This is a genomic window from Mycolicibacterium pyrenivorans, from assembly GCF_025821625.1.
Classification (GTDB): Bacteria; Actinomycetota; Actinomycetes; order Mycobacteriales; family Mycobacteriaceae; genus Mycobacterium; species Mycobacterium pyrenivorans.
The window spans coordinates 1-54,632 of record NZ_JACKSH010000028.1 but is presented as its reverse complement, the minus strand read 5'-3'; the positions used below and the strand labels follow the sequence as shown (position 1 = coordinate 54,632).

General features: G+C 66.8%; 63 protein-coding genes, 4 tRNA genes and 4 pseudogenes (1 of these 71 running past the window's edge). 41 read left to right on the top strand and 30 right to left on the bottom strand.

The features are described 5' to 3' along the window. From H7I57_RS05220 to H7I57_RS05170, 12 genes are all read left to right on the top strand, one after another. A protein-coding gene (locus tag H7I57_RS05220) for a hypothetical protein (RefSeq protein ID WP_264022290.1) crosses the window boundary here: on the top strand, positions 1-174 show its 3' portion. The gene continues 12 nt to the left of window position 1, outside the view; the window shows 174 of its 186 coding nt (coding positions 13-186); its start codon lies off the left edge, out of view; the stop codon is at positions 172-174. Further along, positions 171-386 (top strand): hypothetical protein, encoded by a 216-nt coding sequence (locus tag H7I57_RS05215; RefSeq protein ID WP_264022289.1) that lies wholly within the window; start codon positions 171-173, stop codon positions 384-386. The genes H7I57_RS05220 and H7I57_RS05215 overlap by 4 nt, the downstream gene beginning before the upstream one ends. After that, positions 383-784, top strand: coding sequence for a hypothetical protein (locus tag H7I57_RS05210; protein WP_264022287.1), 402 nt, complete (start codon positions 383-385; stop codon positions 782-784). Before H7I57_RS05215 ends, H7I57_RS05210 begins: the two co-directional genes overlap by 4 nt. Then, positions 781-1,233, top strand: coding sequence for a hypothetical protein (locus H7I57_RS05205; protein ID WP_264022286.1), 453 nt, complete (start codon positions 781-783; stop codon positions 1,231-1,233). The genes H7I57_RS05210 and H7I57_RS05205 overlap by 4 nt, the downstream gene beginning before the upstream one ends. 175 nt (positions 1,234-1,408) lie before the next feature. Then, positions 1,409-2,245: a phage major capsid protein gene (locus tag H7I57_RS05200; RefSeq protein ID WP_264022285.1), complete on the top strand. Its 837-nt coding sequence runs from the start codon at positions 1,409-1,411 to the stop codon at positions 2,243-2,245. 689 nt (positions 2,246-2,934) lie between these two features. Then, entirely contained in the window at positions 2,935-3,225 is a 291-nt protein-coding gene (locus tag H7I57_RS05195; RefSeq protein WP_264022284.1) for a hypothetical protein, read from the top strand. Continuing rightward, positions 3,225-3,446 (top strand): hypothetical protein, encoded by a 222-nt coding sequence (locus H7I57_RS05190; protein ID WP_264022283.1) that lies wholly within the window; start codon positions 3,225-3,227, stop codon positions 3,444-3,446. The genes H7I57_RS05195 and H7I57_RS05190 overlap by 1 nt, the downstream gene beginning before the upstream one ends. A gap of 184 nt (positions 3,447-3,630) precedes the next feature. After that, positions 3,631-3,852 carry an HNH endonuclease gene (locus H7I57_RS33705; protein WP_372510127.1) on the top strand — a complete coding sequence of 74 codons (222 nt, stop codon included), beginning with the start codon at positions 3,631-3,633 and terminating at the stop codon, positions 3,850-3,852. Next, entirely contained in the window at positions 3,839-3,985 is a 147-nt protein-coding gene (locus H7I57_RS05185) for a hypothetical protein (RefSeq protein WP_264022281.1), read from the top strand. Before H7I57_RS33705 ends, H7I57_RS05185 begins: the two co-directional genes overlap by 14 nt. After that, positions 3,985-4,386 carry a Gp19/Gp15/Gp42 family protein gene (locus H7I57_RS05180; protein WP_264022280.1) on the top strand — a complete coding sequence of 134 codons (402 nt, stop codon included), beginning with the start codon at positions 3,985-3,987 and terminating at the stop codon, positions 4,384-4,386. The genes H7I57_RS05185 and H7I57_RS05180 overlap by 1 nt, the downstream gene beginning before the upstream one ends. Before the next feature lie 29 nt (positions 4,387-4,415). After that, positions 4,416-4,706, top strand: a complete 291-nt coding sequence (locus tag H7I57_RS05175; RefSeq protein WP_264022278.1) for a hypothetical protein — start codon at positions 4,416-4,418, stop codon at positions 4,704-4,706. Positions 4,707-4,717: 11 nt separating this feature from the next. Further along, positions 4,718-5,098, top strand: coding sequence for a phage tail termination protein (locus H7I57_RS05170; RefSeq protein ID WP_264022277.1), 381 nt, complete (start codon positions 4,718-4,720; stop codon positions 5,096-5,098). Here H7I57_RS05170 and H7I57_RS05165 read toward each other — a convergent pair. Both H7I57_RS05165 and H7I57_RS05160 read right to left on the bottom strand, forming a co-directional pair. Continuing rightward, a complete protein-coding gene (locus H7I57_RS05165) occupies positions 5,095-6,663 on the bottom strand; it encodes a recombinase family protein (protein ID WP_264022276.1) in 1,569 nt (522 codons plus the stop codon). The genes H7I57_RS05170 and H7I57_RS05165 overlap by 4 nt on opposite strands. Positions 6,664-6,670: 7 nt before the next feature. Further along, positions 6,671-6,826 (bottom strand): annotated as a pseudogene (locus H7I57_RS05160) (LLM class F420-dependent oxidoreductase); the annotation flags it as partial. A gap of 89 nt (positions 6,827-6,915) precedes the next feature. Here H7I57_RS05160 and H7I57_RS05155 point away from each other — a divergent pair. After that, positions 6,916-7,344 (top strand): pyridoxamine 5'-phosphate oxidase family protein, encoded by a 429-nt coding sequence (locus H7I57_RS05155; protein WP_264022275.1) that lies wholly within the window; start codon positions 6,916-6,918, stop codon positions 7,342-7,344. A gap of 6 nt (positions 7,345-7,350) precedes the next feature. Here the strand turns inward: H7I57_RS05155 and H7I57_RS05150 are convergent, their stop codons facing one another. The 3 genes from H7I57_RS05150 to H7I57_RS05140 all read right to left on the bottom strand — a co-directional run bounded on the left by H7I57_RS05150 (position 7,351) and on the right by H7I57_RS05140 (position 10,717). Further along, positions 7,351-8,853, bottom strand: coding sequence for a class I adenylate-forming enzyme family protein (locus tag H7I57_RS05150; RefSeq protein ID WP_264022274.1), 1,503 nt, complete (start codon positions 8,851-8,853; stop codon positions 7,351-7,353). A gap of 69 nt (positions 8,854-8,922) precedes the next feature. After that, entirely contained in the window at positions 8,923-9,894 is a 972-nt protein-coding gene (locus H7I57_RS05145) for a helix-turn-helix domain-containing protein (protein ID WP_264022273.1), read from the bottom strand. 280 nt (positions 9,895-10,174) lie between these two features. Beyond that, entirely contained in the window at positions 10,175-10,717 is a 543-nt protein-coding gene (locus tag H7I57_RS05140; RefSeq protein WP_264022272.1) for a TetR/AcrR family transcriptional regulator, read from the bottom strand. A 74-nt stretch (positions 10,718-10,791) separates the two neighbouring features. Here H7I57_RS05140 and H7I57_RS05135 point away from each other — a divergent pair, with 74 nt between their 5' ends. Continuing rightward, positions 10,792-12,024, top strand: a complete 1,233-nt coding sequence (locus tag H7I57_RS05135) for an FAD-dependent monooxygenase (RefSeq protein WP_264022271.1) — start codon at positions 10,792-10,794, stop codon at positions 12,022-12,024. Here the strand turns inward: H7I57_RS05135 and H7I57_RS05130 are convergent. From H7I57_RS05130 to H7I57_RS05115, 4 genes are all read right to left on the bottom strand, one after another. Continuing rightward, positions 11,976-12,650: a GGDEF domain-containing protein gene (locus H7I57_RS05130; protein ID WP_264022270.1), complete on the bottom strand. Its 675-nt coding sequence runs from the start codon at positions 12,648-12,650 to the stop codon at positions 11,976-11,978. The genes H7I57_RS05135 and H7I57_RS05130 overlap by 49 nt on opposite strands. A gap of 162 nt (positions 12,651-12,812) precedes the next feature. Then, a complete protein-coding gene (locus H7I57_RS05125; protein WP_264022269.1) occupies positions 12,813-14,972 on the bottom strand; it encodes a 3-hydroxyacyl-CoA dehydrogenase NAD-binding domain-containing protein in 2,160 nt (719 codons plus the stop codon). 15 nt (positions 14,973-14,987) lie between these two features. Further along, positions 14,988-16,199 carry an acetyl-CoA C-acetyltransferase gene (locus H7I57_RS05120; protein WP_264022268.1) on the bottom strand — a complete coding sequence of 404 codons (1,212 nt, stop codon included), beginning with the start codon at positions 16,197-16,199 and terminating at the stop codon, positions 14,988-14,990. Between the two features lie 201 nt (positions 16,200-16,400). Next, on the bottom strand, positions 16,401-17,504 hold the full coding sequence (locus tag H7I57_RS05115; protein WP_264022267.1) for an alkene reductase: 1,104 nt from the start codon (positions 17,502-17,504) through the stop codon (positions 16,401-16,403). Between the two features lie 78 nt (positions 17,505-17,582). Between H7I57_RS05115 and H7I57_RS05110 the strand changes: the two genes are divergently transcribed. After that, positions 17,583-18,809, top strand: a complete 1,227-nt coding sequence (locus H7I57_RS05110) for an FGGY-family carbohydrate kinase (RefSeq protein ID WP_264022266.1) — start codon at positions 17,583-17,585, stop codon at positions 18,807-18,809. A gap of 10 nt (positions 18,810-18,819) precedes the next feature. Next, on the top strand, positions 18,820-19,995 hold the full coding sequence (locus H7I57_RS05105) for a pyridoxal phosphate-dependent aminotransferase (RefSeq protein WP_264022264.1): 1,176 nt from the start codon (positions 18,820-18,822) through the stop codon (positions 19,993-19,995). A 31-nt stretch (positions 19,996-20,026) separates the two neighbouring features. Here the strand turns inward: H7I57_RS05105 and H7I57_RS05100 are convergent, their stop codons facing one another. The 3 genes from H7I57_RS05100 to H7I57_RS05090 form a co-directional block, all read right to left on the bottom strand. Next, positions 20,027-20,485 carry an SRPBCC family protein gene (locus H7I57_RS05100; protein ID WP_264022263.1) on the bottom strand — a complete coding sequence of 153 codons (459 nt, stop codon included), beginning with the start codon at positions 20,483-20,485 and terminating at the stop codon, positions 20,027-20,029. Positions 20,486-20,492: 7 nt separating this feature from the next. Further along, entirely contained in the window at positions 20,493-20,936 is a 444-nt protein-coding gene (locus H7I57_RS05095; protein WP_264022262.1) for an SRPBCC family protein, read from the bottom strand. A gap of 312 nt (positions 20,937-21,248) precedes the next feature. Continuing rightward, positions 21,249-21,689: an SRPBCC family protein gene (locus H7I57_RS05090; protein ID WP_264022261.1), complete on the bottom strand. Its 441-nt coding sequence runs from the start codon at positions 21,687-21,689 to the stop codon at positions 21,249-21,251. A gap of 82 nt (positions 21,690-21,771) precedes the next feature. On the opposite strand from H7I57_RS05090, the gene H7I57_RS05085 reads away from it, so the two are divergent. Both H7I57_RS05085 and H7I57_RS05080 read left to right on the top strand, forming a co-directional pair. Continuing rightward, a complete protein-coding gene (locus H7I57_RS05085) occupies positions 21,772-22,122 on the top strand; it encodes a UBP-type zinc finger domain-containing protein (RefSeq protein WP_264022260.1) in 351 nt (116 codons plus the stop codon). Between the two features lie 33 nt (positions 22,123-22,155). After that, positions 22,156-22,305, top strand: coding sequence for a hypothetical protein (locus H7I57_RS05080; RefSeq protein ID WP_264022259.1), 150 nt, complete (start codon positions 22,156-22,158; stop codon positions 22,303-22,305). A gap of 2 nt (positions 22,306-22,307) precedes the next feature. Here H7I57_RS05080 and H7I57_RS05075 read toward each other — a convergent pair whose 3' ends face one another. After that, complete coding sequence (locus H7I57_RS05075; protein WP_264022258.1) at positions 22,308-23,870, bottom strand: phytoene desaturase family protein; 1,563 nt, start codon at positions 23,868-23,870, stop codon at positions 22,308-22,310. 121 nt (positions 23,871-23,991) lie between these two features. Then, entirely contained in the window at positions 23,992-24,597 is a 606-nt protein-coding gene (locus H7I57_RS05070; RefSeq protein WP_264022257.1) for a TetR/AcrR family transcriptional regulator, read from the bottom strand. A gap of 120 nt (positions 24,598-24,717) precedes the next feature. On the opposite strand from H7I57_RS05070, the gene H7I57_RS05065 reads away from it, so the two are divergent. Beyond that, the gene (locus H7I57_RS05065; RefSeq protein WP_264022255.1) at positions 24,718-25,509 is read left to right on the top strand and encodes an MBL fold metallo-hydrolase; all 792 of its coding nucleotides are present in this window, start codon (positions 24,718-24,720) and stop codon (positions 25,507-25,509) included. On the opposite strand, the gene H7I57_RS05060 is transcribed toward H7I57_RS05065, so the two are convergent. From H7I57_RS05060 to H7I57_RS05040, 5 genes and pseudogenes are all read right to left on the bottom strand, one after another. Continuing rightward, entirely contained in the window at positions 25,476-26,117 is a 642-nt protein-coding gene (locus H7I57_RS05060; protein WP_264022254.1) for a TetR/AcrR family transcriptional regulator, read from the bottom strand. The two genes, H7I57_RS05065 and H7I57_RS05060, sit on opposite strands and share 34 nt — an antisense overlap. A 21-nt stretch (positions 26,118-26,138) precedes the next feature. Continuing rightward, a pseudogene (locus H7I57_RS05055) lies at positions 26,139-26,691 on the bottom strand (chorismate mutase). A gap of 16 nt (positions 26,692-26,707) precedes the next feature. Continuing rightward, positions 26,708-26,781, bottom strand: a tRNA-Phe gene (locus H7I57_RS05050). Between the two features lie 43 nt (positions 26,782-26,824). After that, a tRNA-Asp gene (locus tag H7I57_RS05045) sits at positions 26,825-26,901 on the bottom strand. A 47-nt stretch (positions 26,902-26,948) separates the two neighbouring features. Continuing rightward, positions 26,949-27,021 (bottom strand) — tRNA-Glu (locus H7I57_RS05040). 126 nt (positions 27,022-27,147) lie between these two features. Between H7I57_RS05040 and H7I57_RS05035 the strand changes: the two genes are divergently transcribed. Then, positions 27,148-27,223 (top strand) — tRNA-Lys (locus tag H7I57_RS05035). A 58-nt stretch (positions 27,224-27,281) separates the two neighbouring features. Beyond that, positions 27,282-27,413 (top strand): annotated as a pseudogene (locus H7I57_RS05030) (universal stress protein); the annotation flags it as partial. A 6-nt stretch (positions 27,414-27,419) separates the two neighbouring features. Here H7I57_RS05030 and H7I57_RS05025 read toward each other — a convergent pair. Continuing rightward, a complete protein-coding gene (locus H7I57_RS05025; protein ID WP_275080912.1) occupies positions 27,420-28,121 on the bottom strand; it encodes a VldE C-terminal domain-containing protein in 702 nt (233 codons plus the stop codon). Positions 28,122-28,275: 154 nt separating this feature from the next. Beyond that, entirely contained in the window at positions 28,276-29,175 is a 900-nt protein-coding gene (locus tag H7I57_RS05020) for a serine/threonine-protein kinase (protein WP_264022251.1), read from the bottom strand. Positions 29,176-29,241: 66 nt separating this feature from the next. On the opposite strand from H7I57_RS05020, the gene H7I57_RS05015 reads away from it, so the two are divergent. Beyond that, the gene (locus H7I57_RS05015; RefSeq protein WP_264022250.1) at positions 29,242-29,610 is read left to right on the top strand and encodes a DUF2510 domain-containing protein; all 369 of its coding nucleotides are present in this window, start codon (positions 29,242-29,244) and stop codon (positions 29,608-29,610) included. A gap of 4 nt (positions 29,611-29,614) precedes the next feature. Here the strand turns inward: H7I57_RS05015 and H7I57_RS05010 are convergent, their stop codons facing one another. Further along, positions 29,615-30,634 (bottom strand): oxygenase MpaB family protein, encoded by a 1,020-nt coding sequence (locus H7I57_RS05010; protein ID WP_264022249.1) that lies wholly within the window; start codon positions 30,632-30,634, stop codon positions 29,615-29,617. 92 nt (positions 30,635-30,726) lie between these two features. Here H7I57_RS05010 and H7I57_RS05005 point away from each other — a divergent pair, with 92 nt between their 5' ends. The 5 genes from H7I57_RS05005 (at position 30,727) to phoU (ending at position 36,555) form a co-directional block, all read left to right on the top strand. Next, entirely contained in the window at positions 30,727-31,308 is a 582-nt protein-coding gene (locus H7I57_RS05005) for a TetR/AcrR family transcriptional regulator (RefSeq protein WP_264022248.1), read from the top strand. 106 nt (positions 31,309-31,414) lie between these two features. Then, entirely contained in the window at positions 31,415-32,419 is a 1,005-nt protein-coding gene (locus H7I57_RS05000; RefSeq protein ID WP_264022247.1) for an acyl-ACP desaturase, read from the top strand. A gap of 29 nt (positions 32,420-32,448) precedes the next feature. Continuing rightward, on the top strand, positions 32,449-33,582 hold the full coding sequence (gene dusB, locus H7I57_RS04995) for a tRNA dihydrouridine synthase DusB (RefSeq protein ID WP_275080916.1): 1,134 nt from the start codon (positions 32,449-32,451) through the stop codon (positions 33,580-33,582). Positions 33,583-33,793: 211 nt separating this feature from the next. Then, the gene (locus tag H7I57_RS04990; RefSeq protein WP_264022245.1) at positions 33,794-35,779 is read left to right on the top strand and encodes an LCP family protein; all 1,986 of its coding nucleotides are present in this window, start codon (positions 33,794-33,796) and stop codon (positions 35,777-35,779) included. 98 nt (positions 35,780-35,877) lie between these two features. After that, entirely contained in the window at positions 35,878-36,555 is a 678-nt protein-coding gene (gene phoU, locus H7I57_RS04985) for a phosphate signaling complex protein PhoU (RefSeq protein ID WP_264022244.1), read from the top strand. Positions 36,556-36,617: 62 nt separating this feature from the next. Here phoU and pstB read toward each other — a convergent pair whose 3' ends face one another. The 4 genes from pstB to pstS all read right to left on the bottom strand — a co-directional run bounded on the left by pstB (position 36,618) and on the right by pstS (position 40,494). After that, positions 36,618-37,394, bottom strand: a complete 777-nt coding sequence (pstB, locus tag H7I57_RS04980) for a phosphate ABC transporter ATP-binding protein PstB (protein ID WP_264022242.1) — start codon at positions 37,392-37,394, stop codon at positions 36,618-36,620. Between the two features lie 7 nt (positions 37,395-37,401). Further along, positions 37,402-38,304 (bottom strand): phosphate ABC transporter permease PstA, encoded by a 903-nt coding sequence (pstA, locus tag H7I57_RS04975; RefSeq protein ID WP_264022241.1) that lies wholly within the window; start codon positions 38,302-38,304, stop codon positions 37,402-37,404. Then, complete coding sequence (pstC, locus tag H7I57_RS04970; RefSeq protein ID WP_264022240.1) at positions 38,301-39,269, bottom strand: phosphate ABC transporter permease subunit PstC; 969 nt, start codon at positions 39,267-39,269, stop codon at positions 38,301-38,303. Before pstC ends, pstA begins: the two co-directional genes overlap by 4 nt. Before the next feature lie 94 nt (positions 39,270-39,363). Further along, a complete protein-coding gene (gene pstS, locus H7I57_RS04965) occupies positions 39,364-40,494 on the bottom strand; it encodes a phosphate ABC transporter substrate-binding protein PstS (RefSeq protein ID WP_264022239.1) in 1,131 nt (376 codons plus the stop codon). 201 nt (positions 40,495-40,695) lie between these two features. On the opposite strand from pstS, the gene H7I57_RS04960 reads away from it, so the two are divergent. After that, entirely contained in the window at positions 40,696-41,373 is a 678-nt protein-coding gene (locus H7I57_RS04960) for an arsenate reductase/protein-tyrosine-phosphatase family protein (RefSeq protein ID WP_264022238.1), read from the top strand. Between the two features lie 13 nt (positions 41,374-41,386). After that, entirely contained in the window at positions 41,387-42,064 is a 678-nt protein-coding gene (locus tag H7I57_RS04955) for an arsenate reductase ArsC (RefSeq protein ID WP_264022236.1), read from the top strand. Between the two features lie 2 nt (positions 42,065-42,066). Here H7I57_RS04955 and H7I57_RS04950 read toward each other — a convergent pair whose 3' ends face one another. Continuing rightward, positions 42,067-42,441 carry an ArsR/SmtB family transcription factor gene (locus H7I57_RS04950; protein WP_264022235.1) on the bottom strand — a complete coding sequence of 125 codons (375 nt, stop codon included), beginning with the start codon at positions 42,439-42,441 and terminating at the stop codon, positions 42,067-42,069. An 85-nt stretch (positions 42,442-42,526) separates the two neighbouring features. On the opposite strand from H7I57_RS04950, the pseudogene H7I57_RS04945 reads away from it, so the two are divergent. The 6 genes and pseudogenes from H7I57_RS04945 (at position 42,527) to arsA (ending at position 48,066) form a co-directional block, all read left to right on the top strand. Further along, positions 42,527-43,861 (top strand): annotated as a pseudogene (locus H7I57_RS04945) (NAD(P)-binding domain-containing protein). Positions 43,862-43,942: 81 nt separating this feature from the next. After that, positions 43,943-44,317 (top strand): ArsR/SmtB family transcription factor, encoded by a 375-nt coding sequence (locus H7I57_RS04940; RefSeq protein ID WP_264022234.1) that lies wholly within the window; start codon positions 43,943-43,945, stop codon positions 44,315-44,317. Continuing rightward, the gene (arsB, locus tag H7I57_RS04935; protein ID WP_275080911.1) at positions 44,314-45,408 is read left to right on the top strand and encodes an ACR3 family arsenite efflux transporter; all 1,095 of its coding nucleotides are present in this window, start codon (positions 44,314-44,316) and stop codon (positions 45,406-45,408) included. Before H7I57_RS04940 ends, arsB begins: the two co-directional genes overlap by 4 nt. After that, a complete protein-coding gene (locus H7I57_RS04930; RefSeq protein ID WP_275080910.1) occupies positions 45,405-45,848 on the top strand; it encodes an arsenate-mycothiol transferase ArsC in 444 nt (147 codons plus the stop codon). Before arsB ends, H7I57_RS04930 begins: the two co-directional genes overlap by 4 nt. Before the next feature lie 30 nt (positions 45,849-45,878). Next, entirely contained in the window at positions 45,879-46,280 is a 402-nt protein-coding gene (gene arsD / locus H7I57_RS04925; RefSeq protein WP_264022233.1) for an arsenite efflux transporter metallochaperone ArsD, read from the top strand. Positions 46,281-46,293: 13 nt separating this feature from the next. Then, on the top strand, positions 46,294-48,066 hold the full coding sequence (gene arsA / locus H7I57_RS04920) for an arsenical pump-driving ATPase (RefSeq protein ID WP_264022232.1): 1,773 nt from the start codon (positions 46,294-46,296) through the stop codon (positions 48,064-48,066). Here the strand turns inward: arsA and H7I57_RS04915 are convergent. The 3 genes from H7I57_RS04915 to H7I57_RS04905 all read right to left on the bottom strand — a co-directional run bounded on the left by H7I57_RS04915 (position 48,038) and on the right by H7I57_RS04905 (position 51,056). Continuing rightward, positions 48,038-49,291, bottom strand: coding sequence for an MFS transporter (locus H7I57_RS04915; RefSeq protein ID WP_264022231.1), 1,254 nt, complete (start codon positions 49,289-49,291; stop codon positions 48,038-48,040). The two genes, arsA and H7I57_RS04915, sit on opposite strands and share 29 nt — an antisense overlap. Before the next feature lie 98 nt (positions 49,292-49,389). Next, positions 49,390-50,274 (bottom strand): mycothiol synthase, encoded by an 885-nt coding sequence (gene mshD / locus H7I57_RS04910; protein WP_264022230.1) that lies wholly within the window; start codon positions 50,272-50,274, stop codon positions 49,390-49,392. Further along, a complete protein-coding gene (locus tag H7I57_RS04905; protein WP_264022229.1) occupies positions 50,271-51,056 on the bottom strand; it encodes a winged helix-turn-helix transcriptional regulator in 786 nt (261 codons plus the stop codon). The genes mshD and H7I57_RS04905 overlap by 4 nt, the downstream gene beginning before the upstream one ends. A 172-nt stretch (positions 51,057-51,228) precedes the next feature. On the opposite strand from H7I57_RS04905, the gene lmeA reads away from it, so the two are divergent. The 6 genes from lmeA to H7I57_RS04880 all read left to right on the top strand — a co-directional run bounded on the left by lmeA (position 51,229) and on the right by H7I57_RS04880 (position 54,352). Then, complete coding sequence (lmeA, locus tag H7I57_RS04900) at positions 51,229-52,044, top strand: mannan chain length control protein LmeA (RefSeq protein ID WP_264022228.1); 816 nt, start codon at positions 51,229-51,231, stop codon at positions 52,042-52,044. Then, entirely contained in the window at positions 52,041-52,463 is a 423-nt protein-coding gene (locus tag H7I57_RS04895; RefSeq protein ID WP_264022227.1) for a thioredoxin family protein, read from the top strand. Before lmeA ends, H7I57_RS04895 begins: the two co-directional genes overlap by 4 nt. Positions 52,464-52,468: 5 nt before the next feature. Next, positions 52,469-52,585, top strand: coding sequence for an Ms5788A family Cys-rich leader peptide (locus H7I57_RS33700; RefSeq protein WP_372510126.1), 117 nt, complete (start codon positions 52,469-52,471; stop codon positions 52,583-52,585). A 97-nt stretch (positions 52,586-52,682) separates the two neighbouring features. Beyond that, entirely contained in the window at positions 52,683-53,168 is a 486-nt protein-coding gene (locus tag H7I57_RS04890; protein WP_372510125.1) for a DUF4395 domain-containing protein, read from the top strand. Positions 53,169-53,214: 46 nt separating this feature from the next. After that, positions 53,215-54,048, top strand: coding sequence for a sulfurtransferase (locus H7I57_RS04885; RefSeq protein ID WP_264022226.1), 834 nt, complete (start codon positions 53,215-53,217; stop codon positions 54,046-54,048). A gap of 1 nt (position 54,049) precedes the next feature. After that, positions 54,050-54,352, top strand: coding sequence for a DUF1416 domain-containing protein (locus tag H7I57_RS04880; protein ID WP_264022225.1), 303 nt, complete (start codon positions 54,050-54,052; stop codon positions 54,350-54,352). Positions 54,353-54,632: the final 280 nt, after the last annotated feature.

Genomic DNA, 54,632 nt, shown 5'->3' with positions numbered 1-54,632 from the left:
GAGCACGCCGTCCGAGACGCCGCAGAGTTCGGCGCACCGCCGAAGACTTTCCACGTCGGCCCGGACGCTGCCGTGAACTTCGGGACCGGACCTAACCCGTTCGACCACATGCAGGTGACCGCTTGGGTCGATTCGTTCGACACCGCCGACGTGGCGGCAGGCCGCAGCGAATGAGCTGGGAACGTCCCGAGACGTTCGAGGAGTGGTTCGAGAAGTGCGGCAAGCCGTACGAGGCCGCTGTGGTCGCCAACGGCGGCACACCGTGGACCGAAGATCCCGAGAAGCGAGCCGCTACCGCCCAGCGCCTCGGACTACCCGCAGACACCGACCCGACTGAACTGCGCCGCGCGCTCTGGGAGCGCCGCAGCAAGAGGAGCAACGCATGACCGCTACCGAGACCCTAGACAGGCCCCTATCGGCGGTCCCTACCCCCGTATTCGAAACGGGCGACGCTCTGACCAGCGTGTCCGTGCAAGAGAAAACACGGGTGTGCAAGGACTGTCGCGCCAGGAAGCCTGAACCCGAGTTTCCGACCGACAAGCACGGCAGGGCCGACACCCGGATGTGCTTGCAGTGCGTGGACGAGAACACCCCGACGCTGATGACCGAGTCCGAGATCTCAAAGTGGCTAGGCGTCACCATCGCGGAGGTTCGGACGTGGCCCACGGCGGGGGATTACACCCCGCACGGGAAGGCGACCCTACCGCTCTACAGCAGACCCACCGTTTCCAGCGACTACCTGCCCGCCGGGTGGCGCTCCGTCTTCGATTGGACAACAGCATGACCGAACAGAACCCCGTTTCACCCGAGCAGTCGGATCCTGACGGCCAAACGGCCACCCCCCAAGGTGGCAGTACCGCCGACGCTGAGAACGGCAACGAAAAGCCGATGCCCCGCGAACAGCGGTACAGGCTGCAGCTTCGCGAAGCCGAGGGCCAGCGTGACGCTCTACAGGCACGTGTGGACGCGATGAACCGCAGGGAGGTCGAGCGACTGGCAGCCGATGGCATGAGCCATCCGGCAGACCTGTTCTCGCTGTCGGGTAACGACCTGGCCGACTACCTCACTGAAGACGGCGACGTGGACGCCGAGAAGGTGGCCGCTGATGTCGCCGCCATCCTGGCCGAGAGGCCCGGTCTGCGGAAGATGACCCCAGGCTACGACCCGTCGCAGGGTCTCGGCGGTCGACCGCCCAAGGGCTCCCCATCGTTCGGAGATCTCCTCAAGTCTTGAGCTGGTCAGCTTGACAGCGAAGCTGTAAGCGCGTCGTCTGTTGGCGACTACCTAGCTCAACCAAAGCCTCTGTGAGGCAACTAGATCCGGGTCCGTGGCCCGGTGACTCACCCATCCATTTCAGGGCCTCTAGCGACACGCTAGGGGTCCGTTTGCGTTCCATAGGAGGAACACAATGGCAGTACTGAACTCCGGTCTCCAGACCGGCTGGACCCCCGAGGACTACGGCAAGCTGGTCGATCTGGTCATCGCCGAGAAGTCGGTGGCCTTCCAGGCCGGAACTGTGATCGCGACTCAGAACGAGACGATCCGCTTCCCGATGCTTAAGGCCGACCCCGCTGTTGGCTGGTACGCCGAGAACACCCAGATCTCGCTGACCGACCCGACGACCGATGAGTTGGTCGTGACGCCGAAGGCTGTCAAGGGCCTGACGCAGATCAGCACGGAAGCTGCGGAGGACTCGAACCCCGCAGTGGCCGATCAGGTCGGGCGTGGGCTGGCCCGCAACATCGCCAAGAAGATCGATGCCGCGTTCTTCGGTAACACCGTGACCAACGGCCCCTCGGGTCTGCTCTCGCTGGCCGGTGTCAACGTGGTCGACACGGGCACCGTGACGCTGACCTCTCTGGATCCGTTCCACGAGGCGAAGGCGGCAGCCCTGGCCGATGGTGCCGAGCTGTCGGTGTTCATCCTGGCCCCCGATGTCGCGCTGACGCTGTCGAAGGCGAAGACCGCGACCGGAGCCAATACCGGACTGTTGGATGTCAACGGCGTCGGTGACGGCGTCACCCTGGCCGGTGTCCCGGTCCTGGTGTCCACCGATGTCGCGGCGGGCAACGCTTGGGGCCTGGACGGTTCTCAGGTGATGGTCGTGCAGCGCACCGGCACCAAGGTGATCCGCTCCATCGATGCGGCGTTCGACTACGACGCGGTCCAGGTGCGTGCGACGGCTCGCGTCGGGTTCGGCTTCGCCAACCCTGCGGGTGTCGTGCGTCTGTACGACGCTGCGTAAGCAGCGCCGCTAGAGGCCCCAGCTTCCGCTGGAGCCGACGACGCCGCCTGATCTAAACCCTAACGGGCACAACTGAATACGAGGCTGGAGGGGCACCCTACGGGGTGCCCTTCTGGTCTTCCCATCCGCCATAGAGGAGAGAGCCCCACGCGATGATCGAAGATCAGCGATCAACCACCCCGACGCGGCGTAGGCGTCCACGACGAAAGCCGGTCAAGCCACGTAGCGATGTATGCCGCCGCGAAAGCTGCGGTAGACCAGTGACCATGCCCGACCGGGGCTACTGCACCGGACTGTGCAGACTGATCGAGCGCCAGCAGGCGAGAGCGCAGCGGGTGTGCGAGGCGATAGGCCCGAGTCCCACCACCACCGAGCTATGGCTTGCCGCTGTTGAGATGTCAGATGCGTGGTCGCGCTACCAAGACCTAGACAGCGAGCTGCAAGAGGTAGCGAGGTCTGTAGGCATGACTGATGAGCAGTGGACAAACATAAAGCGGTAGCTGTTCCGTCTTGCCAGGCGAAGCCGTACTTGCTGGTAGTGCCGTTGCGACGTGCACATCGTGGGTTTGCTGTAGGACCCCCACCCCGTATCCCCCCTCCCCGGGGGGTCTGACCGTGTGGTTATGCGGGTCTGCCATCCGATGAGACTTAAACCCCTATTTTTCAGAGTCAGTAAGTTAGGACAAAACATGCGTACACCTGCGGGTTTAGGTAAACCCGGACGCAAACTGTGGCGCGAAATCACGTCAGTATTCGACATCGAACACGACCCAGACCGCCGCGAACTGCTGTTTCAAGCCGCAAAGACGGCTGATCAGATCGCCGAGCTAGACGAGGCAGCCGCAGAGGCCCCGCTGACCGTCAAGGGCAGCATGGGCCAGCCAGTCATCTCCCCGTTCATCGCAGAGGCCCGCGTCCAGCGCGGGCTCCTGGCCCAGTTGCTTGCCCGGATGAACTTCGCAGAGCCAGAGGAGGACTGATGTCCAAGGCTGCACGCAAGACCAGACGCCGCCGTACGGCAGCCCTGAAATCGTCTCCCGGCGTGACCGTAGCTGAGTTCTTCCGGCTGCGGCTCACGAACCCGGACCCGCGCTCCCACGCGGAGTACCTCGCAGACATGCGGGCCAAGCAGGCCGCAGGGCCACTGTCCAACCCCGCTACGGCTGCACTGCTCGACCGGCTGGAGAGAGCTGTTGGGTAGCTGCAAACTCTGCGACCGCGAACTAGAGCCGCACCGCGCGCGGATCGGGAAGTGCTCCCCGTGCGTCAGAGGCCGCACCGCCGACCGTCGACCTGACCACAACTGGTTGACCTCCGACCGCCGCGCCGGTCTGCCCGCCGATTGGGACTCCAGACGCCGCCAGGCCCTCAGTCGCGACGGCCACATGTGCCAGCTCCGTTGGCGCGGTTGCACCGGCAAGGCTACCGACGTTGACCACCGCCGCAGAGGCAACGATCACTCGTTGCAAAACCTCCAAAGTGTATGCAGCACTTGCCATAAGCAGAAGACGGCTAAGGAATCAGCAGCCCGCAAGGCTGCCTTGAAAGCACGGGCGAAACGGCCCACACAGAGACATCCAGGAGCGATAGAGAATGCCAAGACGTAACGGAACACGGCCCGGTTTGACCTCGGGCAGCACGTCGCTGTGCAAGACGTTCGGCGTGCCAGCGCCGGTGACGTTCTTCCCAGCACCGCTGGGACGGCCGAAGTACGCCCGCAACTACCAGAGGAGCCGCTGATGTCTTACGCATCAACCGCCGATGTGGCCGCGCTGTTGGCGCGGGAGCTGACGACGGAGGAGACCGCTCTAGTCACCCGACGACTGGCCCAGGTCGAACGCATGATCGTTCGACGTGTCCCGGATCTCGCAGAACAGATCGCAGCCGAGGAGATCGACCTGGCCGACGTGGTCGACATAGAGGCCGAGGCCGTGCTGAGACTCGTCCGCAACCCCGAGGGTTATGCCTCGGAGTCGGATGGCCAGTACTCCTATCAGTTCGACCGCAACGCAGCCAGCGGCAAGCTCGAGATCCTGCCGCACGAATGGGAGTTGCTCGGTATCAAGCCGAGCCGCATGTTCTCTATCGTTCCCAACCTCGTTGCGCCGCAATCGGGTTCGTCGTTCGGGACGGGTGGCTGATGAGCCTTCTAAACCGTGGAACTGATCAGGTGACCGTCTACCCGGAAGCCGTCGTCACAGACTCTGATGGCAACACGGTGACAAAACCCGGCACGGTCGGAGTCGTCTGCCGCGCCGTCGTACAGCCGCTCAGCTCGACCGAGAACGACGAGGGCACCACGTCGAAGTACCGCCTTCGATTGATCGGTTACCCCGATCTGCTCGGCGCACAAAGCGCCGTGGAGTGGAACGGAAAGCGATACGCCATCGACGGGGACGCCAAGATCTATAACGGCTCACCGCGCACAGCGCGGGCCGAGTACGTCATGGTTCGCAGGTGAGACCTCAATCGGTGGTCCTCCCGATCTTGCGGGAGGCCCTACCCGGTGTCGCTGTCGTCTCCGTCGTCCCGGACGCGGACTACCGGACCTTCCCTATGGTCGTCATCCGCAGGGCAGGCGGTACCCGCAACCCCAACCACCCCGCGATTCACTCGCTCCCCGAGGTCACGATGGAGGCCGTCTCGGCGGATGGCCTGATCGAGGCAGAGGAGCTGTACGACGACGCTCTAGAGGCGCTGTACGCGGCTGTAGCCAACCAGACGGTTGTACCTAACGCGCTAGGACACCTCCAGTCGCTTCGAGAGGCTCAGGGGGCCACACAGAGCCCCGCTGAGCTGCCTGATACGTGGAGCGTGCAAGGCAAGCTCAGGTTGGGCCTTCGAGCCGCCTAGTTGGGTACTCCCCACTTGCGGCGCTCCTCGGCAGCGCGTGCCTCGATCTCCTCGAACAGCTCCTTGCCTACCGCACCTTCGCCTAAAGCCTTGTCCAAGTCGATGTACGTCCCGTACTCGTTTCTGCCGTTCACCGTCAACTTCATCCCGGCGTCGACCAGCATCTTGCGGCGCTCCTCCGGTGTCGCGCCAGGCCATACCGCGCCATAAGTCTTGTCCGTCTCGACATCGATCCATCCGGCCTTGACTACCGGCACCTGCTCCAGCGAGTCCCGCTTGGCCTCCAAGGACTGGACCTGCCGCCTGTACATCGCGGCGGCGTCCGGTGAGTTGAACAGGCCCATTGCGCGGTCCTCCAGGAGAGCCGCAATCGTCTGGTTCGTCTGCTCCAGCTCCGCAGAGTGGTCGGAGCCGTCCTGCCAGACGCGCTCCTTGATCCTGCGGTCAGCGTGGACGTGGAGAAACGACGTCTCTACCGTCTGCTCTGCGTCGTCGGCGTTGACCAGAACGCCGGGGCAGGCTTTGGGTGAATCGCCGCAGATGTAGTAGCGGTAGTGCCGTTCTCCTTTGGTGCGGCGGAAATGCCGCATGTTCCGACCGCACACCCCACACTTGGCGACACCCAACAGCGGGTTAGTCGAGTGCCTGCGCTGGCGTCCGCTCTGGCTGCGCTGCGCCAGCTCGGACTGGATACGGCCCCACGTCTCAGGATCGAACGACGCCGGTCCCACCATGACCGGCTCCCCGTCGGCGTCGAGCACAGGCTTGCCCTTCGCCGTCTTGATCCCCTGCGTTGCCGGGTTGGACAGGATCGTCTGAACCGTGATGATCGTCCACCGGGAGCCCTTGGCAGGCTTACCGGCGCGCTGGCGCAGTCGTTCTGCGGGGCTCAGCACTCCTGTTTCATTCAGCCCCGACGTGATCCGGGTCAGAGAGTCGCCGCTGAGCAGTTTGGCGGCGATGTCGTGGAGTACCACTTGCGCCTCCGGGTCGTGCCCGAGGGCCTTACCGCCTTCGGGGCGGTCGACCACCTGGAACCCATACGGCGGCACCCCGTAGGCCCAACGCGGCTGATGCCGGTATTGGGTGACGCGGTCGAGAGCGCGTTGTACGAACCGCTGGCCTTCGATCTCGGCGAACACAGACGCGAGGATCAGGAACACCTTGGACATAGCGCCAGCGAATGCGTCCTTCTCATTGTCGGGGTGGAAGTAGTCAAGCTTGATGCCGTCGTCCACCAGGACGAGGATCTTGCCGTGGTCCTTGCACCACTCAGCCAGCTTGACGCAGTCGTTCGCCGACCGGAACACGCGGTCAGTCTTGGCGAAGATCAGCGCGTCCCAATCTTCAGCCCGTTCGGTCAGCCAGACCTTGAGGTCTGGCCGCTCCCACGGTGACCTCTTGATCGCGGACACGTCGAGATCCTCGAACGTGCCGACTACGGTCCAGCCTTGAGACTCGGCGTAGGCAGTGCCTTTGGTGCGCTGCGTGATCTGAGATTCTTTGCCTTCGTTGAAGATGGACACGCGAGCGCCGACGATGGCGCGGACTGAACTTGTGGTCATGGTTACGGAGTGTATAGTAGTGTTCGTACACCCACAGTGAGTCCCAGGCGCCGTCCTGATCGACGTAGGTGGCGAGATCGGACATCGCCCGCCACTGGTCACTGGGGTCGATTCCGACCAGGTCGAGCCGCCAACCCTGCGGGATGAACAATCCGAAGCGCATCTTCCCGACTCTAGGGGCCGCCGCCGCGATGTGGAACGAGGCGCGGCCGACGACCTGACGGTGTCAGAGTCGCTGCGTAGCGTGGTTGCATGGCACTTTCCAAAGACGAAAGAGAGCAGTTCCTGGCCGAAGCGCACATCGCGGCATTGTCGGTACGCGCCGGCACCGATCGCGGTCCCTTGACGGTGCCGATCTGGTATCAGTACGCCCCGGGCGGTGATCCGTGGTTCATCACGGGTGCCGGTTCCCGCAAGCACAAATTGATCGAATCAAGCGGCTATCTGTCGCTGATGGTCGAGCGTGTAGAACCCAGCGTCCGCTACGTAGCAGTGGACGGCCCCGTCCTTCGTATCGAGCCGGGTAGCGACGATCAACTCGTCGAGATGAGCAAGCGCTACCTTGCCCCAGAACAGGTGGACGCCTACCTCGAGGTCGCGCGCCGGGAGCACGGCGAGAGCGTCGCCGTGTATGTCAAACCCGAGCACTGGCTGTCAGCCGACATGGGCTCCTTCCAATAGCGAGAGCTACTGGCTGCTGGCAACACCTGAGTAGAGGGCAGCGACAGCGGGCAGGCTCACCTTGAGCGCGGGGTTGCGCGGCAATGCGTCGACCGCGGCGAAGGCGACCGGCACGTTGTACACAGGAAGCGCTGCGCGTACCAGGTCCTTGAGCTCGTCTTCGGAGGGCGGGACCGTGTCCGCGGCGATCTCGATCGCGGCGAACGGCACCTCTCCGAGTCGTGCATCTGGGACCCCCACCACGCAGGCGTCACGGACACCGGGGTGCGATATCAGGACCCGGCGAACGGTTTCGGGCAAGATCTTGAACCCACCGCGGTTGATGGCGCCGTCGGCCCTGCCGTGCAGGGTCACAAAGCCGTCCGAGTCGACGCTGGCGATATCGGTGGTGCGGATCCAGTCCGGGCCCAGCGGTGTGACTTTGGCCTCCAGCAGTCCCTGCTGACCGACGGGGAGGACCGTCCCTGTCTCGGGGTTGACGATCCGCAATTCGGTGTCGGGCAGTGCCCGACCCACACTGTTGCGTTTGGTCTCGCCGAAGTCGCGCAGCATCTCGGGTGTCCACGCACAAAGTGAGCCGGCGAACTCAGTTGCCCCATAAGCCAATCTGATCGGTATCCCGTACCGCCGCTCGAACTCGTCCCTGGTTTCGGGATCCAGTGGTCCCGAGGCGCTGATCAGGAACTCCAGGGACGCGAGGTCTCCCTGGGGCACGTCGGCGTCGAGCAGCATGCGGATGACGGCCGGCTGCACACCGCTGCGCTCGATGCGATGCCTCTTGATCGCGTCGACCCAGCCCTCCACCGTGAACCGTTCGAGCATCGCGATCCGCCGGCCGTTGTACACGCCGGCGATGAGCTGACAGACCCCGATTCCACCGAACTGCCAGTACGCGAACTCCGGCGGCGCATCGGGTGGCGCCGCTTCACCGCTGGTCACGCTGAACACCGTTCGTTCCAGCACAGATGCCTTGATGGCTTGCCTCTTCGGAGGTCCGGTCGTCCCACTGGAGAGAATCTGCAGGGCCACACCGGGTTCGGCTTCGGCATGACGACGCGATCCGTCGCGGCGTTCCAGCCCCGCGACGGTCGTGACGAACGGCGTGGTCAGTGAGATCGCGAGGCCCGCGCTGCATGCGCGCTTCGCGGCGGCGATGACCTCGCCCGTCCAGTCCTCGCGGTCGGCCACGATGGCCGACAGTTCGAGCTTCTCGACATCTCGGCCGATCGCTTCCGGCGACTGGAAGGAATAGATCATCGAGACAGGGCGGCCCGCGGCGAGAAAGCCGATGATCGCGGCGGCGTGGTGGAGCCGGTTGCGGACCACCAAACCCACGGGTGCGTCGTCGGCGACGTCGGCGTCGTCCAGCGCCGAGGCGAGCGCGTCGGCGTATGCCGTGACCTCAGCGCCGGAGTACCAGCGGCCGTCGAACTCGATGCATTGCCGGTCGCCGTAGCTCGCCAGACCTGCCGCGAACCTTTCGGTAAAGCTTTCGGGCACGGGTCCCATTGTGGCGCGCCCTGCTGTGGAACGTTCACCGGGGCGCACCCATCGGCGGGCGAGGCAGGCTGAGCAGCGTCAGCCGGTCTTTCCGGTGAAGCAACCGCGGTACTCGCTGGGCGTGGTGCGCAACTGGCGGACGAAGTGGTACCGGTAGGTCACCGGCGACTCGAAGCCCACCCGCGTCGCGATCTGCTCGATCGAGTAGGGCGACGATTCGAGGAGCGCGAGGCTGGCCTGGATTCGTTGCTCGGTCAGCCACTTCATCGGTGTCGTGCCCGTGGCCTTGGCGAATTGCCGTAGGTAGCTGCGTCGTGACATCGTCGATCGTGCGGCGAGTTCATCGAGCGTGATCGGTGCATCGAGATGCTCGAGCGCCCATGCCATTCCAGCGGCGATCTGGCCGTCGGTCGTCGGCTCGGGCACCGGAGTGTCGATGTACTGAGCTTGCCCGCCTGCCCGGTGTGGGGAGATCACCAGTCGGCGTGCGACGTCGTTGGCGACGCGCACCCCGTGGTCGGACCGCACGATGTGCAGGCACAAGTCCAGGCCGGCGGCACAACCCGCGCTGGTGAGCACGCGCCCGTTGTCGACGTATAACGGCGCCGGATCGATGTCGACGTCGGGATACCGCGCGCGGAGCAGGTCCACATAGATCCAGTGGGTCGTCGCCGCCCGGCCGTCGAGCACGCCGGCCGCGGCGAGCGCGAAGGCACCCGAGCAGATCGACACCAGTCGCGCCTGTCGGTCATCGGCGGCGCTGATGGCGTCGAGCAGGTCCGGGGACATGGGTTCCGCGACGTCGCGGACGCTGGGAATCACCACCGTGTCGGCAGCAGCGAGGTCGTCCAGTCCGTACGAGGTGCGCACTGTCGCACCGCCGACCAACCTGATGTCCGGGGTTTCCGAACACAGCTTGACCGAGTACCAGGGCTGCGGGAGTCCAGAGGAGAACATCGCGGACAACTCGGTCATCCCGAAGATTTCCGCGGCCAGTCCTGACTCGAATCCCGACATCCCGTCGTACGCCAGGATGGCAACCGAATGCATGTCACTATCTTAACTAATAGCGGCACTAGGGCCACTGTTCGGCGGTGACGATACCCGGCAGGATTGCCAGCATGCTCTACGAAAAGAGTCCGAACCGCTGGAAACTGGTGGCTCAAAGGAGATTTCACTGGCTGCTTCAACTCGGGGCCGGAGTACACGCCGCACACGGACTTGCGCACGCCCTACCCCCGTCCCGTGAGTCGCGGGCCCGTCCGACCGACAGCCGTCCACGACCCGTGCGCGGGGCGCTGCCCTCGGGGCGCGACTACTGACCCAGCGCCTACTGACCCAGCGCCGCCATCGCGCCGTCTATGGTCGCCCGCCGGAGTTCCTCGTACGGGGTGTCGGGAAACTGCAGGCAGCAGTCCTGTAGTCCGCCGAATGCGATGACGGCGCGGGTTTCCTGCTCGAGAGTCGGACTACCCCCGAACACCAAGCGACCCAACCGCTCTCGCCACGCCAGAAGAATGTCGATGAGCCCCAGGTCGGCGAGCGTCGTGAGTTCGGAGACGACCAACAGAAGGTCGGCGCGATGCTTGAAATGGAAATCGAAATAACCTTCCAACAGCTCCCGCGGAGTCGCGCGCCCTCCGCTGCGACGCTCCTGGTCGGCGACGAAAGCCTCGCCCTCATCGATCAGCGGCTGCAGGATGCTGCGGACGAGATCTTCGCGCGACCGGAAGTGGTAATACAGCGCGGGTTTGGTGATCCCGAGGCGGTCGGCGATGTCCTGCAGACTGGTGCGTTGCACCCCCTTCTGCGCGAACAGGTCCCGGGCCACCTCCTGGATGCGGTGCCGGGTTCCGGCGGGCGGTTTCGTCATGGAATGACCCTAACTTACTTAACGGACGGTAAGCTCTCGTCTCACACTTACCGATCGTTTAGTAAGGAGGATCGATGCGTGTCCTGATCTCAGGCGCCAGCATCGCCGGACCGGTGGTCGCCTACTGGCTGGCCCGCAGTGGCTGGGACGTGACGGTCGTGGAGCGGGCGGCGGCGTTGCGCAAGGCCGGCGGTCATGCCGTCGACCTGTTCCGCCCGGCCATGGAGATATCGGAGCGCATGGGCGTGTTGACCCGCGTGCAGGCACGGGCGACCGGCGCCACGGTGCTCGCCGTCCACCGGCCGTGGGCACCGGAACCCGCGCGCATCGACTACCGCAAGCTCATCGGTGTCGTGTCCGACCGGCACGTCGAGATCATGCGCGACGACCTGAGCGAGATCTACTACGACGCGAGCCGCGACAACGCCGAGTACGTCTTCGGCGACCAGATCACCTCCATCGCCCACGACGGAAAGGTCACCTTCGAGCACAGCCGTGATCGACGATTCGATGTCATCGTCGGCGCCGACGGTCTGCATTCAGGCGTTCGACGACTGGTGTTCGGCGACGACGTCCCTGAGACGTTTCTGGGTGGCTACCTGGCCGTCGTGTCGGTGCCGAAATCGCTTGCCCGCGAGGGTGAGATGAGCGGCTATTTCGAGCCGAGACGCGTGGCAATGGTGTACACCGCCGATCACCTCGACGACGCCCGTGCGGTGTTCCTGTTCCGGCCCGAGCTGCCACTGGACTACGACCACCGCGACGGCGCTCGCCAACGCGACCAGCTGCGGTCCGCGTTCGCCGGGATGGGCAGGGAGGTCGACCGCTGGCTCGACGAGGTCGACGTCACGCCCGCGTTCTACTTCGACGCCATCACCCAACTCGAGATGAGCACGTGGTCGAGGGGGCGCGTGACCTTGGTCGGCGACGCCGGCTATTGCCCTGGCCCCGCGGTGGGAGGTAGCACCAGCCTCGCGGTCTACGGCGCGTATGTGCTGGCCAACGAGCTCGTCTGCGCGCGTGGCGATCACGCCGCGGCTTTCGCCGCATATGAGCGCCGGATGGAGCAGCCGGTGCTTCACAGCCGGTCGCTGGCCAGGGTCAACGCCAAGACCATCGTGCCCGGAAGCCAGTGGGGCGTCAGGGCTCTCATCGGCGTCGCGCGGGCAGTGTCGGTGCTACCGCCGACACTGACACGGGCCGTCGCGCGCCTCAACGACAAGGGAATTCGGCTCTACGACTCGATGCTCGTGCCGGACTACTCGTCGGCGACGAATCGGCGGTCAACGCACCCACCGGCCTCATAGGCAGAGCGTGGGTGAGGCAGGGCGGTCACGAATCCGTGCTGACCACCCCTGCTCCTCCTGCGCCGCGCTTTGTGTTCATACATGTTCGAGTCCGCGATCCGCATCAGCGCTTCCACATCGTCGGCAGGCCCGTAGGCGCATCCGACCGATGCGGCGACCGTCACCGGCGTGGGGGCGATCTCGTAGCGTCCGTCCATCACCTGGCCGATGAGACCCGCGAGTTCAGCGACGGAGCCCGCCGATTCCGCAGAGGGAACCAGCACCACGAATTCGTCTCCGCCCAAACGGAATACCGAGTTGGATTCCGGTGCCACGTCCGTCAACCGGGCCGCCGCTTCGATCAGCACCGCGTCGCCTGCCACGTGCCCGTGTGCATCGTTGACGTCCTTGAACCCATCGAGGTCGACGAAGATGATGCCGACCGAGGCGCCCAGTCGCACGTCGCCGTGCCTTTGTACGCACTCCTCCAGGGCGTGGCGGTTGTTCAGGCCGGTGAGCGAATCCGTCACCGCCATTCTGGCCAACTCCGTTTCGGCCTCTCTGCGGGCGGCCACATCCTGGAACTGAGCGACGATCACGTCGTCGGCACCGTGCGCTCCGGGCACCAGAACGGCATTGTGCTGCATCCAGATCGTAGTGCCGTCCAATCGGACGTACCGATGTTCAGACGAGATTTGCGAAGAAGACTCAGCAGCGGCGAGGGCCTTTCGCCCTACATCCGTATGCGGCCCGACAACGCACAAGCCCCCGCAACCAAGGCGTTGTCGCGGGGGCTCATGCGTCAGGGCCTACTTGGTCAGCGACTCCGGCGGGGTGAAACGGTCACCGTACTTGGCGGCCAACTCCTTCGCGCGCGCGACGAAGGCGTCCTTGCCCGTGCCCAGTGCACCCTGGTAGCCGACGATGAACTGTGCCGAGCCACCGGTGTAGGGCGGGAAGCCGATGCCCATGATCGATCCGATGTTGGCGTCGGCGGTCGACGTGAGCACACCCTCGTCGAGGCACTTCTGGGTCTCCAGCGCCTCGGCGAACAGCATGCGGTCGATCATGTCCTGCAGCGGCGGGGTGGAGCTACCGGAGTTGAAGGTGTCCTTCAACCCGTCCCACAGTCCGACGCGCTTGCCGTCGACGTAGGAGTAGAAACCCGCGCCCTTCAGCCGCGACGGCCGCCCGATCTCGATCATCTTGTTGACGACGGCCTCGGCCGGGTGCGGCTCGTAGGTGCCGCCGGCCTCCTCGACCCCCTTGCGGGTGGCGGCGGCGATCTTCTGCATCAGCTCGAGGTTGAGCTCGTCGGAGAGCTGCAGCGGCGGCGCCGGGTAACCGGCCTGCGAACCCGCCTGCTCGATGCTGGCCGGGGCGACACCCTCGCCGAGCATCGCCAGCGCCTCGTTGACGAAGGTGCCGATGACCCGGCTGGTGAAGAAGCCGCGGCTGTCGTTCACGACGATCGGGGTCTTGCCGATGGCCAGCGTGTAGTCGAACACCCGGGCCAGCGCCTCGTCGGAAGTCTTCTCGCCCTTGATGATCTCCACCAGGGGCATCTTGTCGACCGGCGAGAAGAAGTGGATCCCGATGAAGTCCTCCTGGCGCTTCACGCCGGTCGCCAGACCGGTGATCGGCAGCGTGGAGGTGTTCGAGCCGAGAACGGCGTTGGGCTCGACGACGTCCTCGATCTCCTGGAACACCTTGTGCTTGAGTTCCTGGCTCTCGAATACCGCCTCGATGACGAAGTCGACGCCCTTGAAGTCGGCGGCGTCGGCGGTCGGCGTGATCCGGGCCAGCAGCTCCTTCGACTTCTCCTCGGTGGTCCGGCCCCGCTCCAGCGCCTTGGCCTCGATCTTCTCCGAGTAGTTCTTGCCCTTCTCCGCTGCCTCGATGCTGACGTCCTTGAGCACGACCTCGAATCCGGCCTTGGCTGAGACGTAGGCGATGCCTGCGCCCATCATGCCTGCGCCGAGCACACCGACCTTGGTGATCGGCGTCTTGCCGATACCGTCCGGACGCGAGCCGCCGCCGTTGATGGTCTGCAGGTCCAGGAAGAAGGCCTGAATCATGTTCTTGGCCGTCTGGCCGGTGACGAGCGTGGTGAAGTAGCGGCTCTCGATGCGGCTGGCAGTGTCGAAATCGACCTGTGCACCTTCGACGGCCGCGTCCAGAATGGCGCGCGGCGCCGGCATCGGAGCACCTTTGAGTTGCTTGCGCAGCAGCGCGGGGAACGACGGCAGGATCGCGGCCAGCGCGGGGCTGGCCGGGGTGCCGCCGGGCATCTTGTAGCCCTTCTGATCCCACGGCTGGGATGTGCCATCCGGGTGCCGGAGAACCTCAGCCTTGATCCAGGCCTTCGCCGCGGGGACGAGCTCGTCCACGCTGCCGACCAATTCATCGACGAGGCCCATGTCCTTGGCCTTGCCCGGCTTGAAGCGGGTGCCCTGGCTCAGCACCTCCATGAAGGCCTTCTGGATGCCGAACATCCGCACGGTGCGGGCCACGCCGCCACCGCCGGGCAGCAGGCCCAGTGTCACCTCGGGCAGGCCGATGACCGAACCCTTGACATCGGCCGCGATGCGGTGATGACACGCCAGCGCGATCTCCAGGCCGCCGCCGAGTGCAGCGCCGTTGATGGCCGCCACGACCGGCTTGCCCAGCGTCTCCAACGTGCGCAGGTCGGCCTTGATGAACTCGACCTCGGCGAACGATTCGGCGGCATTGTCCGGACCGACGTTCATCATGCCCTTGAGGTCACCACCGGCGAAGAACGTCTTCTTGGCGCTGGTGATCACCACACCGGTGATCGAATCCTTCTCTTCCACAAGGCGTTGCACGGTGTTGTGCATCGATTCCTTGTAGTGCTCGTTCATCACGTTGGCCGAACCGGTCGGGTCATCCAGCGTCAGGGTGACGATGCCGTCGGCATCCTTGTCCCACTGAATGGTGTTCTCTGCCATTACTGTTCGTACCTCTCAAACTCGTTCAATGATTGTGGCCACGCCCATACCGCCGCCGATGCACAGTGTGATGAGGGCACGTCGAGCACCACGGCGCTCGAGTTCGTCGACCATGGTTCCGGTGATCATGGCGCCGGTGGCGCCCAGCGGGTGGCCCATCGCGATGGCGCCGCCGTTGACGTTGAGTTTCTCGTCGGGGATGCCGAGGTCCTTCTGGAACTTCAGCACCACCGAGGCGAACGCCTCGTTCAGTTCGAACAGGTCGATGTCGTCGACGGTCAGGCCGGCGCGGTCGAGCACCTTGCGGGTGGCCGGGGTGGGACCGGTGAGCATGATGACCGGATCGGCGCCGCTGGTTGCGGTGGCCACGACGCGTGCCCGGGGGGTCAACCCCTGCGCGCTTCCTGCGCTCTCTGAACCGACCAAGACCAGCGCGGCGCCGTCGACGATGCCGGAACTGTTGCCGCCGGTGTGGACGTGGTTGATCTTCTCGACGTAGTGGTACTTCTGCAGCGCCACATCGTCGAAGCCGCCCATCGCCCCGATACCGTCGAATGCGGTCTTCAGCTTGCCCAGGCTCTCCACGGTCGACCCCGGCCGCATGTGCTCGTCATGGTCGAGGACCACCAGACCGTTCTGGTCCTTGACCGGTACGACCGACTTGGCGAAGTAGCCGCCCGACCATGCCGCCGCGGCCCTCTCCTGCGAACGCGCGGCGTAGCGGTCGACGTCCTCGCGGGAGAAGCCCTCGATGGTGGCGATCAGGTCGGCGCCGATGCCCTGCGGGACGAAGCCGATGCGGTAGTTGGTCTCCGGGTCACCTGCCCACGCGCCGCCGTCGGACCCCATGGGGACGCGGCTCATCGACTCGACACCGCCGGCGATCACCAGATCGTCCCAGCCGGACCGCACCTTCTGGGCGGCCAAGTTGACGGCCTCCAGGCCCGAGGCGCAGAAGCGGTTGAGCTGGAACCCGCCGGTGGTCTCCGGCAGGCCCGCCACCAGGCCGGCGGTGCGGGCGATGTCGCCGCCCTGATCGCCGACCGGCGAGACGCAGCCCAGGATCAGATCGCTGATCATGGTCTCGTCGAGGTCGGGGAAACGCGACCGCAACTCGTCGATCAGGCCGACGACGAGGTTGACGGGCTTGATCTCGTTGAGCGAACCGTTTCGCTGCTTACCGCGCGGCGTGCGGATGGCCTCATAGATGAAGGCTTCTTCGGACATCGGCGTCCCACTCCTATTGATGTTGGTGTGCGGACCCCGATGGCGTGGGTCCACGGGAGGGCAGTCCTCTGATCCGCAGACTATCAGCCTCGCCCAACCCGTTGGTTGGGAGGGTGGGCGGCTTCACACACCGCGAGCAGACACAAACTCGCACGATCCTGTCGGATTGCGTGCGAGTTCGTGTCTGCTGACCGAGGTGACTCAGGCCGAGAGTTGCTCGGCGTCGACGAGCGTCGGGTAATCGATGTAGCCGACGGGCCCGGACGAATAGAACGTCGCCTCGTCGGGTTCGTTGAGATCTGCGCCTGCCACCAGCCGCTCCACCAGGTCCGGGTTGGCCAGGAACGCTCGACCGACAGCGGCCGCGCTGATCACGCCCCACTCCGCCAGGTTCTCCAGCTGCTCGAAGTCGGTGTCGATCTCCCGGGGGGTGTTGAGGACCAGGGCACCCTCCCACTGGGTGCGCAGCGCCGCGAACGCAGGCTGCGACGGCTCGATCAACATGTGCAGATAACCGATCCCGAGCGGGGCGATCCGGCACAGCAGAACCTCGTAGGTACTGATCTCGTCGACCTCACGCATGTCGCCTGCGCCGTTTCCGGGTGAGATGCGCAGTCCGACGCGCTCCGCCCCGATCTCGGCGGCGACCGCCTCGACGACCTCGGCGGTGAAGCGAGCCCGGTTGTGCGCGGATCCGCCGTATCCGTCGGTGCGTTGGTTGACGACGTCGGAGAGGAACTCGTGGAGCAGATAGCCGTTGGCCGAATGGATCTCCACACCGTCCACGCCCGCGTCGACGGCCCGACGGGCGGCGGCGCGGAAATCCTCGACGATTGCGGCGATCTCGTCGGTGCGCAGCGCGCGCGGCACCGGCAGCGGCTCCTTGCCGTCGGGGGTGTGCGCCACCATGTCCGCGGCGATCGGCGACGGGCCGACCGTCTCCACACCACTGATCTGCGGATGCGCCATCCGTCCGACATGCCACAACTGCACGAACATCCGCCCGCCCTCCGCATGGACGGCGTCGGCGATCTGTGCCCAGCGTTGCTGATGCCGGTCGGTGAACAGACCCGGAGTGTTGACGTACGCGCCGTTGGCGGATTCGGCGACCGCGGTCGCCTCGCTGATGATCAGGCCAGCGGCGGCGCGCTGCGCGTAGTAGGTGGCGGCCAACTCCGACGGGGTGGCGTCGGACTCGGCACGCGTTCGGGTCAACGGCGCCATGAAGATTCGGTTCGCCAAATCGGCACCGCCCAGCGTCATGGGTTTCAGCAGTGCCGAGTTCTCGCCGAGAGTGAAGGTCATGCCTGCAGTCAGCGCCCCGCCCGGCGCATTCATTCCCGAACCCGATTCATGACGGCCAGGCGAGGCTACGGTGACCGCGTGGACGTACTGCTTGGGATCGACATCGGGACCGGGAGTACCAAAGGGGTACTCACCGATGCATCGGGGACGGTGCTGGCGACCGAGACGTCGCCCCACGCGATGGATCTTCCTCGTCCCGGCTGGGCGGAAGTCGATGCCGAGGCGGTGTGGATACACCGCAACGAGCCCGCCGTCTTCGCGCGCGCCGGCATGTGGTTCGGCTCGAACTCGTACATCACGGCGAAGCTGACCGGCGAATACGTTCTGGACCACCACACCGCCAGCCAGTGCGATCCGCTCTACAACACATCGTCCTTCGACTGGAACCACGAATGGGCACAACGGATCTGCCGTCACCTCCCGCTGCCCAGACTGGCGTGGCCGGATGAGGTGGTCGGGACCGTGACCGCGGCGGCGGCCGCGGCCACCGGGATCCCGGCAGGAACACCGGTCGTCACCGGAACCGTCGACGCATTGGCCGAGGCGTTTTCCGTCGGCGTGCGCGACCCCGGCGACCTCATGCTCATGTACGGCTCGACGATGTTCATCGTCCAGGTGGCCGCCGATTACCACACCGATCCGGCACTGTGGACGACTGCCGGGGTGGAACGGGGCACCTACGCGCTGGCGGCGGGAACAGCCACTGCGGGCAGCCTGATCGACTGGATTCAAAATGTCACCGGCAACGCACCATTCGACGAACTCACCGCGGAGGCAATGGCGGTGCCGCCCGGAAGCGACGGTGTCGTCATGCTCCCCTACCTGGCCGGGGAACGAACACCGATCTTCGATCCCCTAGCCCGGGGAATCGTCGCCGGCCTGAGCCTGCGGCACGGACGGGGCCACCTCGTGCGCGCCGCCTACGAGGGCATCGCGTTCGGTGTCCGCGAGATCCTGGAGGTCTTCGACTCCGCTGCGCCGAGCAGTCGGGTGGTCGCCGTCGGCGGCGGGCTGCGGAGCCCGATCTGGGCCCAGGCGGTCAGCGACATCACGGGACGCACACAGCTCGTCCCCGAGCAGACGATCGGCGCGAGCTTCGGCGGCGCGCTCATGGCGGCGGTGGGCGTAGGGCTTCTTCCCCGATCCGCCGACTGGACCCGCATCGCCAGGACGATCGAACCCGACCCGCACCGAGCCTCGATGTACCACGAGCTCTATCGGACGTGGCGGGAGATGTATCAGACCACCAAGCACCAGATCCACCGGCTCACGGCGATGGATTCGCCGGAGGTGGGCCGACGCTAGGCTTCGACCCGTGACGGTTCAACGGTTGCGGCCCTTCGCGGTGACGATCTTCGCCGAGACGTCCGCGCTGGCGGCCCGGATCGGCGCGGTCAACCTCGGCCAGGGCTTCCCCGACGAAGACGGCCCGGCGGCGATGCTCAAGACCGCCCAGAACGCCATCGCCGAGGGCGTCAACCAGTACCCGCCCGGGTTGGGCATCGCGCCGCTTCGGCACGCGATCGCCGCGCAGCGCCAGCGCCGCTACGGCATCGAGTACGACCCCGACACCGAGGTGCTCGTCACCGTCGGCGCGACCGAGGCCATTGCCGCGTCGGTGCTCGGACTGGTCGAACCCGGTTCCGAGGTGCTGTTGATCGAACCGTTCTACGACTCCTACTCCCCCGTCATCGCCATGGCCGGCTGCGATCGCCGCGCCGTCCCGATGCTGCCCGACGGCCGGGGCTTCGCCATCGACATCGAGGGCCTGCGGCGGGCCGTCACCCCCAAGACCAAGGCGATCATCGTCAACTCGCCACACAATCCGACCGGCACCGTGGCCACCGACGACGAGCTGCGCGCACTGGCCGAGCTGGCGGTGTCGGCCGATCTGCTGGTCATCACCGACGAGGTCTACGAACACCTCGTCTTCGACGGACGCCGTCACCTGCCGCTGGCCGGGTACCCCGGGATGGCCGAACGCACGGTCACGATCTCCAGCGCGGCCAAGATGTTCAACGTCACCGGTTGGAAGATCGGATGGGCCTGCGGGCCAAGCGAACTCATCAAGGGTGTTCGTGCGGCCAAGCAGTACCTCAGCTATGTCGGCGGCGCCCCGTTCCAGCCCGCGGTGGCTCAGGCGCTGTCCACCGAGGATGCGTGGGTGGAGGGGCTGCGGGTCTCGTTGCAGTCCAGGCGCGACAGGCTGGGTTCGGCGCTGGCCGACATCGGTTTCGAAGTGCACGACAGCTTCGGCACGTACTTCCTGTGCGCCGATCCGCGACCGCTCGGTTACGACGACAGCACGACGTTCTGCGCAGAGCTACCGGAGCGCGTCGGCGTCGCTGCCATCCCGATGTCCGCGTTCTGCGATCCCGGGGCAGCGCATGCCGATCAGTGGAACCACTTGGTGCGCTTCGCCTTCTGTAAGCGCGACGACACCCTCGACGAGGCGATCCGGCGGTTGCGGACGCTTCAGGTCGGCGCCTAGTTCCCAGAGCACCGTCGCCGAGCGCGCCGAACTACTCGGCGTGGTGCTCAGGGTGGCCGCGCAGCGCCAGCTGCCGTAGCCCGGAGGTCGCCGCGTCGATCACCGCGCCGCTGGCCCTCCTGACGAGGAAGTCGGGAATCGGCGCCACCGGCTCGACGGTGATGTCCACCCGTACCCGGGTGGCCCGACCGTCGTTCTCGGGCTGCAGCAGGTACTCCACGTGCTGGGCGTACTGCTGCGACGTCGGCTCGGCATCCCACACCAACCAGTCCGGACCCCAACGATATTCGAGCACCTCGGTGTCGGCCAGACCGAGGACCCGCACCTTCACCCGGACATGGTGCGGGCGGCCCTCGGGATAGCGGTCGACCACCTCGACCCGTTTGTGCATCGCCGAGTAGGACGGCAGTGCATCCACGTCGGCGAGGGCGTCCATGACGGCGGCGCGAGGCGCCTCGATCAGGAACTCCCGCGAAGTCCGGATCGCCATGAGCGTGCTACCGGGATGCCGGACGCGTCACGCGCTCGCGAAGATCCTCCAGCGCGATGTCGAGCACCATCTTCTTCGCCCGCTTGGCCAGGAAGCCCGGGAACGGGGCCCCCAGGTCGAGGATCAGGTCGAACCGGACCCGCGTTCTGTCCTCGCCCTCGGGGGTCAGGTTGTACTCGCCGTGCTGACAGCGCTGCCGGAACGTCTGGGCCGCGTCCCACACCACCCAGTCGTCACCCCAGTGGTACTCGAGCAACTCCTTGTCGGCGATCCCCATGATCTTGACCGTCGCCTTCACGTGGTGCGGCCGGCCGTCGGGGTAGCGGTCCAGCACCTCGGCGTCCTTGTGCACCGCCGACCAGGACGCCACCCCTTCGATATCGGCCAACGCGTCCAGAATCATCGAGGGCGGCGCCTCGATGACGACTTCGCTCGAAGCTCGCACCGCCATACTGGCAAATCCTAGTCACATTAGAGGCCTCGCGCAATGGGCACTGCAGCTAATCAAGATCAACAGCTGATCCGGGCGCGGTCGTACGTTTCCGGCGGCGCAGTCGCCGGGTCCGCACGGAGTGCGCGAGAACAGCGGCGCCGGTGCCGCCTGCTGACGGCGTCCCTCGTCACCGGGGTTTCGTCGGGCACGCAGATGTTTGCTGAGGACGGCTTCACTTCAGGTGGGGACGGCGGTGACGCGGGGGCCGAGGGCCTTCGTCGTGCACGCCATCCGAGAGACAGCACCCGCCGGGCGAGAGACCCCCTCCGGTCACCCCTTGATGACTTTGAGCACCTGTTTGCGCAGGCCTTCTGTCGCGGTCTCCACGCCGCCCTTCATCGTGCGCTTCAGGATGAAGCCCGGCATCGGCACGGACAGGTCGATCGCGATGTCGAACCGCACCCGGGTCTTGTCGCCCTCGGGTGTGAGCGTGTATCCGGCGTCCTGAGCCTTCAGCTGGCCGGCCGACACCAGCGTCCACGTGACTTCGTCGTCCCCCCAGGTGTACTCGATCACCTGCTCGTCGGTCAGGCCCGCCGCCTTGACCGTCATCTTGACCTTCTTGGGCCTGCCGGTGTCGTAGCTCTCGAGGATCTCGGCCTTCTGATACTGCGGCGACCAGGTGGGGGTCGCCTCGACGTCGGCGATGACGTCGAGGATCTGCTCGGGAGTTGCCTCGATCACGACCTCGCGGGAATCCTTGGTTGCCATGGCGCGACGATAGACCACGCGGGTCGCCGTTCGGATCGAGATGGGGCGACTGGCGGCAACGCGCGGCGCTAGGCTCGGCGGGGTGAGCGCGGCAATCGATCCCACGGTTCCCCCGAGCGGCACAGGGTGCGTCGAATGCGACGCCGACGGCGGGTGGTGGGTGCATCTGCGGCGGTGCGCCGCCTGCGGACACATCGGGTGCTGCGACGATTCGCCGGCGCGGCATGCGTCCGCGCACTGGCGCGCCACCGGTCACCCCATCATCCGGTCGTTCGAGCCGGGCGAGGACTGGTTCTGGAACTTCGACACCAATGACTACTACGACGGTCTGGAACTCGCTGCGCCGCAGAGCCGGCCCGCGGACCAGACGGTGCCCGGACCCCGCGGCCGCGTCCCGGCCGACTGGATGGCACAGCTTCGGGCGCGCGGCTGAGTCAACCGGACGTCCACGGGGTAGTACTCACCAGTGACGAAAGACAAGCCGAAGACCACCGAGTCCGATGCGGGATCCGACGACGCCGACAACGACGTCCTGAGCGATCCGTCGAAGGGCACCGACGAGGGTGCCGACTGGTCCGACGAAGGCGGTGCCACGCCCAGCGGCCCGGCCACCTGACCTCAGCCCCGGTCGGCCAGGACCTGCTGGGCGGCGTTGTAGCCGGGAATGAACGTGATGCCGGGACCACCGTGGCACCCGGCACTGGCCAGGTACAGCCCGTCGATCGGAACCGGCTGGTCGACATAGCCTTTCGGTCCGGGGCGGTTGGGGCCCATCTGCTCCGGGTGGATCAGTCCGTGGCAGTAGTCCCCTCCCGGAGCGCCGAACATGGTGCCCATGTGCTTGGGCGTGAACGTGGTGTGGCGCAGGATCAGGCTCTCGAAGTCGGGTGCCAGCCTCGTGATCTTCTCGATGACATTGCGGCCCATCTCGGCCTTCATGTCGCCGTAGCTCGACTCGCTGTCCTCGATCGGGAACCACAGCGAGAACGCCGACGCCGCATGCTTGCCCGGCGGGGCCAGGCCGGGATCGTTGGCCGACGGGATCTGCAGCGCGATCGCCGGGTCTACGGGCACGACGCCGCGCCGGGAGTCTTCCCATTGCTGCTGCAGGTCCTCGGGTGTGGTGAAGATGCCGATGGCGGACTGGTACTCCGGGTCGTTGAGCACCTCGTACGGCTCGGCGAATGTGGGCGTGCCGTCGAGCGCGAAGTGCATCTGCAGATAGCTTCCGCGATGATCGATGTGCGAGAAGCGTTCTCGGATGTCGGACGGTGTCGCGGTGGGATCGATCAGGCCGTTCACGGTGAGATCGGGTGCGACACCGGAGACGACCACCGGGGCGTTCAGCATCGACCCGTCGTCCAGTCGCACCCCCGTGACCCGGCCGTCGCCGACGACGATCCCCTCGACCTTGCTGCGAAGGCGTAGTTCGCCGCCCGCGGTGGTGAACATTCCCAGAAGGTGCTCGGTCACCGCCCCCATTCCGCCGCGGAATTTCTTGATCAGCGTGGCGTTCTCGTCGGGCACGGCCAGTCCGAACGCCAGCGCCGCGGCGCTGCCCGGCGTCGCGGGTCCGCGGTAGGTGGTGTTGACGGCCAGGAACGCCAGCATGCCGCGCAACGCGCCGTGCTTCTCCCGGTCCGGCAGGTAGCGGTCGAGCACGTCGCTGACCGACCCGAACAACATGTCACTGATCGCCTGCCGCTCGAATTCATTTGTGGCACAGGCGTACATCTCGTCGAGCGTCCTCGGCGGCAGCGCCGCGTCGAAGCGGCCCAGGGCCCGCGTCGGCGCCTGACACCAGGCCATCAGTCCCGCCATACCGTTGACGGCCTCTGCCCCGTGCACCTCGTTGAGGTGCGTCAGCAGCTTCATCGGGTCGGTGTAGTAGATGACGGGGTCGTCGCCGATCCCGCGCAGCTGCACGGACATCACCTCGAGGTCGACCGTGGGCAGGTCGTCGAGTCCGAGGGCCCGGCTGACGACCGCCGAGGTGGGCACCTGCACCGAACCGGCGATCTCGAACCGGTAGCCGTCGAAGAGTTCGACGGTCGAGGCCATCCCGCCTGCGTAGAGCTTGGAATCCAGACACAGGGTGCGCAACCCTGCCTGCTGCATGAGCGCCGCTGCGGTCAGGCCGTTGTGGCCCGCTCCCACGACGATCGCGTCGAAGTCCGTCATCGGCTGAGGCTGACACGACCGTAACAGTTTTGTCAATATTGACGAAACTCCGAGGTCCGCCGGAATTGCATTCCAGCAGGAAAAGATCGAGAACGCGCCTGCCGGAATGCAATTCCGGCGGTCAGATTCGGTCGTCGATGCCCGTCCGCAGCAGCTCGAGCGCGTGCCGGCACAGCCGATCCAGTTCGGGCAGCGAGCGGTCCTCGCCGAGCATCCAGACCTCCATCGCACCGAATACCGCGGCCGCGATGCACCGTGCGGTGACGGTGACGCGCATCCGGGCGTCGGTACCGGGCGACGGCGGGTCCACGCCGGCGAGGTGCGCCTCGATCGCCTCGGCGAAATCGGCTTCGACCTGACGGATGTGGCGCACGATGCGTCCCGCGTCGAGTTCCTGCGCGCGCATCGAGGCGATCTTGGTGACGGCCCAGTCGTCGTAGGGCGAGGCCATGATCGCCGACTGCACCGATTCGATGATCGACTCGTCGGGCGAGCGTGCCGCCAGCGCCGAACGGAACCAGTGCAGCCCGGCGTCGTAGTCGGCGAAGAGCAGATCGTGCTTGGACGCGAAGTGCCGGTAGAACGTCCGCAGCGACACCCCGGCGTCGGCCGCGATCTGCTCGGCAGAGGTGTCCTCGACGCCCTGGGCGAGGAACCGGACCACCGCCGCCTGTCGCAGCGCTTCGCGGGTGCGCTCGCTGCGGGCCGTCTGGGCCGGTCGGACCATGTGCGTAAGCTACCCCACCCCCGAACCGTCAAGATTGACAAAACGGCAGGGCCCTCGCCCGCATTGACAGTCGACGTTTCCGTCGCCTTGACTTGTCGCTCAAAGTCTTGGGGGGCAGCCGTGAAGGTTCATCACCTGAACTGCGGCACGATGCGGCCGCTGGGGACGGGCACGTTGGTGTGTCACGTGCTGCTGGTCGAGTCCGCTGGCGGGTTGGTCCTGGTCGACTCCGGCTTCGGCTCCCTCGACTGCCACAGCCCCGCACGCTTCGGGCGGATCCGCCGACGCTTCTTCCGGCCGGCGTTCGATCCGGGCGAAACCGCCCTCGGCCAGATCGAGAAGCTCGGGTACCGACGCTCCGACGTCCGCCACATCATCGTCACCCACTTCGACGCCGATCACATCGGCGGTATCGCGGATTTCCCCGACGCGCAGATCCACGTCACCGCTTCGGAAGCCCTCGGCGCCATGCGGTCCCGCGCGTTCGGCGACAGGATCCGGTTCCGCAGCGCCCAGTGGGCGCACGGACCCAAGATCGTCGAGCACGACGTCGACGGTGAGGCCTGGCGTGGGTTCGCCACCGCAAGGGAGCTGACGGAGATCGCTCCCGGCTTCGTGTTGGTGCCGCTGCCGGGCCACACGCGCGGACATGCCTGTGTCGCGGTGGACGCCGGTCACCGGTGGGTTCTGCACGCCGGTGACGCCTTCTATCAACACGGCACGCTCGACGACGCCCCGCGGGTACCGGTGCTGACCGCTTTCGAGAAGGTGGTCGCGTTCGACCGGGGGATGGTCGGGGAGAACCACGCCCGGCTCGTGGAGTTGTACCGGCGCGGGGAATCCGACCTTCTGATCGTCTGTTCCCACGACCCGACGCTCTACGAGCGCGCGAGGTCCACCGCGTCGGTCTGAGGGTGCGGGCTCAGCAGGGCGATCGAGGCGTCCACCGCCTCGTCGGTGACGTCGCTCATCCGCCCGCCCTCCTCGACGGTGATCGCGGTCAACTCCCGCAGACCGCCGAGGAGCATGATGATGCGCCTGCGCGACACCGGTCCGACGCCCGCCGCCCGGAACTCGTCGGTGGCGCCTAGGGTGCCGACCATGTCGATGAAGCTCTCCATCGCGTCGCGCTGCAGCCCCCGCGCGGCGGCACCCAGCGCCGGCACATCCCGGATCCAGCTGAGCATCAGCGCGGACCGCGCCTCCCCCGAGGAGATCCACGCCTCGACCGCCTGGCGCACCTGCTTCTGCCACGGCGCGCTGGGGTCGACCGCCTCGGAGATCTGCCTGACCTGATCGTCGTTCGCCTCGGAGAGCAGCGCGACGTAACACGCGTCTCTGCTGTCGAAATGCTCATAGAACGTACGCCGTGACGTCTTGGCTCGGCGGACGATGTCGGCGACCGTCGTCCTGGCGTACCCGCCCTCGGCTATCGACGCCTCGAGGGCATCGAGCAGTCGCTGCCGGAAGTCGCTTCTGTCGGCATCACCGCCGTTGTTTCCCACGCCCGTGCTCTTCATGTCACGGACATGATTCCACGTCTACCGGCAGTAGTTGCGGGTCGCGAAGTCGACGGCCTGCCGGTACAGCGGGTCCAGGGCGCGGGCCTGGGCCACCGCCGCCGTGGCGGCGTCGAGATCGGCGGTACAGGACGGCGAGTGCAGCGCCTGCCACTGGTCGGCCATCTCGGTCACCATCGCCCGGTTGAGTCCGTCGATCGTGGCCCTGGACGACGCCAGATCGGGGGCGTCGGCAGGTGCGGCGGCCGGGTCGAGCTTCCACTGCGCCAGCCGCTGGTACTCGATGGCGACGGTGGCGTCGATCTGGTCGCGGAAGATGGTCGTGACGTACCCGGGGTCGATGGCCCGGTTCGTCGCGTCGGCGGCCACGGCGTCGAGGACCTGCTGCTCTCGGACCGGGTCTTCGATGAGGCCACCGTCGAGGAACTTGGTGGCGGCAACGGGTTCAGCGACCTGGAGGCGCTGCGCCGCGGCGTCCACGAGGCACCAACGGGTTCTCGGGCTGGCCGTGCGCGGCCGGGGCGACCAACAGGGCCAGGCCGACAGCGACACACGCAGCAGCGGTACGAAGCATCCAGTTGATCATTCTGTGGCCAGGGCCGGGATCGAACCGGCGACCTTCCGCTTTTCAGGCGGACGCTCGTACCAACTGAGCTACCTGGCCGGACGGCATCGATCACTTCGCCGAACAAAGTGCGTCGCCGCAATGGCGACCCTGACGGGACTCGAACCCGCGACCTCCGCCGTGACAGGGCGGCGCGCTAACCAACTGCGCCACAGGGCCTTACTGTGGAACTCTCGTGCAACTCCCGACTTTACGGTCGCCGCGTGTACCCCCTACGGGATTCGAACCCGCGCTACCGCCTTGAAAGGGCGGCGTCCTAGGCCGCTAGACGAAGGGGGCCGGCCGAATCTCTTCGGGGTACTCACAACAACGTGCCGTTGGGAGCTTCGATAGCTTAGGGTACCGACACCCAAATCCTCAAACGAGCACCCCGCCGCTATCCTTTGCAGAGCCGGTTTCACGTCCGCCCCTATAGCTCAGTTGGTAGAGCTACGGACTTTTAATCCGCAGGTCCCAGGTTCGAGCCCTGGTGGGGGCACCACACCAATGTCCGGAGACTCGCATGAGGTTCTTCGGGACCAACGGCGGCGGGTGTAGGGGTCAACCACTCCGACACCGCTCAGCTCGTCGTGGTGGGAAGCCACGGCCGCGGTGGATTCGCCGGAACGATGCTCGGATCGGTCAGCGCGACCGTGGTGCACGCGGCCGAAGTGCCGGTGATCGTCGCCCGGGAGCAGTCAGCGGAAGTAGAGCTCGTCACCGGACGGGTAGCCGCCGCCGGTCGTGGTGATGTGGACGTGGTCGTAGTGCCCGTATCCCCCGGCTCGTACGCCGCCCCCGGGCGTGTAATACGCACCGCGCCAGATCGCGTCCTGAATCCCGAAACGCTCGGCGTTGGCCATCACGAAGGCGACGATCTGGTTGCCGAGCGCGATCCCCGCCTGGGAGGTGTAGTTGGGGATCATCACGTCCAGCGCCAGGCCGTTGGGATGCCACCGCAGCGAATCCGGACGGACCCCACCGATGTTGCTGATCTCGGGGAACACCGCGCTGATGCTGCGCGAGGTCAGGATTGTCCTGACCTGGAGGCCCCGCTCCGGCGCGACCCCGGCCGGCAGGGTACGGCTGACGACGCGCCATCTCGACGCGGACACCAGCGACACCGGATCGGCGCTCGCGCTCGCCGGAACCACCGTCAAGGCCGGGTCCGGCGCGGTGGCCGGCGACGCGACGATCTCGACGCAGCAGGGGGCTGCGGGCTCCGCGGCGGCCATGGGCGCCTGTTCGACGACGGGCTCGACGTCGGCGGCCTCGGCGAGCGGACTCGCGTCGCCCTTGACGACGAGAAACACCGCTGCCGGAGCCAGCACGGACGCCAGAAGGACCGTCGGATTACGTCGCTCTTTGGCTAGTGAGTGCCTGCCCACGCCAAGCAACATAACTGCAAACGCCGGAAAGTACAGCACCGGCCGGCAAATTTGAACACGACGCGCGGATCGTTACGCGACCGGTATCGGTCCGTCAGCGACGCGATATCCGCCATCTGTCCACCCCGGGACGACGCACCGAATCTGCAGGTCAGAGGGTTACTCGTCAGGCAACGATCAACAGCGCGGTGAGCACGAGAACGGCCAGCATCGCGGCGGTGGCAGCGAGCACCCCACCGGTACGTCGCGGCGTCCGCACCGGCGGGTCGAGGCAGGCCCGCATCTGTTCGGCGGTGCCGAAGCGCCACCGCGGGTCGGGCGCCATCGCCCGCTCGATCGTCAGGGCCAGGGCCGGGTCGATGTCCGGGCGCAACGTGGTCAGCGGCGTCACGTTCCCGGCGGCGATCGCGTCGGCCAGTTCGGACAGATTCCCCTGCGGATACGCCCGGCGTCCCGTCAGCGCCTCGTAGGCGACCACTCCGAGCGCGTACAGGTCGTCGCCCGCGGTGGCCGGCCGGCCCGCGATTCGGTCGGCAGGCAGGTAGGACATCGTCCCGAAGATCCGGTTGGTCAGCGTCTGTGGCGTGTCAGCGCTCTTGGCGACGCCGAAGTCGGCGATCTTCACGCCACCGAACGGATCGAACAGGATGTTGGCGGGTTTGATGTCGCGGTGCAGCACCCCGCGAGCGTGCGCCGCGCCGAGCGCGGACAGCACGTCGCGCATGATCGCGCGCACGTACTCGGTGGACAGCGGCCCACCGCGGGCCAGCACATCGGCCAGGCTCTGGCCGGGAAGTCGCTCCAACACGATGTAGGGCCTGCCGTGGTGCACGCCCGAATCGTGGACGGCCACGACACGGGGATGGTTGAGGGCGGCGGCGGCGCGGGCCTCGGTCGCGAATCGGCGTGTGCCGTCGGGCTGTGCGCTCACCGACGGGTAGAGCAGTTTGACGGCGACCGGACGGTGCAGCCGGATGTCCCAGCCGTCGCGTACCTCCGCCATGCCACCGCGGCCGAGAACACCCCGTAGTTCGTAGCGACCGCCCAGAACCTCCGGCGCCTGCATGACTTTCAAGCTAGCCGTTCCGGAGTCGATGCAAACCTGACGGGGTGAATCGTATGATCGACGGCAATGCTCTACCAGCATGTTCGTCGCCCTTTCTGGCGCCGCCACCCGACGGTGACCGTCACTGTGCTGGCGATGACGTCGTGGTGGCTGTGGCACGGGTGGTACCAGGCCCTCGCGGTCACCGCAGTCGTCGGTTTACTGGTGGTCTTCAGCCGTCACCGGCACGCCGCGGCGGTCCGAGACGCCGGGCTGGCGGCCCGCGCCGAATACGAGCACCGGCTCAGCCTGGCGGGTGATCCGCGGGGCACGTTCGGCCGCTATCCGCCGGTCCAGCCGGGCTGGTATCCGGATCCCCAGCACCATGCCCAATACCGTTGCCGGCTGCGCTATTTCGACGGAGCGGTGTGGACGCCGTATGTGGCGCGCCGGTAGGTCGTCAGACCTTCGGGCTGTAGTAGTGCGGGTCGTCGCGGTACTCGACAGGCGGCAGATTGCGCGCGGGAGTCTCCACCAGCGGCGCGTCCGCGGGCAGCCGGCCGAAGGCCCGATCCATCGCGGATCGCTTGCGCGGGTGCATCATCACGCGGTCGGGCGCCAGCCGGGTCGCCAGGTGCAGCAGGTTGCCGATGCGCCGGTGTAGCCACTCTTGGCGGGCTGACCAGGTGAACCCCATCAGCTCACGAACCGGTGGGTCGTAGAGCCCGACGGTCATGAACAGCAGAAACCGCTGCATGATCTTCAGGTTGTGCGCCCACAGCCAGTCCGGCACCCATTCCAGCGACGGGTGCTTGGGCATGGTGGACAGGTCGAGAACCTCACGGGCCGCCCAGTTGTTCTCCAACACGTTGCGGCACATGTGATCCCAGTACTCCTGGAATTCCTCCCAGGTCTCGGGTACCGGTCGCATGCTCATGCCGTACATGCGGTACCAGGTGATGTGCTCGTCGAACAGCTGGCGCCGCTGGTCGTCGGTCAAGCCGCCGGCGAACCGCTCGGCGGCCAGCAACGTGGACTTGAAGAACGTGGCGTGGGCCCAGTAGAAGACGTCGGGGTTCAGCGCGCTGTACCGGCGGCCCTGGTCGTCGACGCCCTTGATGCCGATGTGGTAGTCGCGGACCTGGGCTCCGGTCCTCGGTGCGCGGTGCCCGTCGAACACCACCCCGCCGATCGGATAGATCGACCGCAGCAGCCGGGGCATGCGCTCCATGAAGAAGATCGAGTGTTCCTTCACCGCCGCGCCGAGCTGCGGGTGCATGTTCTGCATGGAACCGGCCCACGGGCCCTGGAACAGGCCCGTCCACTGGCCGAAGTACTTCCAGGTCAGCGAGTCCGGGCCGAGAGGCGTCGGCGGGGCGTCATATCCCCCGGAGGCGACCGGGCAGCCGGCCGCAACCTCCGGGGTCGTTGACGCGGATCCGCTGGTCACGGGGCACGCCTCGGACGTATCTTGAGTCACAGGTGACCTTTCCCTGAACACGTCATGTCGCCACACGATATTTTGACTACGAAATTTTGACTACGAACGTTGTCACAAAGCTTAGGAGTGATGTGCCGCCGGGTCAACGAAGCGGCCGATGGTCGGGCGTGCCACTGCAGGACCGCCAGGCACTGCGCCGAGACGAACTGATCACCGCGGGCATCGGGCTGCTCGGCAGTCCGGGAGGTCCGGCCCTGACAGTGCGGGCGGTCTGCCGGGCCGCGGGGCTGACCGAGCGCTACTTCTACGAGAGTTTCACCGACCGTGACGAGTACGTCGCGGCGGTCTACGACGATGTGTGCAACACCGCGATGTCGACGCTGATGAAGTCGGAGAGCCCCCGTGACGCCGTGGAACGATTCGTCGCGCTGATGGTCGACGATCCCGCCCGCGGACGGGTCCTGCTCCTCGCACCCGAGGCGGAACCGGTGCTCGCCCGCTCGGGCGCCGCATGGATCCCCAGCTTCATCGACCTGGTGCAACGCAAGCTCACCCGGATCACCGACCCGACGACGCAGGCGATGGTTGCCACCGGCCTGATCGGGGCACTCAGTGCTTTGTTTACGGCCTACCTCGACGGCAGGTTGACCGCGACACGCGAACAGTTCATCGACCACTGCGCTGAGCTACTGCTCAGCAGGGCGGCGACGTGAACAGCCCGCCGACCTGGGCGGGAGCCGTGGCGTGGCGGCTTGAATGTCACCCGCATACACAGATATATTGAGTGCAACCATCAGGTACAGATAACTGGGAGGTGTCGTGTCGAAAGACCTGACCGACCTGCAACTGTTGACCGAACTCGAGCCAGTCGTCGAGCCCCTCGTCAACCGCCACATGCGAATGAAGAAGGACTGGAACCCGCACGACTACATCCCGTGGTCCGACGGCAAGAACTACTACGCGCTCGGCGGTCAGGACTGGGACCCGGAACAGTCGCAGCTGTCCGAGGTCGCTCGCGTCGCGATGCTGGTGAACCTGCTCACCGAGGACAACCTGCCCTCGTACCACCGCGAGATCGCGATGAACTTCAGCATGGACGGCCCGTGGGGCTTCTGGGTCAACCGCTGGACCGCCGAGGAGAACCGCCACGGCATCGCGCTGCGCGACTATCTGGTGGTCACCCGCAACGTCGACCCCGTCGAACTGGAGATGCTGCGCGTCGAGCAGATGACCCGCGGGTTCTCCCCCGGCCAGAACGATCAGATCGAGGCCGACCTGTTCGCCGAGAGCCTCTTCGACTCGGTCATCTACGTGACGTTCCAGGAACTCGCGACCCGCGTCTCGCACCGCAACACCGGCAAGGCGTGCGAGGAGCCGATCGCCGATCAGCTGCTGCAGCGGGTGTCGGCCGACGAGAACCTGCACATGATCTTCTACCGCGACGTGTCCGAGGCCGGCTTCGAGATCGCCCCCAACCAGGCGATGAAGTCGCTGCACAAGGTGCTGCGCAACTTCAAGATGCCCGGCTACACCATCCCGGACTTCCGCCGCAGGGCCGTCACCATCGCCTCCGGCGGTGTCTACGACCCCCGCATCCACCTCGACGACATCGTGATGCCGGTGCTGAAGAAGTGGCGCATCTTCGAGCGTGAGGACTTCAACGGCGAGTCGGCCCGGATGCGCGACGACCTCGGTGTCCTCGTCGACGAGCTGCAGGAGGCGGTCGACAAGTTCGAGATCGCCAAGCAGCGTCGCGAGGCGAGGCTGGCCCAGATGGCCGAGAAGAAGGCGGCGAAGAACCTGTTGGTGACGACGTCGGCGTGAGCACATCGACACTCGATTCGGCCCGATCCCTGCGGATCGGGCCGATCGCGTTGCGCAGTCCGGTCGTGCTGGCCCCGATGGCCGGGGTCACCAACGTCGCGTTCCGCAAGCTGTGCCGTGAGCTCGAGCTGTCCCGCGCCGGGACGGTCAGCGGCCTGTACGTGTGCGAGATGGTGACCGCGCGCGCCCTCGTCGAGCGCCACCCGGTGACGATGCACATGACGACGTTCGCGCCGGAGGAGTCGCCGCGGTCGCTGCAGCTCTACACGGTCGATCCGGAGAACACGTACAAGGCCGCCAAGATGATCGCCGACGAAGGCCTGGCCGACCACATCGACATGAACTTCGGGTGCCCGGTGCCGAAGGTGACCCGGCGCGGCGGTGGGGCCGCCCTCCCCTTCAAGCGCCGGCTGTTCGGGAAAATCGTGCGCGCCGCAGTCACCGCTACAGAGGGCACCGGCATTCCAGTCACGGTGAAGTTCCGGATCGGCATCGACGACAACCACCACACGCACCTCGATGCCGGACGCATCGCCGCCGAGGAAGGGGCGGCGGCCGTCGCCCTCCATGCCCGCACCGCGGCGCAGCGGTACTCCGGAACCGCCGACTGGGAGCAGATCGCAGCGCTCAAGGCGCACGTCACCGATGTTCCGGTGCTCGGAAACGGTGATATCTTCGACGCCCGAGACGCGCTGTCCATGATGGCCGCGACGGGCTGCGACGGCGTGGTGATCGGCCGGGGCTGCCTGGGGCGGCCGTGGCTTTTCGCCGAGTTGTCCGCCGCCTTCACCGGGGAACCACCGGCCACTGCGCCGAACCTCGGTGAAGTCGCGCAGATCATCCGTCGGCACGGCGAGCTCCTCGCGGCACATTTCGGAGAGGACAAAGGAATGCGGGACATCCGCAAGCACGTGGCGTGGTACCTGCACGGGTTCCCCGCAGGAGCCGACCTGCGCCGGTCATTGGCGCTGGTCAAGACGATTTCCGAGCTGGATGACCTGCTCGGGGAGCTCGACCCGGAGGTGCCGTTCCCTCCCGTCGCCGGCGGCCCACGGGGACGTCAGGGCTCGCCCGGATCGGTGACGTTGCCCGAGGGCTGGCTCGACGACCCCGACGACTGCACGGTGCCGGCCGGCGCCGAGGTCATGAACTCGGGCGGTTGAGACAGTTCGGACCGAGACAGCTTCGAGAGGACATCGAGACTTAGTTCGACTAGATGTCTCTCAGGATGTCTCAGTACGATGAGTGTTCAACAGCCCGGCTCCAGTGGCGGAGCCGGAGCGAGTGCTCTAGACAGTTAGCAGGCAATCGGCACCGCATCGTGCCGATGCGCGACGCGCTTGAATGCCGTGAGAGTCGGAGGCCGGTGAGGACATGAGTGACGGCGGCGTGGGAGATTCCGCTGCCCCTCCTGGCCGTCCCCTCCCCGACGGCGACAACAGAGGCGGCGACAACAACGACGCTGATTGGATTACCCGATCGCGGCAGACTTTGCCCGGCGCCGCGCCGTGGGAGCGCGCCCTCGACCCGCGCGAGGCGGACGAGGACGCCGACGCGGCGCCCGACAGGTCCCGCGAGTCGAACGGCAATACCGGAGCCGTCACCGTCGCCGACCTGATCGCCAAGATCAACGGCGGCGCCCCGGTGGCGCCCAAGCGCCACCGCGCGGAGCCGGAGCCGGAGCCGTATCCCGAACTGGACGACCTGGACACCACGATCCTGCCGGTGACGGTCGTACCCGCCTCCGAGATCCCTGACCTGACCAGTCCGAGGGTGCCGCTGCGCGTCCCACCCAAGCGCGTCGGCCGCCGGCGCGGAGTGCTGCTGGGACGTTCGGCGGCGGCACTGATCGCCGTCCTCGCCCTCGCCCTCACCGGGGGCGCCTGGCAGTGGCAGTCGGCGAAGAACAACCTGCTGAACCGGGTTTCGGCTCTCGACCCGGATTCCCGCGACATCGTCGACCCGAACGCGCAGTTCGGCGACGAGAACTTCCTCATCGTCGGCGTCGACAGCCGCTTCGGCGACAACCTCGAGATGGGTGCGGGCACCACCGAGGACGCGGCCGGCTCGCGGTCGGACACGGTGATGCTGGTGAACATCCCGGCCAACCGCGAACGTGTCGTCGCGGTGTCGTTTCCCCGGGATCTCGAGATCGACCCGATGGAGTGCGAGCCGTGGAACCCGGAGACCCGGCAGTACGGCCCCATCACCGACGAAGAATCGCCGATGTACGGCATGGAAGAGGTCTACACCGAGTACAAGCTGAACTCGGCGTTCGCCGTGGGCGGGCCCAAGTGCCTGGTCAAGGTAGTCCAGAAGCTGTCGGGCCTGCACGTCAACCGGTTCATGGCGGTGGATTTCGCGGGGTTCTCCAAGATGGTCGACGCGCTCGGCGGGGTCGAGGTGTGCAGCACGACACCGATGGAGGATTACGAGCTCGGCACCGTTCTGCCGGTCGCGGGCCGCCAGATCGTCGACGGGCACACCGCGCTGAACTACGTCCGCGCCCGCCAGGTGACCACCGAGACCAACGGTGATTACGGCCGCATCAAACGGCAGCAGCTGTTCCTGTCGTCGCTGCTGCGCTCGTTGATCTCCAAGGAGACGTTCTTCTCGCTGTCCAAGCTCAACAACGTCGTGAACATGTTCATCGGCGACTCCTATGTCGACAACCTGGACACCAAGGACCTCGTCGACCTCGGACAGTCCGTTCAGGGCGTCACGGCGGGACGCATCACGTTCGTCACCGTGCCGACCGTCGGATACGCCGACGAATGGGGCAACGAAGTGCCCCGCACCGACGACATGCGCGCGCTGTTCAGCGCGATCATCAACGACGACCCGCTCCCCGAGGAGCGCAACCCCGACAACACCCCGGTGCCCGGAACGCCCGAATCGCTGGCCGACTCGGCGCCGGGTGAGACCACCACGGCCGACGACGAAGTGGTCGACGCGATCGCCACCGACCCTCAGGCCGTCACGGTGCAGGTGTCGAACTCGACGGGCCAGTCCGGCCTCGGGGCGACGACGGCGGACTCGTTGCAGGCGCACGGCTTCAACGTCATCACCCCCGACGACTACCCGGGTCCGCTGTCGCAGACGACCGTGTTCTTCTCCGCCGGGAACGAGGAGGCTGCCGCCACCGTCGCGTCGTCGTTCGCCAACCCCACGATCGAACGCGTCAACGGCATGGGCGATGTGGTGCAGGTGGTGCTCGGCAGCGATTTCGACGCGGTGTCCGCCCCGACCCCCAGCGGGTCGCCGGTCCAGGTCAGCGTCCACCGCGGCAGGGACGACACGTCCACGCAGCTACCCGACGACCTGGCCGTCACCAACGCCGCCGACACCAGCTGCGAATGATCGTCGGCCGCCGCGGCGCCGTTCGGGCAGGTGGCATTCACCTTTCGTTCACCGGACTGTTCGTGACGATGGAGCAGGTCAGGCCGTAGGCTTGCGTGATGCGAACCGCGTACCACGAGCAGTTGGATGCCCTGACCAGTCAGCTCGGTGACATGTGTGGGCTGGCGGGAAAGGCCATGGAGCGAGCCACTCAGGCACTGCTGCAGGCTGATCTGGCGCTTGCCGAGCAGGTCATCACCGACCACGATCAAATCGCAGCGATGAGCGTTCGCGCCGAGGAGAGCGCCTTCGTGCTCCTGGCGCTGCAGGCTCCGGTCGCCGGCGATCTGCGGGCCATCGTCGGCTCGATCCAGATCGTCGCCGACGTCGACCGGATGGGGGCGCTGGCGCTGCACGTCGCCAAGATCGCGCGCCGCCGCCACCCTCAGCATGCGCTGCCCGAAGAGGTCAACGGTTACTTCGCCGAAATGGGCAGGGTCGCAGTGGAACTCGGCAACAGCGCCCAGGAGGTGCTGATCACCCGCGATCCGGAGAAGGCCGCGCGGATCCGCGAAGAGGACGATGCGATGGACGATCTGCACCGGCATCTGTTCACCGTGCTGATGGACCGTGAGTGGAAGTACGGCGTCGCCGCTGCCGTCGACGTGACGCTGCTGGGCCGCTTCTACGAGCGGTTCGCCGACCACGCGGTCGAGGTGGCTCGCCGGGTCATCTTCCAGATCACCGGAAAGACCTCCGACGACGAAGAGGTGTCGGAGTTGCCTGCCTCTCACTGATGACCAGGACACACGACAAACCCCCGGGTGGCCCCGGGGGTTTTCTCGTTGGTCGGTACCGCCTAGCCGAACCGGCCGGAGATGTAGTCCTCGGTGGCCTTCTGGGTCGGGTTCGAGAAGATTTTCTCCGTGTCGTCGATCTCGACGAGTCGGCCCGGCTTACCGGTGGCCTCCAGGTTGAAGAACGCCGTCTGATCACTGACACGAGCGGCCTGCTGCATGTTGTGGGTGACGATGACGATCGTGTAATCCTGCTTCAGTTCCGCGATGAGGTCCTCGATCGCCAGCGTGGAGATCGGGTCGAGGGCAGAGCACGGCTCGTCCATCAACAACACGTCGGGCTGCACGGCGATCGCCCGCGCGATGCACAGGCGCTGTTGCTGGCCGCCGGACAGTCCGCCGCCCGGCTTGTCCAGGCGGTCCTTGACCTCGTTCCAGAGATTGGCGCCCTTGAGTGACCGCTCCGCCACCTCGTCGAGGTTCTTCTTGCTGCGCGCCCCCTGCAGCTTCAGCCCGGCCACCACGTTGTCCCGAATCGACATGGTAGGGAACGGGTTCGGCCGCTGAAACACCATGCCGATGGTCTTGCGGACACTCACCGGGTCGATGCCCGAGGCATAGATGTCCTCACCGTCGAGCAGCACCGAGCCCTCGACGCGCGCACCGGGCAGCACCTCGTGCATCCGGTTGAGGGTTCGTAGCACGGTCGACTTGCCGCAGCCCGACGGTCCGATGAACGCGGTGACGCTTCGCGGCGTGACAGACAAGCTCACGTCGGCGACGGCGTGGAACGAACCGTAGTAGATGTTGAGATCCTTGAGATCCAGCCGCTTGGCCATGAGGCTCCTAAACTCTGTTCCGCGTCAGGTATCGGTTGATGAAGGCAGCACCGAGGTACAGCGCCGCAATGATCAGGATGAGGGTCAGCGCAGCGCCCCAGACCCGCAGCGCGCCAGCCGCTTCCGGGTTCACCAGCTCGGTGTAGATCAGCAGCGGCAGCGACGCCATGTTGCCTTCGAAGGCATCCATGTTGATCGACCGGCTGTAGCCGACGAGCACCAGCACCGGCGCCGTCTCACCCATGACGCGGGCGAGGGCCAGCAGGATGCCGCTGAGCATTCCCGGCAGGGCGGTGGGCACGACGACGCGCACGATCGTCTTCCATTTCGGGATGCCCAACGCGTAGGAGGCTTCCCGCAACTCGTCCGGCACGAGTTTCAGCATCTCCTCGGTGTTGCGGACGACGACGGGAAGCATCAGCAGCACCAGCGCCAGCGCGACCGCGAACGCGCTCTGCTCGAATCCCAGGGTCGCGATCCACAACGCGAAGATGAAGAGCGCGGCCACGATCGACGGCACACCGGCCAGGATGTCGACCATGAACGTGGTGACCTTGGCGAACCGGCCCCGGCCGTATTCGACCAGGTACACCGCAGCCATGACGCCGAGGGGCACCGAGAGCACGGCGGCGATCGCCGCCTGGATGAGTGTGCCGTAGATCGCGTGGTAGACACCGCCGGCGAACTGCTCCGGGAGCACGCCGGCCAGCGAGTTGGTCCACCACGTCGACGACCCGATGGCGGTGACGCCCTTGGCGAGCACGGTGTAGATCAGCCAGGCCAGCGGGACCATCGCCACCACGAACGACGCGGTGAAAAGCGTTGTCGCCAGCGCGTTCTTCACCTTGCGACTGGTGCTGACCGGGTGGAAGGTGGGACCCTTCACCGCCTGGTCGAGTGTTGCCGTCATCCTCCACTGACCCTTCCGCCTGCCGCTGCCCGAGCCAGCGCGTTGACCACGAAGGTCAGCGCGAACAGCACGAAGCCGGCGGCGATGTAAGCACCTGTCGGCAGCGGTGCACTGAACTCCGCTGCTGCCGAGGCGATCTTGGACGCGAACGTGTAGCCGCCGTCGAACAGCGACCAGGTGCCGGCCTGCGCGGCGGTGCGCAGGATGATCAGGATCGCGATCGTCTCACCGAGTGCCCGCCCCAGACCGAGCATCGACGCGGCGATCATTCCGCTGCGTCCGTAGGGGAACACCGTCATCCGGACGACTTCCCACTTGGTGGCGCCGAGTGCCTGCGCCGCCTCGACGTGTCCGCGCGGGGTGAGCGCGAACACCTCGCGGGTGACCGACGTGATGATCGGCAGGATCATCACCGCCAGCACGATGCCCGCGGTGAAGATCGTTCCGCCGCCGGCCAGCGACACGTTGCCGTCCGAGAACAGGAAGAACCAGCCGAGATTCTCGTTGAGCAGTGTCGCCACCGGGGTGAGCCAGGGAGCGAGCACGAAGATGCCCCACAAACCGAACACGATGGACGGCACCGCCGCCAGCAGATCCACCAGCATCGCGAACGGTTTCGCCAGGCGACTCGGCGCGTAATTCGTCAGGAACGCCGCGATGCCGATGGCGATGGGCACGGCGATCGCCAGGGCGAACACCGAGCTGAGCACCGTCACCATGAACAGGTCGCGAACGCCGAAGCGCAGGTTGTCCGAGTCGCTGGTGAGGAACTCGGTGCTGGTGAGGAAGTTGGCCTGGTTGGCCTGCAGCGACGGGATCGCCTTGACGATCAGGAAGAGCGCCATCAGGGCGATCGCGCCGATGATGGTGGCGCCTGCGGCGACCGCGATCGACTTGAAGACGGTGTCGCCCCAGCGTCCCTCGCCCCGTCTCAGTGCCGACCCTTTGCCGGGTTTCGTGGGCATTTCGGGAGTATCCCCGATCTGCTGTGGGCTCGTCGATCCTGCTGACGAGCCCACAGCGGTCGAGTCCGGTGTAACGGCCATCTGGTGGTGACTACTAGGACGTCGAGTTGATGGCGTCGACGGCCTCGGTGAGCCGAGTCTTGAACGCCTCGGGCACCGGGATGTAGCCGTTCTCCTCGAGACCGGTCTGCCCGTTGCCGAGCGCCGAGTGCATGAACGCCTTCACCGCGGTGGCCACCTCGGGATCGGGGTACTGCGAGCAGACGATCTCGTAGGCCGCGAGCATGATCGGGTACGACCCCGGCTCGGTGGGCATGTAGAACGACGCCGTGTCGAGAACGAGGTCGTTGCCCTCACCCTTGAACTTCACGCCGTCGATGGCCACTCCCGCCGATTCCGTGTTCAGTTCGACCGGCTCGGGTCCCGCCGAGGTGATGATCTTGGCGATGGACAGGTTCTGCGCCTTGGCGAAGGACCACTCGTTGTAGGTGATCGACCCGGGGGTGCTCGCGATGGCCGCCGAGGTGCCCTCGTTGCCCTTCGCGCCCTCGCCGACACCGCCGGCGAACGACTTGCCCGCGCCCTTGCCCCACGCGCCGTCCGAGGCTGCATCCAGGTACTTCTGGAAGTTGTCGGTGGTGCCCGACTCGTCGCTGCGGAAGATCACGTTGATCGGAGCGGCCGGGAGCGTGGCGCCTTCGTTGAGCGCCGCGATCTCGGGGGCGTCCCACGTCTTGACGGTGCCGTTGAAGATCTTGCCCAGCGTGGGGCCGTCGAGCACGAGGCCGTCGACACCCTCGACGTTGTAGGTGACTGCGATCGGACCGAAGACCGCGGGCAGGTTCCACGCGTCGCTGCCGCCGCAGCGTTCCTTGGCCCTGTCGTACTCGCCCTTCTCGGCACTCAGCGGAGAATCCGAGCCGCCGAAGTCGGTCTGCCCGCCGATGAACTCGGAGACGCCGGCGCCGGAGCCGGAGGAGGTGTAGTTGAGGGTGAACCCGGGGCAGTCCTTCTCGTAGGCGTTGATGAACCGGGTCATCGCGTTGGCCTGCGCGGACGAACCACTGGCCTTCAGCGACTCCTTGCCGCCGCAGTCGCCGGTCGGCGCCGAGCCCGTGTCACCTGATCCCGAGGAGGCGGTGTTGTCGTCACTGCCACACGCCGACAGCATCAGGGTGCCGGCAGCCAGCAGGCTCACCGCGGCACCAGTCTTTTTGACCTTCACGAAGCTCCTTTGAAGTACGGATTCGGGGAAAACGCATGTCGCGCCGAGCAGAACTTTCGCCGCTCGGCTGTGAACCTAGGGGCTACCTGTGAATCGATGCCCTACGGATGGTGAACGGAAGATGAACCGGCGAGGGGGGTGAGGCGACGAATCCGCAGCAGGGATTGACGTGACGCATTTACCTCAGTATCCATTGAGTCAATGTCCATTGAGGTAAATGCCGGCACGGCGAGGCGCGCCGCCGTCTTCGCCGCGCTCTCCGACCCCGCCCGGCTGGCGATCGTCGATCACCTGCTGCTGGCCGACGCCTCGCCGTCTGAGCTGCGCGCCGTGCTGGACATGCAGTCGAACCTGCTGGCCCACCATCTCGGCGTGCTCAAGAGGGCCGGCGTCGTCCGCGACACCCGCTCCGAAGCCGACGGTCGACGGACCTATCTGAGCCTCAACCGCCCGGCACTGGAAACGCTGGTGCCCTCCGCGCAGCGCCGCGCCCACCGGGTGGTCTTCGTCTGCACCCAGAACTCCGCGCGCAGCCAGCTCGCCGCGGCGATCTGGAACCGTCGCAGTGAGCTGCCCGCCACCTCGGCGGGCACCCACCCCGCCGCCCGCGTCCACCCCGGGGCGGTTGCCGCCGCACGCCGTCACAAGCTGCATCTGCGCCCGCACACACCGCGCCATCTGGGCGATGTGCTGGCCGCCGACGATCTGGTCATCGCGGTCTGCGACAACGCCCATGAGGAGCTGCCCGGCGAGCTGACCCGCCTGCACTGGTCGGTCCCCGACCCGGCCCGCACCGAGCGCGTCGAGGCCTTCGATGCCGCGGTCGGCGAGCTCACCGACCGGATTGTGCATCTCGTACCCAATGTGAAGTCCGCCTGACAAGGAGAACACCATGACCGACAGCGCCACACCCACAGCCGATTCGCACATCAGACAGGACCTGTCCATCGATCAGCGCCTGGCGCTGAAGTCCGCCGCAACCCAGCTGCAGAAGGAGTTCGACGACATCTACGGCGTCGAGACCATCGAACGCTTCCTGCATTCGTCCTACGACCAGTTCGCCGGCCGCGCCAGCATCCCCAACTTCCTCCCGCTTCTCGCCGAACGCTTTGCCCGGCAACGACTTCGGGCCCTGGCCAAGGTGGAGGGCAAGCACCACGACGGTAAGCCGACCGTATTGTTCCTTTGCACCCACAACGCCGGGCGGTCACAGATGGCGATGGGCTTCTTCACCACGATGGCGGGCGACGCCGCCGTTGCCTGGTCCGGCGGCTCCGAACCGGGCAACGAGGTGAACCCGGCCGCAGTGGCGGCCATGGCCGAGCGCGGCATCGACATCTCCCGCGAGTATCCCAAGCCCTGGACAGACGAGATCGTGCGCGCGGCCGACGTGATCATCACCATGGGGTGCGGCGACGCCTGCCCGGTGTTCCCCGGCCGTCGCTACGAGGAATGGAAGCTCGACGATCCGGCCGGCCAGAGCGTCGAGGATGTCAGACCGATCCGCGACGAGATCGAGAGTCGGGTCCGCGCACTACTCACCGAACTCGACGTCCCGGCCGCCGGATAGTCTCATCCTCGGGCCGGAGGCCGGCGCCCGGGAGCGATCAACGCCGCGACGCGCTCCAGCGCGTCGTGGTCGACCCGGTAGTACGCCCATTTACCTCGCTGTTCGCGCTCGACCAGCCCGGCTCCGACGAGCAACTTCATGTGGTGTGACACCGTCGGCTGACTCAGACCCAGCGGAACGGTCAGGTCGCATGCACACGCCTCGCCACAGTCGGCCGCGGCGATCAGGGACAGCAGCTTGACCCGGGCCGGATCGGCGAGGGCCTTGAACACCGCGGCGAGCCGCTCGCTCGCCGCGTCGTCGAGAATGCCGCCGGTCATCGGGGAACAGCAGGCCGCGAGGTGGTCGACACCGACGGGCGTCGCTGCGCTGGTCATGACCCCATCATGGCATACATATTGACAAACTTCGATGCATTGAGCACAGTGGGACGCATCGAAGATCATCGATGTGAGGAGTGCGATGTCCGAGTTGCCTGTTGTCGTGATCGGCGCCGGCCCACAGGGGCTGGCCGCGGCCGCCCATCTGCTCGAGCGGGGCCTGGACGCCGTGGTGTTCGAGGCCGGCACCGGCCCGGGTGCCGCGGTTGCGCAGTGGTCGCGCATCCGAACGTTCTCCCCCTGGCCCGAGCTGGTGGACTCCGCGGCCGCCCGCGTGCTGGAGCCAACGGGTTGGACGGCCCCGCGGGCCGGTTATCCCACCGGCGGCGAATGGGTCGACGCGTACCTGACGCCACTGGCCGACGCGCTCGGTGAGCGCGTCCGCTATCGCACCCGGGTGACCGGGGTGTCGCGGCGTGGACATGACCGGGTGGTGACCGAGGGCCGCGACAGCGCGCCGTTCGTCGTGCACGCCATCGAGCACGACGGGCGCGAATCGGCGTGGTCCGCTCGCGCGGTCATCGATGCGTCGGGCACCTGGTCACAGCCCAGTCCGGCGGGCGCCGACGGCCTTCCCGCTCTCGGGGAGCGGGCGGCCGCCGCAGCGGGCGTGGTGACGTAAACGCCTCCCACCCCCGCGGACTCGACCACCTGGGCCGACCGGCACATCGTGATCGTGGGCAGCGGCCATTCCGCCATGACGGCGGTGATCGAGCTGGCGGAGGTCGTCCGCAGGCACCCCGCCACCACGGTGACCTGGGTCCTCCGCCGCGGGGTCATCGGCGACACATTCGGCGGCGGCGCGTCCGACGCCCTGCCGCAACGCGGCGCACTCGGCGCCCGTGCCCACGCAGCGGTGGATGCCGGTCTGGCCACGATGGTCACCGGGTTCCGAACCGAACGTGTCGACCTCGACGGCGGACGGGCGGTGCTCATCGCCGAGGACGGGCGCGCGCTGCCACCGGCCGACCACGTGGTGGTGCTGACCGGCTTCCGGCCGGACCTGTCGTTCCTGTCGGAGATGCGCCTCGCACTCGATCCCGTGCTGCAGGCGCCGCTCGAACTGGCCCCCGAGATCGACCCCAACGTGCATTCGTGTGGCAGCGTGCCACCGCACGGCGCCGCCGAGTTGACGCATCCGGAGGAGCCGGGCCTCTACATCGTCGGGATGAAGTCCTACGGCCGGGCACCGACGTTTCTCGCCTTGACCGGCTATGAGCAGGTGCGCAGCGTGGCTGCCGAACTGGCCGGTGATCACGACGGCGCCCGGCGCGTGGAGCTGGTGTTACCCGAGACGGGCGTGTGCAACGGTGCGGGCCTGGCCGATGCACCCGAGGTGCCGGAACCGAGCGGCTGCGGGTCCGCCCCCGCGGAAACACCGCCGCTGTCGTTGTCGCTCAATCCGATTGGCACGTGACACCACTGCAGTGCGTCCCCGGGCTCGGCATCGCGCGGCCCTCGGTTTGCCGACCGATTCGATACCTGTCAATATCGAAGGATGTCGAATCAGCCGACGCTGCTCTGCGCCCCCGACAGGGCGGCACTCGACGAAGCGGCGTGCGTTTCCCTTGCCCAGATGTTCAAGGCACTCGGCGACCCCGTGCGACTGCGACTGTTGAGCTTGATCGCCGGCCATTCCGGTGCCGAAGCCTGCGTCTGCGACATCTCCGGAACCTTCGATCTGTCCCAACCGACGATCTCCCACCACCTCAAGGTGCTTCGGTCGGCAGGCATCCTGGACAGCGAGCGACGTGGCTCGTGGGTCTACTACCGGATCATCCCCGCAGCGCTGCAACGACTTTCAGCGGTCCTGCAAACCGAGGGCGGAACCGCCACACCATCTGAGACCTGCATCGAGGAGATTGTGCGATGAGCGCACCGACCGACGCCCACAGCACCGTCGTGGCGAAGCTGTCCACGCTGGACCGACTGCTGCCGCTGTGGATCGGCGTTGCCATGGTCGCGGGACTGCTGCTCGGCCGGATGATCCCGGGCCTTGGCGAAGCGTTGAGTGCGGTTGAACTCGACGGGATTTCGCTCCCCATCGCCATCGGCCTGCTCGTCATGATGTACCCGGTGTTGGCCAAGGTCCGCTACGACCGACTCGACACGGTCACCGGCGACCGCAGGCTCCTTGTGTCCTCACTGTTCCTGAACTGGATCCTCGGTCCGGCGCTGATGTTCACCCTGGCGTGGCTGCTGCTTCCGGATCTTCCCGAGTACCGCACCGGCTTGATCATCGTCGGCCTCGCTCGCTGCATCGCGATGGTCATCATCTGGAACGACCTCGCCTGCGGCGATCGGGAGGCCGCCGCGGTGCTCGTCGCGATCAACTCGGTGTTCCAGGTCGTCATGTTCGCGGTTCTGGGCTGGTTCTATCTCTCCGTGCTGCCGGGGTGGCTCGGACTGGAGCAGACGACCATCGACACCTCGGTGTGGCAGATCGCCAAGTCGGTCCTCATCTTCCTCGGAATACCCCTGCTGGCCGGCTATCTGACGCGCCGGTTCGGCGAGAAGGCCAAGGGCCGCGAGTGGTACGAGAGCAGGTTCCTGCCCAGAATCGGGCCGTGGGCACTGTACGGCCTACTGTTCACCATCGTCATCCTGTTCGCGCTGCAGGGCGACCAGATCATCTCGAGGCCATGGGATGTCGCGAGGATCGCGCTGCCGCTGCTCGCCTACTTCGCCATCATGTGGGGCGGCGGCTTCCTCGTCGGCACCGCGATCGGGTTGGGCTACGAGCGCACCACCACCCTCGCGTTCACCGCCGCAGGCAACAACTTCGAGCTGGCGATCGCGGTGGCCATCGCCACCTACGGTGCGACATCCGGGCAGGCACTTGCCGGGGTCGTCGGACCGCTGATCGAGGTCCCCGTCCTGGTCGCCCTCGTCTACGTGTCACTGGCGCTGAGAGGTCGCTTCGCCCGCCGCCGAGCCGCCGCGATGATCGAGGAGAGGTCATGACGCACAAACCCTCCGTGCTGTTCGTCTGTGTCAAGAACGGCGGCAAGTCGCAAATGGCGGCCGGGCTGATGCGCCGGCTCACCGGCGACACGGTCGACGTGTATTCCGCAGGCACCAAACCGGGAACGGCCGTCAACGCGCTGTCGGCCGAAAGCCTCAGTGAGGTGGGGGTCGACATCAGCGGGGAGACACCGAAACTCGTCGACCCTCGGATAGTCGCGGACGTTGACGTGGTCGTGACGCTGGGCCGCGAGGCGCACGTGGAGCCGGTGCCGGGCACCCGGTTCGAGAACTGGGACACCGACGAACCCTCTGAACGCGGGATCGACGGGATCGAACGGGTGCGGTTGGTGCGCGACGACATCGCAGCCCGGGTCCGTCTGCTCGCCGACGAGCTGCGCGCCGAATCACTCACACATTCCGAGGAGACCGTTCGATGAGCAAGGTGGACGTATGAGCAAGGTAGCCGTATGAGCAAGGTCGAAGTATTCGAGCCGGCGTTGTGCTGCGCGACCGGAGTCTGCGGCGAGGACGTGGACCAGCAGCTGGTGACCTTCTCTGCCGACCTGGATTTCGTCTCCAGCCGCGGTGGCGACGTTTATCGCTACAACCTCGCCAGCGAACCACGCGTGTTCGCCGAGAACGACACTGTGCGAGCGTTTCTGCACCTCGCCGGGTCCGGCGGATTGCCGCTGGTGCTGGTGGACGGCGTCACCGCGATGACCGGTCGCTATCCGGATCGTGGCCAACTCGCCGCCTGGGCCGGCATCGACGAACCGGCGGGGCGGATCTCGCTCGACCTCGACGAGTCCCCCGGCGCCGGAGGCGGTTGCTGCAGCAGCGACAGCCCGGACGCGACCGGCTGCTGCTAGCGGGTATTGACCGATGACCCCGGGGTTCCTCGACGTTCCGCCGCGCTTCTTGTTCTTCACCGGCAAGGGCGGGGTGGGCAAGACCTCGATCGCGTGCGCCGCCGCGATCCATCTGGCCCGCGACGGCAAACGGGTGCTCTTGGTCAGCACCGATCCGGCGTCCAACGTCGGCCAGGTCTTCGGGCTGCAGATCGGCAACACCATCACCCCGATCACCACCGTCGAAGGGCTGTCGGCGCTGGAGATCGACCCCGAACAGGCTGCGCAGGCCTACCGGGAACGCATCGTCGCCCCCGTGCGCGGCCTGCTGCCCGACGCGGAAATCAAGTCGATCACCGAACAGCTCTCCGGCTCATGCACCACCGAGATCGCCTCCTTCAACGAGTTCACCGAACTCCTCACCGATTCCGACGGCCCGGTCAGCCAGTTCGACCACGTGCTGTTCGACACCGCACCGACCGGGCACACCATCCGGTTGCTGCAGTTGCCCGGCTCCTGGACGGACTTCCTCGACGAGGGCAAGGGCGACGCGTCCTGCCTCGGACCCCTGTCGGGTCTCGACAAGCAACGGACCCGCTACGCCGGGGCGGTCGCCGCTTTGGCCGACCCCCGCCGCACCCGCCTCGTGCTCGTGGCCCGCGCCCAGCGCTCGACACTCACCGAGATCACCCGCACACACCGGGAACTCGCCGCGATCGGCCTGACCCACCAATATGTCGTGATCAACGGGGTGCTACCCGCCCCCGCCGGACACAGCGACCCACTCGCTGCGGCGATCTACGAGCGCGAGCAAGAGGCCATCGCAGCACTCCCCGACGAGCTGAGGACGCTACCTCTCGATCAGGTGGACCTGAAGGCCACCAACATCGTCGGAGTCGATGCGCTGGAGTCGCTGTTCGCCCCGGGCGCGGCCATGCCGGCGGTCGACGAGGACCCGGCCCTCGACGTGGCGGACGCCCCGCTGGCGGCCCTGATCGACGAACTCGCCACCGGCGACCACGGATTGGTCCTGTGTATGGGCAAGGGCGGAGTGGGCAAGACGGCGATCGCGGCCGCGATCGCCGTCGCCCTCGCCGACCGTGGCCACCCCGTGCACCTGACGACGACCGATCCCGCCGGGCATCTCTCCGACATGCTGCACGGGACGCTGCCGAACCTGCACGTGTCGAGTATCGACCCGGCCGAGGCGACCCGCGCCTACCGCGATCATGTGCTCGCCACCAAAGGTGCCGCGCTCGACGAGCAGGGCCGTTCGATGCTCGAAGAGGATCTGCGCTCGCCGTGCACCGAGGAAGTGGCGGTGTTCCAAGCTTTCTCGCGGGTGATCGGTGAATCGAGGAACAAGTTCGTCGTCGTCGACACCGCGCCGACCGGGCACACCCTGCTGCTGCTCGATGCCACCGGCTCCTACCACCGCGAGGTGGCCCGGCAACTCGGCAACCGACACTTCACCGCCCCGCTGATGCGCCTGCAGGACCCCGGCCTCACAAAGGTGATCATCGTGACCCTCGCCGAAACCACACCGGTCCTCGAGGCCGCAGGGCTCCAGGAGGAACTCGAACGCGCTCAGATCCACCCGTGGGCCTGGGTGGTCAACAACTCGCTGGCTGCCGCACATCCGACGACACCACTGCTGCGTCGGCGGGCAGCCGCCGAGCTGCCCGAGATCGACAAGGTGAGATCCGACCACGCGGATCGGGTTGCGGTGGTGCCGCTACTGGCGACCGAACCCGTCGGCATCCCCGCCCTGGAAGCGCTCACCGAGTCACCGGCCCCCGCGGTCTAGCGGCGTCGGGCGCAGACACCTCGGTGTGCACCCGGGCCGGCATGGTGGCCAGGCCGATCAGTGCCGCGAGGATGCCGACACTGCCGAGCAGCAGGAACATCGGAACATACCCGTTGAGGAGGTCGGCGAGGACCGCTCCGATCCAGGGACCCGCAGCGGTGGCCAGGGTGACCGGCGCGGCGATCATTCCGCTCAGATGCCCGTAATGCGTTGCCCCCCAACGCTCGGTGACCGCGGTCGCTTGTAGCAGTGTCATGATTCCCCGCACGAACCCGCCGAGAACCACCACCGCGATCAGGGCGGCCAGCGACGTGAAGACGCCGAGAAGTGTTGTCGTGACCGCGATTCCGGAGAACACCAGCGCAGTGCGGGATCGGACACCGACGCGGCGTACCAGGCTGCGGTAGCCGAGGCGGCCGACCACCTGGCCGACACCTCCGAGACCCAGCGCCAATGCGGCCGCGTTCGTGCTGATTCCGCGCTCGGTCATCAGCGGGATCAGGTTCACGATGACCGCGTAGGAGGCACAGGTCGCCAGCGCGAACGCCATCGTCAGGGCGACGAAGGGACGACTGCGGGCGGTGCGGGTGGCCGGTTCCGCAGTTCGGCGTTGCGGTGCGGGCGGCCAGGGCCGGCGCAAGCCGATCAGATGTGCGGGAACGGTGACCGCGGCCAGGATGGCGGCGAGCACGAGATATGTGGTGCGCCAATCCATCACACTGGCCAGGGCTGCGGTCAGGGGTGCGAACACAGTGCTGGCCAGTCCGGCGACGAGGGTGAGAATCGTCAGCGCACCGACGTGACGCGGGCCGTACCAGCGGGTCAACGCGGCGAACGCGGGCGGATAGAGCACCGCGCCCATCGCCACCCCGACTGCGACCCACGCCGCGATGAACCAGGCCAGGGTCGGGGAGAATGCGACCGCAACCAACGACGCCGGCCCCAGAACGGCACCGGCGGTCATCACCGCATGGGGTCCGTGGCGATCGAGCCGCCGGCCCACCCCGACACCGACCAGCGCCGAGGTGACCAGCGCCGCGGAGAACGCGGCGGTCACCGCCGGCGGCGACCAGCCGGTGCTCGCGGTGATCTGTACCGACAGCACCGGGAACGCGTAATACAGCACTCCCCAACTGGTGATCTGAGTCAGGCACAGCGTCACCAGGACCCGGCGCAACCCCGCATCCGAGGGCGAACGGCGCGGAGCCGCGCCAGCATCGCTCATGTGGCGGTCGGCTCCTCATATCGACATTGTTCGATGCATCCAACCGTGATCCACACATCGACAAATGTCAATATGTTGAGGCCCGGATTCTCAGGACCTCACTGCGGCAGTGCGAATGCGGTGTCGGTGCTGTACACCGTGAAGCCCAGCCGCTCATACGTGCGCACCGCGGCGGTGTTGTCGGATTCGGTGTACAGCATCACCGTCGGCTCGGCCGCCGCGGCAAGCCGCTGCGCCAACCACGCCATCCCCACCACTGTCAGGGTCCGGCCCAGGCCGCTGCCTTGGGCGGCGGGATCGACTCCGACGACGTAGACCTCGCCGACACCGGGTTTGTCCGCGTGCACCTTGGTCCAGTGGAAGCCGAGCAGACGCTCACCGGTGTCGTCGAAGGCCAGGAACAGCCCGTCGGGCTCGAACCATGACTCCCCGCGCCGTTCGGCGATCTCGGAGTCCGTCCAGCCGCCCTGCTCCGGATGCCAGGAGAACGCCGCGTTGTTGACGCGCAGGATCTCGGCGTCGTCGGCCGGCCCCGCATACGTGCGAATCCGCACCCCGTCGGGAATGGCGGCGTCCGGCACGTCCCGCAGCGAGCGTCGCATCTGCAACAGCCGGCGCACCGGGCTCAGCCCGACGGCGGCCGCTGTCGCCTCCGCCGCGGCCAGGGTGCCGTGCGCCCAGAACCGGCTGCGGCCTGCCGTCCGGTCCAACGCCGCACGGATCAGCGCCGTGCCGACGCCCTGCCTGCGCGCGTCGGGGGTCACCACCAGCTCGGCCATCTCCGGCGTCAGGTTCAGGTAGCCGGTGAGCTTTCCCGCTGCGTCCGCGGCGATCAGATGGTGCGTACGGTCATGCGCCAACTCACGCAACACCTGGTCGCCGACGGGCGCCGTGTTGTCGAATTTCGTTGCTGCACTGATGATCTCGCGCACACCCTGCTGCTCTGCCCCGGACAGCCGCGGGCGCCAGTCGAGCCGGCTCACTTACCGGGCAGCTGGTCGGCCAGTGGGGTCGGCACGCCGTCGGGCCCGCCGTCCTCGTACGGATCGTCGTCGAAATCCTCTGGGAGTTCCGATCCGGGTGCGGGCGGGCGGCCGCGAGCGGGCCTGACCGCCTTGTAGCCGACGTTGCGCACCGTTCCGATCAGCGACTCGTACTCGGTGCCGAGCTTGGCCCGCAGGCGCCGCACGTGTACGTCGACGGTGCGGGTGCCGCCGAAGAAGTCGTACCCCCAGACCTCCTGGAGGAGTTGAGCGCGCGTGAACACCCGGCCGGCGTGCTGCGCGAGGTACTTCAGCAGCTCGAATTCCTTGTAGGTCAGATCGAGGGGGCGTCCCCGCAGCCTCGCGGTGTAGGTGCCCTCGTCGATGACGAGCTCACCGAGGCTGATCTTGCCGAGGTTCTCCTGGTTGGCCACCCCGCCCCGGCGCCCGACCAGCAGCCGCAGCCGGGCATCGATCTCGGCGGGGCCGGTGCTGGGCAGCAGGATCTCGTCCAGGCCCCACTCGACGTTGACGGCGACCAGGCCGCCTTCGTTGACGACCGCAACGACCGGGACCGATGAGCCCGTCGTCCCGAGCAGACGACACAGGCCGCGCGCGGCGGCCAGGTCGGTGCGCGCGTCGACGATCGCCACATCCGCGGTTCCGGCCTCCAGCAGCGACGACACCTCGGTCGGCGCCGTGCGCACGTTGTGCGCCAGCAGAGACAACGACGGCAGCACCGACTCGGGATGTGGGTCAACCGTCAGTAGCAGTAGATCCAACTGGCCCTCCAACAGGAGTGGAGATCATTCGCCGGGACACCGTCGAGACAACCTTGTCGCGCGGTGACTTCCCAGATTCATGCCTGACATGTGGCCGTTACCCGGCCGATGGTTGTCTAACGATAGCGCGCCACCTGCCAGATAGCCGCGTCGAACCGATCATCCCCACTCGGTGGGCAACAATGTCGGCGTGCGCAAACTCGTGATCGGCGCCCTGGCGACCCTGTCCGCGGTGGTCGTCGGCGTCGTCGGCGCGGACTTCGGGGCCGCCATCTACGCCGAATACCGCCTGGCCAGAAGCGTTCGGAGCGCCGCGAACCTGAACTGGGACCCGTCGGTGGCGATCCTCGGCTTCCCGTTCGCCCCGCAGGCGATGCGCCACCACTACGACGAGGTCGAGATCAAGGCCAGTGGCGTTGATCACCCTGTCGTCGGCAAGGCATCGCTGGAAGCGACCCTGCACTCGATCGAACTCGGGGAGAACTCCTGGCTGATCCCGCCGGATGCGACGCTCGCCGTCGCCAAGGTGGAGAGCCGGATCATCATCGATTCCACCCACGTCGGCAGGTACATGGGAATCCCCGACCTGCTCGTCGAGGCACCCACCGAGGAGACCGACGACTCGACCGGCGGAACCACCGAGTCGGGAATCTCGGGCAACCGAGGACTGGTCTTCACCGGCACCCCGAAACAGGCCGGTGTCGACGAACGGGTCAGCATCTCGGTGGACCTGTCCATTGCCGGACCGGATGCGACCACACTGGTGATGACCGCGACCGGGGTGTTGTCCGGGCCGGGTACCGCCGACCGGGAAGTACCCGAGGACAAGCTGCCCGCGGTGCTGGCTGCCTTCTCCGCCAGCCTGCCCGGCCAGAAGTTGCCGTTCGGCATCACACCAACGAGCGAGGGCGCGCGCGGCTCCGACGTGATCATCGAGGGCATCGCCGAGGGAGTAACCATCGATCTCAACGAGTTCAGACTGTCATGAGCTCTTCATGGGTAGCGGTCATCGCGGTGCTGATCGCGGCGTTCGGATTGGCGTTGGTGGTTGGCAGGCTGCTGACGCTGCGGACGGGCCTGCGCACGGCGGCGGCGAAGTATCCCCATCTCGAGCCCGGCGAGCTGGGGCTGTCGCAGACCGGGCCGACCGTCGTGCATTTCAGCGCGGAGTGGTGTGGCCCGTGTGTGGGGGTGCGCAAGGTCGTCGACCAGGTGTGTGCGGACCTGCCCGCCGTGGCGCACGTGGAGATCGACCTGGACGCCGATCCGGAGGCGGCGCGCAAGCTTTCGGTGCTGTCGCTGCCGACGACGCTCATCTTCGATGCCGATGGTCAGGCGCGTTATCGCGCCTCGGGGGTGCCGACCGCCGCTGAGCTGCGGTCGGCACTGGAACCGCTGTTGGCTTGATCACCGTGTCATTGGGTAAGCTGTCGACCGTGTCAGCCCGCCTCGAGCTTTCGCTCACCAAGCGCCGCGCAGTCGATCTGTGCCGCGTCGCGGGTTGTTGCTGTTGTTGTTGCAGCTGCTGAGTAGCCGCGCCGTCTCTTCGCGCCGCACTCCGCGAGCGGGTTTTGTGATCCGCCGCGTCCAGCCATTCCCAGCAACAGGAGCACAGCTTTGTCGAACATCACACAGACCCGTGCGAGCACCCAGGTGCCGGAGCAGGTCGACATGCGCGGACCGCGCTTCGTCGCATGGGTCACCACCGTCGTTCTCGTCGTCACGCTGCTGGCAGCCCCCTCTAGTGCGGCCGCCGCGGCGGTGATCCTGGGTGTCCAGGCAGTGGTCTTCGCCGTCGGCGCCGTGCTGGGTCCCCGGAAGCATCCCTATGGCCTGGTGTTCGCCACGCTGATCGCTCCCCGGCTCGGGCCGGTCACCGACCGCGAGCCCGCCGCCCCACTGAAGTTCGCCCAGCTGGTCGGCCTCGTGTTCGCCGTCGTCGGCGTCATCGCTTTCTCCAGCGGTCTCCTGCTGCTGGGTCTGGTCGCCACGGGCTGCGCGCTCGTGGCGGCGCTGCTCAACGCGGCCTTCGGGATCTGCCTCGGCTGCCGTCTCTACCCGCTCGCCGCACGGCTTCGCCCGAAGCCGCGTGCCTCCGCCACCGCGCCATAACCCACCGTTTCTCCACACTTCAAGAGCAACCGAAAGGATCTCCTACATGGCACGCTCCGACGTCCTGGTCACCGCTGACTGGGCCGAGAGCAATCTCGACGCGCCGAACACCGTCTTCGTCGAGGTCGACGAGGACACCAGCGCCTACGACACCGGTCACATCCCGGGGGCGGTCAGGCTCGACTGGAAGACCGACCTGCAGGATCCGGTCCGTCGTGACTTCGTCGACGCCGAGCAGTTCTCCAAGCTGCTGTCCGAGCGCGGCATCGGCAACGACGACACCGTGGTGCTCTACGGCGGCAACAACAACTGGTTCGCCGCGTACGCCTACTGGTACTTCAAGCTGTACGGCCATCAGGATGTGAAGCTCCTCGACGGCGGCCGCAAGAAGTGGGAGCTCGACGCCCGCCCGCTGTCCAAGGAACCGGTGAACCGATCGGCCACCACCTACACCGCCAAGGACCCCGACACCAGCATCCGCGCCTTCCGCGACGAGGTGATCGCCGCGATCGGCGCGAAGAACCTGGTCGACGTGCGCTCCCCCGACGAGTTCTCCGGCAAGATCCTGGCCCCGGCGCACCTGCCGCAGGAGCAGAGCCAGCGTCCCGGCCACATCCCCGGCGCCATCAACGTGCCGTGGAGCAAGGCCGCCAACGAGGACGGCACCTTCAAGTCCGACGAGGACCTGGCCAAGCTCTACGCCGAGGCCGGCCTGGACGGCGAGAAGGAGACCATCGCCTACTGCCGCATCGGTGAGCGCTCATCGCACACCTGGTTCGTGCTGCAGGAGCTGCTGGGACACAAGAACGTCAAGAACTACGACGGCAGTTGGACCGAATACGGCTCCCTGGTGGGGGCCCCGATCGAGTTGGGAAGTTGATATGTGCTCTGCACCCAAGCAAGGACTGACATTGCCCGCGGGCGTCGACCTCGAGAAGGAGACGGTGATCACCGGCCGCGTCGTCGACGGCTCGGGTCAGGTTGTGGGAGGCGCGTTCGTGCGTCTGCTGGACAGCTCTGACGAGTTCACCGCCGAGGTCGTCGCGTCGGCCACCGGTGACTTCCGGTTCTTTGCCGCGCCCGGCACGTGGACGCTACGCGCCCTGTCCCCCGCGGGCAACGGTGACGTCAGCGTCGCGCCGTCCGGCGCGGGCATTCACGAGGTCGACGTCAAGGTCGCGTGATGACGCGTATTTTAACGCGCCCGTCACCGGGCGTTGCGCTGATCTTGCTGTGAAAACAGCTGCACGATTAGCTGTTGTCGACCAACATATGGCGGGGCCGCTTCGCTGCTGGCCGTGGGTCAACCCCGCCCCATTCGCGGCTCGCCGCGAGAACCAATTCGCGGCGTGCCGCGATGACCACCTAGATGAGTGATTCCAAGGGTTAGTGGTCGTAGGCGGTCAGTGATCGGCGGACGGTGGCGCCGATGGTGTCGTTGTGCCAGATGGCTGCGGTGAGCGC

Bases quoted from the DNA above. Each gene is read 5' to 3' on its own strand.
- H7I57_RS05215 (WP_264022289.1), top strand. From the start codon at position 171: ATGAGCTGGGAACGTCCCGAGACGTTCGAGGAGTGGTTCGAGAAGTGC.
- H7I57_RS05210 (WP_264022287.1), top strand. From the start codon at position 383: ATGACCGCTACCGAGACCCTAGACAGGCCCCTATCGGCGGTCCCTACC.
- H7I57_RS05205 (WP_264022286.1), top strand. From the start codon at position 781: ATGACCGAACAGAACCCCGTTTCACCCGAGCAGTCGGATCCTGACGGC.
- H7I57_RS05200 (WP_264022285.1), top strand. From the start codon at position 1,409: ATGGCAGTACTGAACTCCGGTCTCCAGACCGGCTGGACCCCCGAGGAC.
- H7I57_RS05195 (WP_264022284.1), top strand. From the start codon at position 2,935: ATGCGTACACCTGCGGGTTTAGGTAAACCCGGACGCAAACTGTGGCGC.
- H7I57_RS05190 (WP_264022283.1), top strand. From the start codon at position 3,225: ATGTCCAAGGCTGCACGCAAGACCAGACGCCGCCGTACGGCAGCCCTG.
- H7I57_RS33705 (WP_372510127.1), top strand. From the start codon at position 3,631: ATGTGCCAGCTCCGTTGGCGCGGTTGCACCGGCAAGGCTACCGACGTT.
- H7I57_RS05185 (WP_264022281.1), top strand. From the start codon at position 3,839: ATGCCAAGACGTAACGGAACACGGCCCGGTTTGACCTCGGGCAGCACG.
- H7I57_RS05180 (WP_264022280.1), top strand. From the start codon at position 3,985: ATGTCTTACGCATCAACCGCCGATGTGGCCGCGCTGTTGGCGCGGGAG.
- H7I57_RS05165 (WP_264022276.1), bottom strand. From the start codon at position 6,663: ATGACCACAAGTTCAGTCCGCGCCATCGTCGGCGCTCGCGTGTCCATC.
- H7I57_RS05155 (WP_264022275.1), top strand. From the start codon at position 6,916: ATGGCACTTTCCAAAGACGAAAGAGAGCAGTTCCTGGCCGAAGCGCAC.
- H7I57_RS05150 (WP_264022274.1), bottom strand. From the start codon at position 8,853: ATGGGACCCGTGCCCGAAAGCTTTACCGAAAGGTTCGCGGCAGGTCTG.
- H7I57_RS05145 (WP_264022273.1), bottom strand. From the start codon at position 9,894: ATGCATTCGGTTGCCATCCTGGCGTACGACGGGATGTCGGGATTCGAG.
- H7I57_RS05140 (WP_264022272.1), bottom strand. From the start codon at position 10,717: ATGACGAAACCGCCCGCCGGAACCCGGCACCGCATCCAGGAGGTGGCC.
- H7I57_RS05135 (WP_264022271.1), top strand. From the start codon at position 10,792: ATGCGTGTCCTGATCTCAGGCGCCAGCATCGCCGGACCGGTGGTCGCC.
- H7I57_RS05130 (WP_264022270.1), bottom strand. From the start codon at position 12,650: ATGCAGCACAATGCCGTTCTGGTGCCCGGAGCGCACGGTGCCGACGAC.
- H7I57_RS05125 (WP_264022269.1), bottom strand. From the start codon at position 14,972: ATGGCAGAGAACACCATTCAGTGGGACAAGGATGCCGACGGCATCGTC.
- H7I57_RS05120 (WP_264022268.1), bottom strand. From the start codon at position 16,199: ATGTCCGAAGAAGCCTTCATCTATGAGGCCATCCGCACGCCGCGCGGT.
- H7I57_RS05115 (WP_264022267.1), bottom strand. From the start codon at position 17,504: ATGACCTTCACTCTCGGCGAGAACTCGGCACTGCTGAAACCCATGACG.
- H7I57_RS05100 (WP_264022263.1), bottom strand. From the start codon at position 20,485: ATGGCGATCCGGACTTCGCGGGAGTTCCTGATCGAGGCGCCTCGCGCC.
- H7I57_RS05095 (WP_264022262.1), bottom strand. From the start codon at position 20,936: ATGGCGGTGCGAGCTTCGAGCGAAGTCGTCATCGAGGCGCCGCCCTCG.
- H7I57_RS05090 (WP_264022261.1), bottom strand. From the start codon at position 21,689: ATGGCAACCAAGGATTCCCGCGAGGTCGTGATCGAGGCAACTCCCGAG.
- H7I57_RS05075 (WP_264022258.1), bottom strand. From the start codon at position 23,870: ATGACGGACTTCGACGCGATCGTCGTGGGAGCGGGCCACAACGGCCTG.
- H7I57_RS05070 (WP_264022257.1), bottom strand. From the start codon at position 24,597: ATGGTCCGACCGGCCCAGACGGCCCGCAGCGAGCGCACCCGCGAAGCG.
- H7I57_RS05060 (WP_264022254.1), bottom strand. From the start codon at position 26,117: ATGAAGAGCACGGGCGTGGGAAACAACGGCGGTGATGCCGACAGAAGC.
- H7I57_RS05025 (WP_275080912.1), bottom strand. From the start codon at position 28,121: ATGTTGCTTGGCGTGGGCAGGCACTCACTAGCCAAAGAGCGACGTAAT.
- H7I57_RS05020 (WP_264022251.1), bottom strand. From the start codon at position 29,175: ATGCAGGCGCCGGAGGTTCTGGGCGGTCGCTACGAACTACGGGGTGTT.
- H7I57_RS05015 (WP_264022250.1), top strand. From the start codon at position 29,242: ATGCTCTACCAGCATGTTCGTCGCCCTTTCTGGCGCCGCCACCCGACG.
- H7I57_RS04990 (WP_264022245.1), top strand. From the start codon at position 33,794: ATGAGTGACGGCGGCGTGGGAGATTCCGCTGCCCCTCCTGGCCGTCCC.
- phoU (WP_264022244.1), top strand. From the start codon at position 35,878: ATGCGAACCGCGTACCACGAGCAGTTGGATGCCCTGACCAGTCAGCTC.
- pstB (WP_264022242.1), bottom strand. From the start codon at position 37,394: ATGGCCAAGCGGCTGGATCTCAAGGATCTCAACATCTACTACGGTTCG.
- pstA (WP_264022241.1), bottom strand. From the start codon at position 38,304: ATGACGGCAACACTCGACCAGGCGGTGAAGGGTCCCACCTTCCACCCG.
- pstC (WP_264022240.1), bottom strand. From the start codon at position 39,269: ATGCCCACGAAACCCGGCAAAGGGTCGGCACTGAGACGGGGCGAGGGA.
- H7I57_RS04960 (WP_264022238.1), top strand. From the start codon at position 40,696: ATGTCCATTGAGGTAAATGCCGGCACGGCGAGGCGCGCCGCCGTCTTC.
- H7I57_RS04955 (WP_264022236.1), top strand. From the start codon at position 41,387: ATGACCGACAGCGCCACACCCACAGCCGATTCGCACATCAGACAGGAC.
- H7I57_RS04950 (WP_264022235.1), bottom strand. From the start codon at position 42,441: ATGACCAGCGCAGCGACGCCCGTCGGTGTCGACCACCTCGCGGCCTGC.
- H7I57_RS04940 (WP_264022234.1), top strand. From the start codon at position 43,943: ATGTCGAATCAGCCGACGCTGCTCTGCGCCCCCGACAGGGCGGCACTC.
- arsB (WP_275080911.1), top strand. From the start codon at position 44,314: ATGAGCGCACCGACCGACGCCCACAGCACCGTCGTGGCGAAGCTGTCC.
- H7I57_RS04930 (WP_275080910.1), top strand. From the start codon at position 45,405: ATGACGCACAAACCCTCCGTGCTGTTCGTCTGTGTCAAGAACGGCGGC.
- arsD (WP_264022233.1), top strand. From the start codon at position 45,879: ATGAGCAAGGTCGAAGTATTCGAGCCGGCGTTGTGCTGCGCGACCGGA.
- arsA (WP_264022232.1), top strand. From the start codon at position 46,294: ATGACCCCGGGGTTCCTCGACGTTCCGCCGCGCTTCTTGTTCTTCACC.
- H7I57_RS04915 (WP_264022231.1), bottom strand. From the start codon at position 49,291: ATGAGCGATGCTGGCGCGGCTCCGCGCCGTTCGCCCTCGGATGCGGGG.
- H7I57_RS04895 (WP_264022227.1), top strand. From the start codon at position 52,041: ATGAGCTCTTCATGGGTAGCGGTCATCGCGGTGCTGATCGCGGCGTTC.
- H7I57_RS04885 (WP_264022226.1), top strand. From the start codon at position 53,215: ATGGCACGCTCCGACGTCCTGGTCACCGCTGACTGGGCCGAGAGCAAT.
- H7I57_RS04880 (WP_264022225.1), top strand. From the start codon at position 54,050: ATGTGCTCTGCACCCAAGCAAGGACTGACATTGCCCGCGGGCGTCGAC.